General features: G+C 66.5%; 50 protein-coding genes and 1 pseudogene (1 of these 51 cut by a window edge). 26 read left to right on the top strand and 25 right to left on the bottom strand.

What is annotated here, in order from left to right:
- The 10 genes from DNK34_RS15855 to DNK34_RS15810 all read right to left on the bottom strand — a co-directional run.
- Nucleotides 1-1,219, bottom strand: partial view of an efflux RND transporter permease subunit gene (locus DNK34_RS15855; protein WP_131176321.1) — the 5' portion only. 1,160 nt of this gene lie to the left of the window's left edge; 1,219 of the gene's 2,379 nt are visible here — the first part of the coding sequence; it begins with the start codon at nucleotides 1,217-1,219; its stop codon lies off the left edge, out of view.
- A gap of 19 nt (nucleotides 1,220-1,238) precedes the next feature.
- Entirely contained in the window at nucleotides 1,239-2,318 is a 1,080-nt protein-coding gene (locus DNK34_RS15850) for a WD40/YVTN/BNR-like repeat-containing protein (protein ID WP_131176320.1), read from the bottom strand.
- Between the two features lie 181 nt (nucleotides 2,319-2,499).
- Nucleotides 2,500-3,870: a DUF1329 domain-containing protein gene (locus tag DNK34_RS15845; RefSeq protein ID WP_131176319.1), complete on the bottom strand. Its 1,371-nt coding sequence runs from the start codon at nucleotides 3,868-3,870 to the stop codon at nucleotides 2,500-2,502.
- A gap of 61 nt (nucleotides 3,871-3,931) precedes the next feature.
- Nucleotides 3,932-5,827: a DUF1302 domain-containing protein gene (locus tag DNK34_RS15840; protein ID WP_131176318.1), complete on the bottom strand. Its 1,896-nt coding sequence runs from the start codon at nucleotides 5,825-5,827 to the stop codon at nucleotides 3,932-3,934.
- A gap of 852 nt (nucleotides 5,828-6,679) precedes the next feature.
- On the bottom strand, nucleotides 6,680-9,337 hold the full coding sequence (pepN, locus tag DNK34_RS15835; RefSeq protein WP_131176317.1) for an aminopeptidase N: 2,658 nt from the start codon (nucleotides 9,335-9,337) through the stop codon (nucleotides 6,680-6,682).
- A 78-nt stretch (nucleotides 9,338-9,415) separates the two neighbouring features.
- The gene (locus DNK34_RS15830; RefSeq protein ID WP_131176316.1) at nucleotides 9,416-10,249 is read right to left on the bottom strand and encodes a DUF2797 domain-containing protein; all 834 of its coding nucleotides are present in this window, start codon (nucleotides 10,247-10,249) and stop codon (nucleotides 9,416-9,418) included.
- Nucleotides 10,249-10,512 (bottom strand): YeaC family protein, encoded by a 264-nt coding sequence (locus tag DNK34_RS15825; protein WP_131176315.1) that lies wholly within the window; start codon nucleotides 10,510-10,512, stop codon nucleotides 10,249-10,251. The genes DNK34_RS15830 and DNK34_RS15825 overlap by 1 nt, the downstream gene beginning before the upstream one ends.
- A gap of 77 nt (nucleotides 10,513-10,589) precedes the next feature.
- Nucleotides 10,590-11,459, bottom strand: a complete 870-nt coding sequence (locus DNK34_RS15820) for a rhomboid family intramembrane serine protease (protein ID WP_131176314.1) — start codon at nucleotides 11,457-11,459, stop codon at nucleotides 10,590-10,592.
- Entirely contained in the window at nucleotides 11,456-12,430 is a 975-nt protein-coding gene (locus DNK34_RS15815) for a metallophosphoesterase (RefSeq protein WP_131176313.1), read from the bottom strand. Before DNK34_RS15815 ends, DNK34_RS15820 begins: the two co-directional genes overlap by 4 nt.
- Entirely contained in the window at nucleotides 12,430-13,320 is an 891-nt protein-coding gene (locus DNK34_RS15810) for an NAD(+) kinase (RefSeq protein WP_131176312.1), read from the bottom strand. Before DNK34_RS15810 ends, DNK34_RS15815 begins: the two co-directional genes overlap by 1 nt.
- A 96-nt stretch (nucleotides 13,321-13,416) precedes the next feature.
- On the opposite strand from DNK34_RS15810, the gene DNK34_RS15805 reads away from it, so the two are divergent.
- Entirely contained in the window at nucleotides 13,417-14,361 is a 945-nt protein-coding gene (locus DNK34_RS15805; RefSeq protein ID WP_131176311.1) for a DUF1853 family protein, read from the top strand.
- 572 nt (nucleotides 14,362-14,933) lie between these two features.
- Here DNK34_RS15805 and DNK34_RS15800 read toward each other — a convergent pair.
- From DNK34_RS15800 to DNK34_RS15790, 3 genes are all read right to left on the bottom strand, one after another.
- The gene (locus DNK34_RS15800) at nucleotides 14,934-15,833 is read right to left on the bottom strand and encodes a 1-aminocyclopropane-1-carboxylate deaminase/D-cysteine desulfhydrase (RefSeq protein ID WP_131176364.1); all 900 of its coding nucleotides are present in this window, start codon (nucleotides 15,831-15,833) and stop codon (nucleotides 14,934-14,936) included.
- Between the two features lie 134 nt (nucleotides 15,834-15,967).
- Nucleotides 15,968-17,245, bottom strand: coding sequence for a chromosome partitioning protein ParA (locus DNK34_RS15795; RefSeq protein WP_131176310.1), 1,278 nt, complete (start codon nucleotides 17,243-17,245; stop codon nucleotides 15,968-15,970).
- Nucleotides 17,246-17,520: 275 nt separating this feature from the next.
- A complete protein-coding gene (locus DNK34_RS15790; protein WP_131176363.1) occupies nucleotides 17,521-19,554 on the bottom strand; it encodes an NADPH-dependent 2,4-dienoyl-CoA reductase in 2,034 nt (677 codons plus the stop codon).
- 252 nt (nucleotides 19,555-19,806) lie between these two features.
- Between DNK34_RS15790 and DNK34_RS15785 the strand changes: the two genes are divergently transcribed.
- From DNK34_RS15785 to tauC, 12 genes are all read left to right on the top strand, one after another.
- A complete protein-coding gene (locus tag DNK34_RS15785; RefSeq protein ID WP_131176309.1) occupies nucleotides 19,807-20,868 on the top strand; it encodes an AraC family transcriptional regulator in 1,062 nt (353 codons plus the stop codon).
- 203 nt (nucleotides 20,869-21,071) lie between these two features.
- Nucleotides 21,072-22,283, top strand: coding sequence for a PepSY-associated TM helix domain-containing protein (locus DNK34_RS15780; RefSeq protein ID WP_131176308.1), 1,212 nt, complete (start codon nucleotides 21,072-21,074; stop codon nucleotides 22,281-22,283).
- The gene (locus tag DNK34_RS15775; protein ID WP_131176307.1) at nucleotides 22,280-22,825 is read left to right on the top strand and encodes a thiamine pyrophosphate-binding protein; all 546 of its coding nucleotides are present in this window, start codon (nucleotides 22,280-22,282) and stop codon (nucleotides 22,823-22,825) included. The genes DNK34_RS15780 and DNK34_RS15775 overlap by 4 nt, the downstream gene beginning before the upstream one ends.
- Nucleotides 22,822-23,154: a hypothetical protein gene (locus DNK34_RS15770; RefSeq protein WP_131176306.1), complete on the top strand. Its 333-nt coding sequence runs from the start codon at nucleotides 22,822-22,824 to the stop codon at nucleotides 23,152-23,154. Before DNK34_RS15775 ends, DNK34_RS15770 begins: the two co-directional genes overlap by 4 nt.
- The gene (locus DNK34_RS15765) at nucleotides 23,151-23,732 is read left to right on the top strand and encodes a DUF6162 family protein (protein WP_131176305.1); all 582 of its coding nucleotides are present in this window, start codon (nucleotides 23,151-23,153) and stop codon (nucleotides 23,730-23,732) included. Before DNK34_RS15770 ends, DNK34_RS15765 begins: the two co-directional genes overlap by 4 nt.
- A 36-nt stretch (nucleotides 23,733-23,768) precedes the next feature.
- Nucleotides 23,769-24,713, top strand: coding sequence for a metal ABC transporter substrate-binding protein (locus DNK34_RS15760; RefSeq protein WP_131176304.1), 945 nt, complete (start codon nucleotides 23,769-23,771; stop codon nucleotides 24,711-24,713).
- Nucleotides 24,710-25,480: a metal ABC transporter ATP-binding protein gene (locus DNK34_RS15755; protein WP_131176303.1), complete on the top strand. Its 771-nt coding sequence runs from the start codon at nucleotides 24,710-24,712 to the stop codon at nucleotides 25,478-25,480. Before DNK34_RS15760 ends, DNK34_RS15755 begins: the two co-directional genes overlap by 4 nt.
- A complete protein-coding gene (locus tag DNK34_RS15750) occupies nucleotides 25,480-26,379 on the top strand; it encodes a metal ABC transporter permease (protein ID WP_131176362.1) in 900 nt (299 codons plus the stop codon). Before DNK34_RS15755 ends, DNK34_RS15750 begins: the two co-directional genes overlap by 1 nt.
- On the top strand, nucleotides 26,376-27,266 hold the full coding sequence (locus DNK34_RS15745; RefSeq protein WP_131176302.1) for a metal ABC transporter solute-binding protein, Zn/Mn family: 891 nt from the start codon (nucleotides 26,376-26,378) through the stop codon (nucleotides 27,264-27,266). Before DNK34_RS15750 ends, DNK34_RS15745 begins: the two co-directional genes overlap by 4 nt.
- Nucleotides 27,267-27,960: 694 nt before the next feature.
- The gene (tauA, locus tag DNK34_RS15740) at nucleotides 27,961-28,938 is read left to right on the top strand and encodes a taurine ABC transporter substrate-binding protein (protein WP_131176301.1); all 978 of its coding nucleotides are present in this window, start codon (nucleotides 27,961-27,963) and stop codon (nucleotides 28,936-28,938) included.
- Nucleotides 28,939-28,997: 59 nt separating this feature from the next.
- A complete protein-coding gene (gene tauB, locus DNK34_RS15735; protein WP_242675344.1) occupies nucleotides 28,998-29,780 on the top strand; it encodes a taurine ABC transporter ATP-binding subunit in 783 nt (260 codons plus the stop codon).
- Nucleotides 29,777-30,598: a taurine ABC transporter permease TauC gene (gene tauC, locus DNK34_RS15730; RefSeq protein ID WP_131176299.1), complete on the top strand. Its 822-nt coding sequence runs from the start codon at nucleotides 29,777-29,779 to the stop codon at nucleotides 30,596-30,598. The genes tauB and tauC overlap by 4 nt, the downstream gene beginning before the upstream one ends.
- A gap of 230 nt (nucleotides 30,599-30,828) precedes the next feature.
- On the opposite strand, the gene epsC is transcribed toward tauC, so the two are convergent.
- Complete coding sequence (epsC, locus tag DNK34_RS15725; RefSeq protein ID WP_131176298.1) at nucleotides 30,829-31,791, bottom strand: serine O-acetyltransferase EpsC; 963 nt, start codon at nucleotides 31,789-31,791, stop codon at nucleotides 30,829-30,831.
- Nucleotides 31,792-32,317: 526 nt separating this feature from the next.
- On the opposite strand from epsC, the gene msuE reads away from it, so the two are divergent.
- The 5 genes from msuE (at nucleotide 32,318) to DNK34_RS15700 (ending at nucleotide 37,335) form a co-directional block, all read left to right on the top strand.
- Nucleotides 32,318-32,881, top strand: coding sequence for an FMN reductase (gene msuE, locus DNK34_RS15720; RefSeq protein WP_131176297.1), 564 nt, complete (start codon nucleotides 32,318-32,320; stop codon nucleotides 32,879-32,881).
- Between the two features lie 82 nt (nucleotides 32,882-32,963).
- Nucleotides 32,964-34,151: an acyl-CoA dehydrogenase family protein gene (locus DNK34_RS15715; RefSeq protein ID WP_131176296.1), complete on the top strand. Its 1,188-nt coding sequence runs from the start codon at nucleotides 32,964-32,966 to the stop codon at nucleotides 34,149-34,151.
- Between the two features lie 9 nt (nucleotides 34,152-34,160).
- On the top strand, nucleotides 34,161-35,264 hold the full coding sequence (locus DNK34_RS15710; protein ID WP_131176295.1) for a sigma-54 interaction domain-containing protein: 1,104 nt from the start codon (nucleotides 34,161-34,163) through the stop codon (nucleotides 35,262-35,264).
- 86 nt (nucleotides 35,265-35,350) lie between these two features.
- Nucleotides 35,351-36,493 carry an FMNH2-dependent alkanesulfonate monooxygenase gene (gene ssuD, locus DNK34_RS15705; RefSeq protein ID WP_131176294.1) on the top strand — a complete coding sequence of 381 codons (1,143 nt, stop codon included), beginning with the start codon at nucleotides 35,351-35,353 and terminating at the stop codon, nucleotides 36,491-36,493.
- Nucleotides 36,490-37,335, top strand: coding sequence for an amidohydrolase family protein (locus DNK34_RS15700; RefSeq protein WP_131176293.1), 846 nt, complete (start codon nucleotides 36,490-36,492; stop codon nucleotides 37,333-37,335). The genes ssuD and DNK34_RS15700 overlap by 4 nt, the downstream gene beginning before the upstream one ends.
- Before the next feature lie 371 nt (nucleotides 37,336-37,706).
- Here the strand turns inward: DNK34_RS15700 and DNK34_RS15695 are convergent, their stop codons facing one another.
- Nucleotides 37,707-38,879 (bottom strand): patatin-like phospholipase family protein, encoded by a 1,173-nt coding sequence (locus tag DNK34_RS15695; RefSeq protein WP_131176292.1) that lies wholly within the window; start codon nucleotides 38,877-38,879, stop codon nucleotides 37,707-37,709.
- Nucleotides 38,880-38,991: 112 nt separating this feature from the next.
- The gene (locus tag DNK34_RS15690) at nucleotides 38,992-39,912 is read right to left on the bottom strand and encodes a lipid A biosynthesis lauroyl acyltransferase (protein WP_131176291.1); all 921 of its coding nucleotides are present in this window, start codon (nucleotides 39,910-39,912) and stop codon (nucleotides 38,992-38,994) included.
- A 464-nt stretch (nucleotides 39,913-40,376) separates the two neighbouring features.
- Here DNK34_RS15690 and DNK34_RS15685 point away from each other — a divergent pair, with 464 nt between their 5' ends.
- Nucleotides 40,377-41,558, top strand: a complete 1,182-nt coding sequence (locus DNK34_RS15685; protein ID WP_131176290.1) for an acetyl-CoA C-acetyltransferase — start codon at nucleotides 40,377-40,379, stop codon at nucleotides 41,556-41,558.
- Between the two features lie 353 nt (nucleotides 41,559-41,911).
- On the opposite strand, the gene DNK34_RS15680 is transcribed toward DNK34_RS15685, so the two are convergent.
- Entirely contained in the window at nucleotides 41,912-42,892 is a 981-nt protein-coding gene (locus DNK34_RS15680; protein WP_131176289.1) for an SDR family NAD(P)-dependent oxidoreductase, read from the bottom strand.
- 251 nt (nucleotides 42,893-43,143) lie between these two features.
- Here DNK34_RS15680 and DNK34_RS25875 point away from each other — a divergent pair.
- The 3 genes and pseudogenes from DNK34_RS25875 to DNK34_RS15670 all read left to right on the top strand — a co-directional run.
- Nucleotides 43,144-43,290, top strand: a pseudogene (locus tag DNK34_RS25875) (helix-turn-helix domain-containing protein); the annotation flags it as partial.
- Nucleotides 43,270-43,872 carry an MmyB family transcriptional regulator gene (locus DNK34_RS15675; RefSeq protein WP_278248883.1) on the top strand — a complete coding sequence of 201 codons (603 nt, stop codon included), beginning with the start codon at nucleotides 43,270-43,272 and terminating at the stop codon, nucleotides 43,870-43,872. The pseudogene DNK34_RS25875 and the gene DNK34_RS15675, both read left to right, overlap by 21 nt.
- Before the next feature lie 101 nt (nucleotides 43,873-43,973).
- Nucleotides 43,974-44,648 carry an RBBP9/YdeN family alpha/beta hydrolase gene (locus DNK34_RS15670; RefSeq protein WP_207401608.1) on the top strand — a complete coding sequence of 225 codons (675 nt, stop codon included), beginning with the start codon at nucleotides 43,974-43,976 and terminating at the stop codon, nucleotides 44,646-44,648.
- A gap of 63 nt (nucleotides 44,649-44,711) precedes the next feature.
- On the opposite strand, the gene DNK34_RS15665 is transcribed toward DNK34_RS15670, so the two are convergent.
- Nucleotides 44,712-45,323 carry a TetR/AcrR family transcriptional regulator gene (locus DNK34_RS15665; RefSeq protein WP_131176288.1) on the bottom strand — a complete coding sequence of 204 codons (612 nt, stop codon included), beginning with the start codon at nucleotides 45,321-45,323 and terminating at the stop codon, nucleotides 44,712-44,714.
- 109 nt (nucleotides 45,324-45,432) lie between these two features.
- On the opposite strand from DNK34_RS15665, the gene DNK34_RS15660 reads away from it, so the two are divergent.
- From DNK34_RS15660 to DNK34_RS15650, 3 genes are all read left to right on the top strand, one after another.
- Nucleotides 45,433-46,638: an MFS transporter gene (locus tag DNK34_RS15660; protein WP_131176287.1), complete on the top strand. Its 1,206-nt coding sequence runs from the start codon at nucleotides 45,433-45,435 to the stop codon at nucleotides 46,636-46,638.
- Nucleotides 46,639-46,682: 44 nt separating this feature from the next.
- Nucleotides 46,683-47,396: an SDR family oxidoreductase gene (bdcA, locus tag DNK34_RS15655; RefSeq protein ID WP_131176286.1), complete on the top strand. Its 714-nt coding sequence runs from the start codon at nucleotides 46,683-46,685 to the stop codon at nucleotides 47,394-47,396.
- Nucleotides 47,397-47,645: 249 nt separating this feature from the next.
- On the top strand, nucleotides 47,646-48,344 hold the full coding sequence (locus tag DNK34_RS15650) for a pentapeptide repeat-containing protein (protein WP_131176285.1): 699 nt from the start codon (nucleotides 47,646-47,648) through the stop codon (nucleotides 48,342-48,344).
- Between the two features lie 184 nt (nucleotides 48,345-48,528).
- Here DNK34_RS15650 and DNK34_RS15645 read toward each other — a convergent pair whose 3' ends face one another.
- The 7 genes from DNK34_RS15645 to DNK34_RS15615 form a co-directional block, all read right to left on the bottom strand.
- On the bottom strand, nucleotides 48,529-49,911 hold the full coding sequence (locus DNK34_RS15645) for a tripartite tricarboxylate transporter permease (protein WP_131176284.1): 1,383 nt from the start codon (nucleotides 49,909-49,911) through the stop codon (nucleotides 48,529-48,531).
- Nucleotides 49,911-50,444 carry a hypothetical protein gene (locus DNK34_RS15640; RefSeq protein WP_242675343.1) on the bottom strand — a complete coding sequence of 178 codons (534 nt, stop codon included), beginning with the start codon at nucleotides 50,442-50,444 and terminating at the stop codon, nucleotides 49,911-49,913. Before DNK34_RS15640 ends, DNK34_RS15645 begins: the two co-directional genes overlap by 1 nt.
- 110 nt (nucleotides 50,445-50,554) lie before the next feature.
- Complete coding sequence (locus DNK34_RS15635) at nucleotides 50,555-50,959, bottom strand: hotdog family protein (RefSeq protein ID WP_131176283.1); 405 nt, start codon at nucleotides 50,957-50,959, stop codon at nucleotides 50,555-50,557.
- Between the two features lie 2 nt (nucleotides 50,960-50,961).
- Nucleotides 50,962-51,417, bottom strand: coding sequence for an FAS1-like dehydratase domain-containing protein (locus DNK34_RS15630; protein WP_131176282.1), 456 nt, complete (start codon nucleotides 51,415-51,417; stop codon nucleotides 50,962-50,964).
- On the bottom strand, nucleotides 51,417-52,655 hold the full coding sequence (locus DNK34_RS15625; protein WP_131176281.1) for a CaiB/BaiF CoA transferase family protein: 1,239 nt from the start codon (nucleotides 52,653-52,655) through the stop codon (nucleotides 51,417-51,419). The genes DNK34_RS15630 and DNK34_RS15625 overlap by 1 nt, the downstream gene beginning before the upstream one ends.
- Before the next feature lie 16 nt (nucleotides 52,656-52,671).
- Nucleotides 52,672-53,583, bottom strand: coding sequence for a hydroxymethylglutaryl-CoA lyase (locus tag DNK34_RS15620; RefSeq protein ID WP_278248882.1), 912 nt, complete (start codon nucleotides 53,581-53,583; stop codon nucleotides 52,672-52,674).
- Nucleotides 53,580-54,866, bottom strand: coding sequence for a hydroxymethylglutaryl-CoA reductase, degradative (locus DNK34_RS15615; protein ID WP_131176279.1), 1,287 nt, complete (start codon nucleotides 54,864-54,866; stop codon nucleotides 53,580-53,582). Before DNK34_RS15615 ends, DNK34_RS15620 begins: the two co-directional genes overlap by 4 nt.
- 117 nt (nucleotides 54,867-54,983) lie before the next feature.
- Here DNK34_RS15615 and DNK34_RS15610 point away from each other — a divergent pair, with 117 nt between their 5' ends.
- Nucleotides 54,984-56,354, top strand: a complete 1,371-nt coding sequence (locus DNK34_RS15610) for an aminotransferase-like domain-containing protein (RefSeq protein ID WP_131176278.1) — start codon at nucleotides 54,984-54,986, stop codon at nucleotides 56,352-56,354.
- The last annotated feature ends 128 nt before the right edge of the window (nucleotides 56,355-56,482 follow it).

Raw genomic sequence — 56,482 nt, 5'->3', positions numbered from 1 at the left:
ACACCGCGTCGCGCTTGCTGCGCTCCACCGCCTTCTTGCTGATGCCGATGTAGGAGATGGCCACCGGCAGCAGGATCAGGTTGGTGAAGACGATCACCGCCACCCCGATGGAGGCGCCGATGGCCAGTTCGCGGATCACCCCGATATCGATCAGCAACAGGGTGATGAAGCCCACGGCGTCGGCGAGGATGGCGATCATCCCCGGCAGGAACAACTGGCGGAAGGTCAGCCGCGCCGCGGTCAGGGCGTTGTCGGCACCGCTGGACTGCAGGGCGATGCCGTTGATCTTCTGCACGCCGTGGGAAATGCCGATGGCGAAGATCAGGAACGGCACCAGCATGGAGTACGGGTCGAGCCCGAAGCCCACCGTGTGCATCAGCCCCAGTTGCCAGCCGACCGCCACCAGTGTGGTGATCAGCACGGCGATGGTGCTGCGGATGCACCAGGTGAACCAGTACAGCAGGACGAAGGTGATCAGCAGCGCCACGCCGAAGAACAGCGCCACCATGATCAGGCCGTCGATCAGGTCGCCGACCTTCTTGGCGAAGCCGATGATGTGCACCTGCACGTCGGGGTTCTGCGCCTGGTACTTGTCGCGGATCTTCTCTTCCAGCTGATGGGAAAAGGCCTGGTAGTCGAGGGTGACCAGGCGCCCCTGGTCCTCGGGATCGGGGTAGGACTCCAGCAGCGGTACGTCGATGATGCTCGACTGGAAGTTGTTCGCCACCAGGCGGCCGATCTGCCCGGACTTGAGCACGTTGCTGCGCAGCTCCTCGAGGCTTTGCGGGCTGCCATCGTAGGTCTGCGGAATCACCTCGCCACCGGCGAAGCCTTCTTCGGTGACTTCCGTCCAGCGCACGCTGGGGCTCCACAGCGACTTCAGCCCCGAGCGGTCGACGCCCGGGATGTAGAACACCTCGTCATTGATCTGACGCAGCGTCTCCATGTACGACTGGCTGAAGATGTCGCCGTTCCTGGCCTGCACCGAGATGCGCACGGTATTGCCGAGGTTGGCCAGGTCGTTGCGGTGCTCCATCATGTTCTGGATGAAGGGATGGCTCAGCGGGATCATCTTCTCGAAACTGGTCGAGGGCCGTACCTGGGTCGCCTGGTAGAACAGGAAGACGCTGACCAGCAGGCAGATCAGAATCACCGCCGGCCGGTTGTTGAAGATCAGGCGCTCGAGCAAGCTGGCCTTGTCCTGGTGATGGTTACTCATCAAACACTACCCCGGCTTATTATTGTTGGCCCGACGACGCGGCGACACGTACGCCGCCCTGCCCCACCAGAATCAGACGCCCCTGGGCATCGGCGGCCACACCGGCCAGCGAGATGCGGTCAGGGCGGTTGGACACGCTGAAACTGCGTCCGCCGTCGGTGCTGTCGAGCACGCTGCCGCCATGCCCCACCACCACGATGCGGCCATCGGCGAGCAGCGTGCCGTTGGCCAGGCCGAACTCCAGGGTGCCGCCATTGGCGGTCCGCAGCGGCACCTGTTGCCAGGTATCACCGAAATCGTCGGAGCGGAACAGGTGCCCACGCAGGCCGTAGACCAGCAAGGTGTGCGCCTCGGTAGTGGCCAGCACGCCGAACAGCGAGCCCTGGTAGGGGCTCTGCACCGGCTCCCAGCTCTGCCCGGCGTCGGTGGAACGGAACATGCTGCCCATCTCGCCGACGATGAACAGGCCGGAATCCTTGACCTCGGCGATGGCATTGAGGTGATAGGCGTCCTCGTTGTCGAGGCGATCGCTGAAGTCTTCCCAGGTCGCGCCGCCATCGCGGGTTTCCAGCAGCGCGCCATAGGCGCCGACAGCGTAGCCGTTGTGCAGGTCCTCGAACCACACGTCGAGCAGCGGCGCCTCGCGCTGCAGGTCCTCGAACTGCTTGCTCCAGGTCAGGCCACCATCGCTGCTGGCGAGGATCTGCGCATCGTGGCCCACGGCCCAGCCGTGCTGCTCGTCGAGGAAGAACAGGGCGGTGAGCATCTGCCGGGTCGGCACCTTGGCCTGCTGCCAACTGGCGCCGTCATCGTCGGAATAGAGGATATGGCCGCGGTCGCCCACCGCCACCAGGCGCTTGCCGGCGCTGGCGATGTCCAGCAACAGGCTGGAAGCGGCCTTGGCGGATGGCACGGAATAGACGCTGGCTTCATCGGCGGGGATCTGCGCCTGGGCCGGCGATACGCCAAGCGCCAGCAACGACAGCAAGCCGCACAGGGAGAGCGCCCTGGCCAGCGGCGAGTGGAGGCGAAGCGCCGGCTTGCGCACGGCGTGCGTCCCTTCTCCGGTTCGGGTGCGCCGCGTGACGGGCTCACTCATATACATTCCCCTTTATTGTTATAGGCAGTGCCTTTATAGCAGTAGCCCATGCTATCGGCCTTTGGAAAAGCCTGACAATCGCCGCGACGTTATGTTTTGTAAGGCAAAGCCGCGTGATTGACGCCTCATTTGCCCAATCGATGCACGATGCGCAGGCCATCTCGGGCTCATCGAACCTGGCTCAACGGGTACCGCGGCGGCGCAGGGCTGCCGGGGTGAAGTAGCTGTCGCCGGGCGTCGCCTGGCTGAAGTCGATGGTATTCGCTTCCTCGTTGTCCAGGTTCTGCACGTGGTAGCGGCGCGCCTGCAGGTCGTGGAACACGTCCAGTGCGGACCAGGTGGTCGGCAGCTCGTAGTAGTTCTTCAGGTAGGCCATGGACACCCGCCACAGCTCGCCACGGCCATCGTACTGATCGACGACAGCGGCCTGCCAGCTGTCCTCGTCGAGGTACAGGGTGCGTTTGGAATAGATATGCCGCGCCCCTGGCTTGAGCGTGCCTTCCACGACCCACACCCGGTGCAACTCGTTGCGGGTGAACGCCGGGTTGAGGTGGCCGACCTGCAGCAGATCCTTGTATTTGACCGCCGGGCTGGTGACCTTGTAGTTGTTGTAGGGGATGTAGATTTCCTTCTTGCCCACCAGCTTCCAGTCGTAACGATCCGGCGCGCCGTTGAACATGTCGGTGTCATCGGCGGTACGCAGGCCGTCCGCCGCGGCGATCGGCGTGTCGTAGGCCAGGTTCGGCGCGCGTCGTACCCGCCGCTGGCCGGCGTTGTAGCCCCAGGCCTGACGTGGTTCCTTGACCTGATCCAGGGTCTCGTGCACCAGCACCGCGCCACCGGCCAGACGCGCCGGGCTGCGGGTGAAGGACAGGTAATAGAACAGGATGTTGTTCAGGTTCGCGTAGCTGCCCTGGGGATCGTAGAACCTGAACAACGCCTCCTGCTGCGAGGTGACCAGGGAGTAGGCGCCATTGCGCTGCACCGCCACCTCGGAGGCACGCCGCACGATGTAGCTGCCGCGATAGCGGGCGATATGGTTCCACAGCGCCTCGACGCCGTTCTGCGGGATCGGGAACGGGATGCCGCCATAGGCATCGGCGAAACCATTGCCGCCGTCGAGCAGCCTGGCGCTGGTGGCGTTCTTCAGGGTGTTGTCATAGACCCACTGCGGCGCCGAAGCGGAGCGGCGGCTGGGGTAGACCGGCATCTGGTAGCTGTCCGGATAGGTCTCGAACAGGGCGATCTGCCCCGGGGTCAGGTTGGCCCTGTACTGCTCCAGATTGGCCTTGCTGATGGTGAACAGCGGCTTGTCGTCGGCGAAGGGATCGACATGGTGATGACCCGAACCCTGGTAGCCGGCAGGCGCCTGGGTGAGACCGCCCGTCCATTCGGGAATGCTGCCGGCGGCATTGCCGGCCTTCTCGGCACCGAAGGGCGTCAGGCTGCTGCCCAGCTGGGCCGCGTCCTGGGGCGACAGCGCCGCCCGGGTGTAGCCAGCCAGCAGAATCAGGGCAATCGCGGTGCCCACCAGCGCGTGCTTTTTCAGCATCGTATGTCTCCGTGATGACGCATGACCGGGTACTGCAGCACCCGGAACCTCGGGTGCACTGTTAGAAGGAGTACTTGACGTTGACACCGATATTGTCGCGATCCCGAACGGCGTTGTTATTGCCCGCGCCATAGAACTCGGTGTACTGCAGCTCGGCTTCCAGGCTGTTCAGGTAATGGGCGCGAACCCCCAGGGTGTAGGCCTTGCGGCCTTCGATGAAGCTGCCGGTCTGGTAGGAGTTGCCCGCGAAATCGTCCCGGTAGACGACGAAAGGCGACAGGTTGACCCCGGCCAGCACATCGTTCCAGGTGCCGGACAGCACCAGGGTATAGCCGTAGGCGTTCCTGTCGACCTGATCGCTGCGGTCGTAACCGTTGACGTAGGAGCTGTCGCCACGGCCCGCGTAGTAGCGGGTGGAGCCATCGAAGGCGGTGTATTTCAGGTCGCTGCCACGCAGGTGCTCGGATGCCAGCTCGGCCACCCCGGTCAGCGAGTCGAAGCCCAGGCCCGGGCCGAAGTTGTAGATGGCGCCCAGGGACGTGTTGAAGGCCTCGACGCGATCGTGGTTATGGATCTCGTCCCCGAGCTGGACCATGCTGCCGCCGATATTGACCTGCTGGCCTGCCGCCAACTGCGGCGCCTGGCGCAACAGATCGCCCAGCAGGTCGTTGGTGGTGGCGACCCCGATCGGCAGGTTGGGCCGGTAGGCCAGTTCGCCGAATACCGAGGCGTCGCCCAGGGTGGTGTTGAAGCTGAAACCGTACATGCGGATGTCTTCGGCATACTCGCGGCGGGCGTTGACCTGGTTGGCGACGTCGAGGGTCGCCAGGCCGCCGGCGCCTATGGCCCCCACCGCGCCGATGAGCGTGGCCATGTCGAGCCCCTGGTAGTCGCCCAAGTCGGCATAGAGGGTCGGTTCCTTGGCGTGATAGTTGACGAAGTAGACGCCGAACTCGGTGGCGTTGAGCTGCTCGGCGATGTAGCGGAAGGCGACGCCGAACTGGCCGTCGTCCCTGGCATTGATATCCGGCCCGACGCTGGCCACCTTGATGTTGCCGTTGGCATCCACGGTACGCCCGCCCTGCAAGCCGCCCACTCCCGACTGGCTGAGCGAGGTGTACAGCCCCGCCAGGGGAATCAGGTTCGGTTGCCGGGAGTAGGCGGTGTTGCCGCCATCGGCGAACAGATCGGTCTCGGAGAAATAGGTCCCCGCCGGGTCGATGGCGCTTTCCTTCCAGTTGAACTGGTAGAAGGTTTCCATGGACAGGTTGTCGCTCAGGCCGATGTTGAAGCTGAGCGCCTCGACCGGGATCAGCACTTCCTTGACCTCGGAACCGGGCAGGCGGAACCTGGCCGCGTCGACGGCATTGGTGGTGTTCACCCCGTTGCGGTAGAACAGGCCTTCGCCCCAGTTGAACACCTGGCGCCCCAGGCGCGCGCTGACTGGCCGCTCGGCCACATCCCAGCTGCCGTGCACATAGGCATCGAGGATCTCGGCATTGCGCCCGGCCTTGTGCCGGGTCTCGCGGGTGAAGCTGTCGTCGTTGGGGAAATTCTGGCTCGGCTGGCTCGGATCGTTGGCGCCGTAGTAATGGTTGCGCCTGTCCATGATCTGCGTGTCGTAGAACGCCGTGCCGCGCACGAAGGCACCGTAGTTGCGGTAGCTCACCTCCAGGTCGGACGTGATCTTGAAGACTTCGGAAACCAGGCCGGTATCGAAATTGCGATTGCCGTCGTTGACGTTGACATCGTCGTTGTTCCTGTCCTGGCCCTGGACGCGCCACAATTGCCCGTAGGACAGCGTGCTGTCGAGCGAGCCACTGACTTCGTTGTCGGCAAAGCTGAATTCCACCGCCTGCACGGGTACCGCGACCAGCAGCGGTAACACGCTGGCCAGGGCATAGCCCGCCTTCGCCGGCACCAGGCGCAAGGCCGGCTCAAAGGACTTGATACGCATTGAATCTCTACTCCGCTGACAGACAGTCGTTGTTCTATCCGGCCCGTTTTTTAGTGGGCCTGGCGGACACCTTGTCGGCATCCTGTCATTGCGCTGAACTGGCTGGCATCACTCCGTTGTTGCAGTGCAACCTTGGTGCCAATTCAAACGATCGTATTAGCCGAAAGCGCTTTTCCAGAGCAGCTCCGTACCGTCCATTTATGACTGATCATCCACTGACCAATAGTTGTCGATTACAGCCAATCAAACCGGCTCCCTCCCCAGGAAGCACTGCGAAGCGCACACAGCCACACGCGCTCGTCAATCGATAGCGCAGGATATTAGTGTGTCGACTTGATAAGAGGGTAACTTTTGATTCCGGCAGGTAACGAAAAAACGTTACTGCGGGAACGAACGGTAACATTCGGCCCGATGATGTGGGTTAAATCAAGTCAAACCGCTCTAGAACGGACTTTTCAGCCCTGCGGATAGTTTCCGCAGGCTGCAAGGGACATGGACGGGACCAGCAGTCGAATGAATCCCGCCGCCGCGGCGATTCGGGCAGGCACGGCAAGGCCACTATCGCTTCGCCCGCAAGCGGGCTCCTACGCGATTGATGGACACATCGATCGCCCCCGGGGCGAATCGCGCAGGCAACGCAGATGGCGCGGCAAGGCCGCTATCGTATCGCGCCGGGGCGACGCTCCTACACGGATGGCGACACTCGCCCATCCCGCGGCCACCTCGATCTCGTAGGAGCCCGCCCCCGGGGCGAATCGCGCAGGCAACACAGATGGCGCGGCAAGGCCGCTATCGTTTCGCGCCGAGGGCGACGCTCCTACTGGGATGGGGCCGGTCGCCCATCCCGATTGCTCAAGCCAGGCTTTTGCTCACCACTTCGTACACATCCGCCGACAGCTCGCCGGAAGCGAGAATCCGTTCCAGCTCGGCCTTCATCAGCGCCTGGCGCGCGGCGGCGTATTTGCGCCAGCGGGTCAGCGGCGCCAGCAGGCGCGAAGCGATCTGCGGATTGAGCGCGTTGAGGGTGATCACCTGATCGGCCAGGAAGCGATAGCCGCTGCCGTCGGCCAGGTGGAAGTTGACCAGGTTCTGCCCGGCGAAGGCGCCGATCAGGGCGCGCACCTTGTTCGGGTTCTTCAGGGTGAACGCCGGGTGCTGCATCAGCGCCTGCACACGCTGCAGACCACCCGGCAAGGTGCTGGCCGCCTGCACGCTGAACCACTGATCCATGACCAGGGCGTTGTCCTTGAAGTGCTCGGCGAAGGCTTCCAGGGCCTTGCCGCGCTCGGCCTCGAACGGCGAATTGACCAGTACCGCCAGCGCCGTCAGGCGTTCGGTCATGTTGTCGCACGCCTCGTACTGCTCCAGGGTCGCGGCCAGCACCTCGGGCTTGCCGGTCAGCATCAGGTAGGACAGCGCGATGTTCTGCAGACTGCGGCGCGCGAAGTGCTCGGCCTCGGCCACGTACGGCGTGCCTTTCGACACCTCGCGATTGGCCTGATAACGCTGCCACAGCGGCTCGAACAGCGCCTCGGCCAGTTGCTGGCGAGCGAACTCGCGGGCCCCGTGGATCGCTTCGACATCGGCCACCTCGCTGATCTCGGTGAGGTAGGCCTCGCCCGGCAGCGACAGCATCTCGGCGACCATCGCCTGATCCAGGCGGCCATCCTGCAGCAGGCTGCGCAGCGCCGTGACCAGGCGCTGATCCAGCACCAGGGCCTCGCCGCGCTGCTGCTGGCCGATCAGCTCCTGCAGCACCTGCACGCTCAGCTGCTGGCCGGCTTCCCAGCGGTTGAAGCCGTCGCTGTCGTGCTGCATGAGGAACATCAACTGGTCGCGGTCATAGGGAAAGCTCAGCTTGACCGGCGCGCTGAAGCCACGCAGCAGCGACGGCAGCGGTTGCTCGGCGATATCGACGAAGGTGAACGACTGCTGCGCCTCGGTCACCGACAGCACGCGGCTGGTACCACTGGCAGCGGCCTCGCCCTGCAGGCGCAACGGCAGGTCGTTGCCCCGGGCATCCAGCAGGCCGAGCTCCACGGGAATGACGAAGGGCAGCTTGTCGCTCTGTCCCGGCGTCGCCGGGCAGCTCTGGGTAAAGTTCAGGGTATAGGTCCTGGCGGTGGCATCGAAGGCCTCGCTGACCGCCAGGCGCGGCGTGCCGGCCTGGGTGTACCAGCGCTTGAACTGGGTCAGGTCGATGCCGCTGGCGTCTTCCATGGCCTTGACGAAATCGTCGCAGGTCACGGCCTGGCCGTCGTGGCGCTCGAAGTACAGATCCGAGCCCTTGCGGAAGGCTTGATTGCCGAGCAGGGTGTGGATCATGCGCAGCACTTCGGAACCCTTCTCGTAGATGGTCAGGGTATAGAAGTTGGAGATTTCCATGTACGCATCCGGGCGCACCGGGTGGGCCATGGGGCCGGCGTCCTCGGCGAACTGGTGGGTACGCAGGTAGGCCACGTCCTCGATGCGCTTGACCGTGCGCGAGTTCATGTCGGCGCTGAACTCGGCATCGCGGAACACGGTGAAGCCTTCCTTGAGCGACAGCTGGAACCAGTCGCGGCAGGTCACCCGGTTACCGGACCAGTTGTGGAAATACTCGTGGGCCACCACCGCCTCGACCCGCTGATGCGCCGCATCGGTAGCGGTTTCGGCACGGGCCAGCACGCAGCTGGAGTTGAAGATGTTGAGACCCTTGTTCTCCATGGCGCCCATGTTGAAGTCGTTGACCGCAACGATCATGAAGATGTCCAGGTCGTACTCGCGGCCGTAGACCTCCTCGTCCCACTTCATGGACTTCTTCAGGCTGTCCATGGCGTGCTGCACCTTGTCGATGTTCTCCGGCTCGACATAGATGCGCAGCGTCACTTCACGGCTGCTCAGGGTGGTGAACTTGTCTTCCACGCACCACAGATCACCAGCGACCAGGGCGAACAGGTAGGCCGGCTTCTTGAACGGATCTTCCCAGGTCGCCCAGTGCCGACCGCCCTCCTCGCTGCCGCTGGCGATCGGGTTGCCGTTGGACAGCAGGATCGGGTACTTCTGCTTGTCGCCGCTCACCGTGGTGGTGAATTTACTCATCACATCCGGGCGGTCGAGGTAGTAGGTGATCTTGCGGAAGCCCTCGGCCTCGCACTGGGTGCAGAACATGCCGCTGGACTTGTACAGCCCCTCCAGCGCGGTGTTGCTTTCCGGGTGGATACGCACCGTGCTGTCGATGACGAAGCTGGCCTGGGTGGGCTGCAGGGTCAGGTGGCTGTCGCTGAGCTGGTAGTCGGCCGCCGTCAGTTCACGGTCATCCAGGGTGATGCGCAGCAGCTCCAGTTGCTGGCCATCGAGGCTCAGCACGGGAAGCTCCGCCGACAGCTCGGGGTTGCGGCGCATCACCAGCTGCGCGTGGACCAGGGTGTGATCCTCGAACAGCTCGAAGGTCAGGTGGGTTTCGTCGATCAGATAATCCGGCGCCCGGTAGTCCTTCAGGTAAATGGTCTTCGATTGTTCGGTACGCATGAGCGGGGCCTCTTCGAGGCAGCTTCAAGCTTCAAGCCTCAAGCTGCAAGCAATGTGTGATGGCCGTTAGCTTGAAGCTTAGAGCTTGCAGCTTGCGGCTATTTGGTAAGCGGTGTATTTGCGGACGTTGATCACGCCGGTGTCGAACATCAGGTACTGGCCCTTGATGCCCAACAGCGTGCCCTCCGCCACGGGATTCTTGTCCAGGTTGAAGCTGGTGATCTTGGCCGGGTAGCCCTCGATCGGGTAACGGATCTCGACCACGGGCTGATCGTTGAGCGGCTGCACGGCCTGCAGGCCGAAACGTTGCTGCAGCGCGCCGAGGCCCTCGGCGCAGGCGTCGAAGATCCGCTCGCGTACGCTGGGCAGGTCGACCGGCGCCGCATCGCCCTTGAGCAGCGCGCGCCAGTTGGTCTTGTCCGCCACCTGGCTGCGCAGCAGATCCTCGACGAAACCGGATTGCTGCCGCGTGGCCACCCGCAGGATCGGCAGCGCCTGGGTGGCGCCCTGGTCGATCCAGCGCGTGGGGATCTGCGTGGCACGGGTGATGCCGACCTTGATCCCCGAGGAGTTGGCCAGGTAGACCACGTGATCGGTCATGCAGAACTGCTCGCCCCAGGCCGGATCGCGACAGGTGCCGGCGTCGTAGTGGCAGCGCTCGGGGCTCATGATGCACAGGTCGCACTGCGCCAGCTTCTGCATGCAGGGGTAGCAATAACCCTGGCTGAAACTGGTCCTGGTCTTGCGTCCGCAGTGCGAGCAGTGGATCGCCCCCAGGAACTCCAGGCGCACGGTCTTGCCGATCATCGGGTTGACCGCGACCTGCTCCTCGCCCAGGCGAAAGGCGTACTGCACCGGCGCGCCGAGCTGGGTGCTCATCTTGCTCATGGAACCACGGGCGACTTCGAGCATCAGTGCAGGGTTTCCGAGGACTTGAACAGCAGGTTGGGAATCGGCTCGGCTTTCGACGCGCACTCGGAAGTGCCCATGTACCCCGTGCGCTGGTCTTCCGGCAGGTTGCGGGTTTCCCAGGCGATCATCGCCTGCAGGCTCAGTTCCTTCTGCTCCTGGGTCAGCCTGCGCCCGTCCGGCCATTTGCCGATCTCCACGGCCAGCTTGAGGCTTTCGTACACATCCGGCGTGATATTGCGGATCAATTCGATGAAGGAGGACATGGCCGGCTCCTGGCTGGGAAAGGGGCGATTCTACCTCAACTCGCCCGGCAACCCGAACAGCCGCTGCCCGGGTGCGCTCAGCGCTGCGCGAAACGCCGCGCCAGCAGACCGCCGAGCAATCCGGTCAGGCAGCCGGCGAGCAGACCGCCGACATGGGCCGCGTTGGCGATGGCGCCGAACTGCAACAGCTCGAAGATGCCGGTCATGCACACCAGCAACCACACCAGCATGCTGACCAGCACGCCGCGCGGCAGACGATAGGCGGCATTGGGCGCCAGCCACTGGAACAGCCAGCAGTGCCCGAGCAGGCCGTAGAGCACCCCGGACAGACCGCCGAACAAGGCCGGCCCGGCATACAGGTACTGGGCGACATTGGCCGCCAGGCCGAAGCAGAGGGTCAGCCCGAGCAGCATCAAGGCGCCCTGCCGGGCCTCGATGCGCCGTCCCAGCTCCCAGTACCACAGGCTGTTCATGGCCAGGTGGAGCACGCCGAAGTGAAGCAGCATCGGCGTCAGCAGACGCCACCACTGCCCGCTGTCGACCATGGCGGCGAACGGGCTGAAATAGATGTACTGACCCTCGATATGGAAATCGACGAAGCTCAGCCAGCGCATCAGCTCATAGTCCGTGCCGCCCCAGGTCAGCACGGCGACCAGCAGGGTCAGGGCCAGCACCGCCAGGGTCAGCGGGCTGCGCCGGGCCTGCTGCGACAACCGCGGACGTCCGTTCGGGACGCCCGGGGCCACTCGCTGCAGGTTCGGGTCGCCCTGCGGGTGGCGGCCATAGAGTTCGCGCACCCGCTCCGCCACCTGTTCGTCGGGCACCCACAACGCCTGCTCGCCAAGGCTTTCGGCTACCCGGTGAGCGATCCGCAGCTCGCGCAGCAGGTCGAGGAAGGCCGACAGGTCCTGATCCAGTGGCACGCGCAGCGCCACCACCGCACTCATCGCGGCACTTCCGGCTTGTCCACGTCGACCCAGACGAACTTGCGCGGGTCCAGGCAGGTTTCCCGATCCAGGCGATAGGCCACCAGCTTGCCGTACATCACCGCGCTGTAATCGAGACAGGCCAGGTTGGGGCGGATCGGCGCCGGCGTGCCACTGCGCCAGTAATGGCCGACGAACAGCGGCGGCTGTTCGGCGCCGTACTTGAGCAACTCGGTTTTCTGCAGTTCGCTGAGCGGCGTCTGGGCGGCCAGTTCGGGCAAGGCATCGGGCTGGAACACCACGTCGCCGTAAGTCTGCGGGCTCTCCTCCCAGAACTTGGTGCGAAAGTAGGAACGGGTGAAACCGTCGCCGCTGGTCATGCTCAGGCCATGGGGCAGGCGCATGTCGGTGCCGCGCAGCAGGCGATCCAGCACCGTGCAGGCGAAGCTGCCGACCACCGCCGAGGCCTGCAGGAAGTGCTCGTCGATGCAGCCATCGGGGAACTGCCTGCGCAGCGGCTCGATCAGTTCGTTGTCCCAGCAGGCGTGCACCACGCGAAAATGCCCGGCGTCGAGGAACAGCGGCAACTCGTAGAACCAGGCCAGGCATTCACGCCATTCCCCGGGATAGGCCGCGAACTGCTCCAGGGTTTCACCGATCAGACGGGCGTGGCGTGGCGTGTGCTCGCGCACATGCTGGCGCCCGCTACCCGGCGGCGCCGGTGTACTCCAGCCCAGGGCGTTGAACTCGTGATTGCCCATGATGCACAGCGCTTCGCCGGCACGCACCATGTCGTGCACCAGGTGCACCGCCTCGCGAATGCGCGGGCCACGATCGATCAGGTCACCGACGAAGATCGCCATGCGTCGCGGATGGCGCCAGACGCCGCCCTGCTGGCGGTAACCCAGGCGCTCGAGCAGGTGCACCAGAGTATTGGCACAGCCATGGATGTCACCGATCAGGTCGTAACCGCGAGCCGGGTCGAGCTGCATCAGTCGCCCCCGCCGCCGAGGCGGCTGCCCCAACCCAGCTTGGTCCGGCAGATCTCGTAATAGTTGTGATCCAGCGGATGGATCAGGCACAGCTTCTGCGACTTCTTGCGCACCGTGATGGTATCGCCGGGCGCGCAGGTGAAGTGGTTCTGCCCATCGCAGGAGACCTGCGGGTAGAGCGGCAGATCCTTGGACACGACGATCTTCAGCTCACTGTTGCCATCGACCACGATGGGCCGGCTGGACAATGTATGCGGGTACATCGGCACGATGACGATGGCATCCAGCTTGGGGTGCATGATCGGCCCGCCCGCCGACAGCGCATAGGCGGTGGAGCCGGTCGGCGTGGCGACGATCAGGCCGTCGGCCTTCTGGCTGCAGACGAACTGGCCGTCGATGTACAGCTCGAACTCGATCATCCGGTTCGACTTGCCCGGGTGCAGCACCACGTCGTTGAGCGCATCGCCCTGACCGATGGCCTCGGCGTGACGGCGCACCTCGGCCTCGAGCAGGAAGCGGTTCTCGGTCAGGTAATTGCCTTCCAGCACCTCGGCGACCTTGGATTCCAGCTCGTCGGGGCGGATGTCGGTGAGAAAGCCCAGGTTGCCGCGGTTGATGCCGAGCACCGGCACCTTGTGCCGGGCCAGGGCACGGCCGGCGCCGAGCATGCTGCCGTCGCCGCCGACCACGATCACCAGGTCGCAGAACTCGCCGAGGTGCTTGCGTGCCGAGGTCTGCAGGCCATGCCCGGGCAACACCTCGGCGATGGTGTCCTCGAGGATCACGTGCAACTGGCGCTCGAGCAAAAACCTTTTCAGTCGGCGCACGGTGTCGAGCACCTGCGTACTGCCCAGGCGACCGATAATGCCGATATTACGAAACTGCTCCATGGTGCTCCCGCAACGCTCAGGGTCTGGTGCCCCGATTATGGGCGAAAGGCCGCGACAGCGGCAAACATGCTGCCGTATAGGCGCTATGCTCGCAGCATGATGCCCTTCGACGCCCTCGACGACCTGCCCCGACGCCTGAGCCAACCCGCGGTCAGGGATCTGGCCTGGGTGCTGCTGTCACCACCGCTGCTCGCACACACGCCCTGGCCACAGCGCCACCCCCTGGCAGCCAGCGCCTGGGCGCATACGCCCGGCCTGCTGGCGGACTGGCTGCTGCACCTGGAGCGCGACAGCGGCCCGCTGCTGCAGTGGCTGGCGCAGCGTTCGGTACGCCGCCTCGGCCTCTACTACGAGCGCTTGTGGCAGTTCGCCCTATATGCCGCTCCCGGCGTCGAGGTACTGGCCGCCAACCTGCCCATCCGCCAGGCCGGACACACCCTGGGCGAACTGGACCTGCTGCTGCGCGACGCCGCCGGCGTGCACCACCTGGAACTGGCGATCAAGCTCTACCTGGGCAGCGCGGACCAGGGCGGCGAGTCGCCGGCGCACTGGATAGGCCCGGGCAGCCATGACCGCCTGGACCTGAAACTCGCTCATCTGAGCGAACACCAGTTGCCGCTCTCCGCTCGCGCCGAGGCGCTGCCGCTCCTGAGGGAGCTGGCCGCGGACGCCATCCAGGCCGAACTGTGGATGGCCGGCTACCTGTTCTACCCCTGGCCGCGCGCCTGCGCCGCGCCTCGCGATGCCAACCCCGAACACCTGCGCGGCCTGTGGCTGCGCCGGCGTGACTGGCCGGCCTTCCATGCCCGAGATGGGCATGCGCACTGGCAACCGCTGCCGCGCCAGGCCTGGCTGGCCCCCGCACGCCTGGCCCTGGCCGAGTGCTGGTCGCGGCAGCGACTGCAGCAGTGGCTCGATACCCTGCCGAACGACGCCGGCGCGCAGTTATTGGTCAGGCTGGAGCCCGAGAGCGCGGAATACGTTCAGGAAAGCCAGCGCCTGTTCCTGGTCGCCGACGCTTGGCCATCGGAGCAATCATGAGCGCCGGTCGCCCCGCAACGATGAAAGAGAGGGCGTCTAACGCCATGCCGCAGCGCGCCGAGATCGACGCGCCTGCAGGATCGATGGTTTGCCGCAATCTCGTAGGAGCCGCGACCTCGCAGCGAATGGTGGCCATACCGCGATTTTTGCAGGATGGCCACAATCGTATCGCGCCGAGGTCGGCGCTCCTACACGGGCGGTGGCTTGCCACGGCCTCGTAGGAGCCGCGACCCCGCGGCGAATGGTGGCCACGCCACGGATTCTGCGGAATGGCCACCATCGTATCGCGCCGAGGTCGGCGCTCCTACACGATCGATGGTTCGCCGCAATCTCGTAGGAGCTGCGACCTCGCAGCGAATGGCGGCCATACCGCAACTTTTGCAGGATGGCCACGGTCGTATCGCGCCGAGGTCGACGCGCCTACACGAGCGGTGGTTGGCCGGGAACCGGTGGGAGCCGCGACCTCGCGGCGAATGGCGGCCATACCGCGATTTTTGCAGGATGGCCACGATCGTATCGCGCCGAGGTCGGCGCGCCTACACGGGCGGTGGTTGGCCGCGAACCGGTGGGAGCTACGCTCCCGCGGTGAATAGCGCCTGACCGGCCAACGCCGCGCGCCGCCCCTGCAGGCCTCCGGTATGCACGAACACCAGCCGGGTGCCCGTGGCGATGGCGCCGCTGGCGACGGCGTCGCGCAGCGCCAGCAGGGCCTTGGCCGTGTACAGCGGCTCCAGCGGCACGCCGCTCTGGGCTTCGCAGTCCCGCATGAAGGCCAGCAGTTCGGCATCCTGACGGGCGAATCCACCGCGACAGGCATCGAACAGGCGATAGCCCCTGTCCGGCGCGCCGGCCTGCTCGAGCAAGGCACGTACCTGTGGCGCCACGCCATGATCGGCCGGAACCGCCAGGGCGCCATACACCGGCTGGCGGCCGGCCTCGCCCAGCACCAGGCCGGCCAGGGTGGTGCCGGTGCCGGCGGCCAGCCACCAGCCGTGGTAATCCGTCCAGCCCAGGGCCGGCAGTTGCTGGCGAAGCTGATCCGGCAAGACCATGCAGCCACGGGCGCCCGCCAGCCCGCCGCCGCCCTCGGGCACGGGATGAAAGCCTGGATACAGGGCCCGCCAACTGTCCCAGAAAGCCGGGCTATGGCGATCCCGGTAGCCACCATAGCCCAGCCAGTGCAACTGCATGCCCAGCCGTTGCAGATCGGTGACGGTCGGTGTGTCCCGGGGATGGCCGCGCAGCAGGCCCACGGTAGGGAACGCGCCGTAGCGACCGGCGGCCGCCAAGGCGTGCAGGTGATTGGAATGGGCACCGCCCAGGCTGATGATGCCCCGCGCGCCCTCGGCCATGGCGGCCTGCAGGTGCGGCGCGAGCTTGAACCACTTGTTGCCGCTGAGCAGCGGATCGATCAGATCCAGGCGCAGCACCGCCAGCTCGACACCGGCCGTGGCCAGCCAGTCCAGCCGCATCGTCTGCAACGGTGCCAGGGGGACTTCGTGGAGTGCTCGCCAGGAGCTGGCGACGATGGGCGGAGGGCGAGTATCCACGGCTACCGACTGACGATGGGCTGGGCGCTGATCATACCGGCACGGCCTGCCCGCGTTCACCCCACCGTGCGTAAGCGACCGACCGCCTTGTGGCGCATGCAGCAGTTGGAGTCGCCCGCGACGAAACGCCCCGGCGTCTCGACCCGCTCCAGGCTGGCGCCGCAACGCTCGCCATTGCTTTGCAGGCCATCGCAGGTAGGCTGCTGATAGTGCTCGAGCCACTGCCGGTACTGCGCTTCGGGCACGCAGCACTTGCTCGCGGCGTAGGCCATGGGACTGGCCAGATAGCGGCCGATATCCTGCAGCGGCACGGTCAGATGACCGGCACCGGGATGGAACACCACGAACACCACCCCCTGCCCGGCCAGGCGCTCGAGCATGAGGTGCTCGGCCCGGGCCTCCCGCAGCAGCGCCTGCTCCTCGGCGGCGGAGAGGGTCGCGGCAATCCGTGTGCGCAGTTCTTCGTCGAACTGGGTGCGCAGGACTTCCCGCTCGGTGCGGCCGTAACGCTCCATGGCGCGCAGGCGGGTGAGCATGTCGTCACGCTCCTGCCGTTGCGCGTTCTGCTGCTCGGCCAGTTGCCCCTTGAGCGACTGGACCAGGGCTTCCTGCTGGCGCAGGGCCTGCCGCAGCGCCTGGATCTGCGCCTGCAGTCCCTGCTCGTGCTCGTCGCCAGCGGCCTTGAGGCCGGCGATCTCGGCTGCATGCTCGCGGGCCAGGACGGCGATACGCTCGCGCTGCTGCTTGACCAGTTGCGCAGCCTTCAGGCGGTATTCCTGGGCCAGGCGCTCGGCGAGCTTCTCGGCCACTTCGCGGGAGGCATCGCTGGCGTACCACTGGTCTTCGGGGGCCACCTGCAGGCGCTCGGCGACGACGCCCTGGGGCCCCTCCTCTTCGACCAGGATGCCCAGGCTGTTGCGCTTGACGGTATCGCGCAGCAAGGCCAGATCGTTGTTGCCCGCGGCCAGGCTCGGGTCCCACAGGTGCATCTGCTGCCAGGACACCGGGCACTGGCTGCGGCAGGCCAGGCGAATCGGCCCACCGCCCAGATCCGGCCCGCGCCCGGCCCGCTCGGCCATCTGCTGCAGCGGAATGTTCCAGCCGCTGTCGGGCGCCCCCTGTTCATCGAAATCCAGATAGAAGAACACCGCGGAGCGGACCTGCAGCCGCGCATTGATCATCAGGTAGACCACCCGCACCTGCTGATCGGCGAAGGCCGGCATGTTCACCAGGCCATCGAGCAGGGCCTCGAACTCGGCGAAGAACATCTGCTTGCAGATGCCGCCATCATCGCTGAAGAACATCACGGCCTCTACCAGTTGCGGCTTGCTCATCGATGTCCTCCGGGATGATTGCGATCTTGGCTGCACTGCGCCCTGAACCGTCCCGGACCAGCGCAGCAGCGCTGCTGAAAACCGGACATGAACGGGCTCACCGTCGGGGCAGGCCCGGCGATGAGCGAACAGGCGTCGCCCCGTTCGAGCGACGATCCTTGCAGTGACGCCAGTCTAGGGGAGAACCGGACAACGCGGTGTGACTCGGTTGGCAGTCACTCGACCGATGGACAAACGGTATCGTCGAACTGTGACGAACTCGGTGGCGCCCGCTCTCAGAGCTGCGCGGCCAGGCGCGCCCCCTGATCGATCGCGCGCTTGGCATCCAGCTCCGCGGCCACGTCGGCACCGCCGATCAGGTGGACGCTCTGTCCGGCCGCCAGCAGTTCCTCCTGCAACTCGCGCAGCGGGTCCTGACCGGCACAGACGATCACCGTATCCACCGGCAACAGCTGCGGCTCGCCCTCGGCAACGCGGATATGCAGGCCGGCCTCGTCGATCCCGAGGTACTCGACCGCATTGAGCATCCGCACCTGCCTGTTCTTCAGGCCGGCGCGGTGAATCCAGCCGGTGGTCTTGCCCAGGCCGGCGCCGACCTTGGACGTCTTGCGCTGCAGCAGGAACACCTGGCGCGCGGGCGCCTGCACCTCGGCCTGAACGCCGGCCACCCCGCCCCGCGCCTGCAGCGCCTGGTCGATGCCCCACTCGCGCCAGAACGCCTGGCGATCGAGGCTGCTGGCAGCGCCCTGGTGGGTGATGAACTCCGACACATCGAAACCGATGCCGCCGGCACCGATCACCGCCACCACCTGGCCCACCGGCTTGCGCTGCAGGATCGCATCCAGGTAGCTGATCACCTTGGGGTGATCGATGCCGGGAATGTCCGGGGTGCGCGGGGCGATGCCGGTGGCCAGGATGATTTCGTCGAAGCCTCCGGCGACCAGTTCGGCAGCGCCGACCCGGGTATCGAGGCGCAGGTCGACGCCAGTGGTTTGCAGCTTGCGCCCGAAATAACGCAGGGTTTCGTGGAACTCCTCCTTGCCCGGCACGCGCTTGGCCAGGTTGAACTGGCCGCCGATTTCGCTGGCGGAATCGAACAGGCTGACCCGGTGGCCGCGCTGCGCCGCCACGCTGGCGGCGGCCAGCCCCGCCGGGCCGGCGCCGACCACGGCGATATTCTTCACCGTGGTGGTGGGGATATAGTTCAGCTCGGTCTCGTGGCAGGCCCGCGGATTGACCAGGCAACTGGTCAGCTTGCCGCCGAAGGTGTGATCCAGGCAGGCCTGGTTGCAGCCGATGCAGGTATTGATCTCGTCGCTGCGCCCGGCCGCGGCCTTGTTGACGAACTCCGGGTCGGCGAGAAACGGCCGCGCCATGGACACCATGTCGGCATCCCCTTCGGCCAGCACCCGCTCGGCCACTTCCGGCGTGTTGATGCGGTTGGTGGTGATCAGCGGGATCGACACCTCGCCCTTGAGCTTGGCGGTGACCTTGGTGAAGGCCGCCCGCGGCACCTTGGTGGCGATGGTCGGAATGCGCGCCTCGTGCCAGCCGATACCGGTGTTGATGAGGGTGGCACCAGCCTGCTCGATGGCCTTGGCCAGCAGGACGATCTCGTCCCAGTCGCTGCCGCCGGCGACCAGGTCGAGCATCGACAGCCGGTAAATGATGATGAAATCGCTGCCGACCGCCTCGCGCACGCGGCGCACGATCGCCACCGGCAGGCGCATGCGATTCTCGTAGCTGCCGCCCCAGCGGTCGGTGCGCTGGTTGGTGTGGGCGGCGAGGAACTGGTTGATGAAGTAGCCTTCCGACCCCATGATCTCGACGCCGTCATAACCGGCCTGCTGGGCCAGCGCGGCGCAATTGACGAAGTCGGCGATCTGCTTCTCGATACCCTCTTCGTCCAGCTCGCGCGGCTTGAACGGGTTGATCGGCGCCTGGATGGCGCTCGGCGCCACCTGCTTGGGGCTGTAGGCATAGCGGCCGGCATGCAGGATCTGCAGGCAGATCTTGCCATCCGCCGCGTGCACCGCCCGGGTGACGATCCGATGCTGGTCGGCCTCTTCGGGAGTGCTCAGCTTGGCCGCTCCCGCGTAGACGCCACCCTCCTCGTTCGGCGCGATGCCGCCGGTGACCATCAGGCCGACGCCGCCACGCGCCCGTTCGGCGAAGTAGGCCGCCATGCGCTCGAACCCGCCGGGTTTCTCTTCCAGGCCAGTGTGCATCGAGCCCATCAGGGTACGGTTCTTCAGGGTGGTGAAACCCAGATTCAGCGGGGCGAGCAGGTGCGGATAGGAGGCGGTCATGGCGGGATTCTCATCGGCGGTGTTCACGGAACGCCGCGGCCTTCGTGGGCCGCGGTCGATATGGAGCAGACGATATAATGTCCGCGGACAGGGGCTCAATGACCCTGATTGACAACTTGCTAACCCAATACGACACGAAGCCTTGGCAAGCGCCTGCGCCCGTACTAGGCTGCGCACAGTTCCCTCACCGCCCAGCCGACCGTGTCCAGCCTCGCCCCGTCCATTCCCTCCGCGCACCGCCAAGGCGCTGCCATGACAACCCCGCGCATCCGCCTGGGCGATCTTTCCGTGGGCTTCCTCCAGAGCCTGGGCGATGCCATGCGCGACCTGGGCCATGACCCACGAACCCTGCTCGAGCAGTACGGCTTCGATGCCGCGCGCCTGGCCCAGCCCCGCGCCCGCCTGTCGATCCCGCGCTACATGCGCCTGGGCCACAGTGCCATCCAGGCCACCGGCGAAGCGGGCCTGGGTCTGGCCATGGGCCGTCTCAGCCGCCTCAGCCAGATCGGCCTGGCCGGCATCGCCGCGGCCCAGGCCCCGACCGTACGCGAGGCGGCGCGCACGCTGATCCGCTTCGAGCCGCTGTACGCCGCCAATTACCGCGGCCACTCCAGCCTCCATGAAGACAGCCGCGGCGCCTGGCTGCGCTTCTACTCGATCAGCCCGTACAACGCCTACAACCGCTTCGTGGTCGACTCGGTGATCGCCGGCTGGCTGCAGCAACTGAGCACGGTGGCGGGCAGCGCCCTGCTGCCCCAGGCGGTGCAGATCGAATTCCCCGCGCCGGCCTATGCCACGCAGTACGCCACGCAGCTCGGCTGCGCGGTCGAGTTCGACGCGCCGCACAATCAACTGCGCCTGAGGCAACAGGCGCTGAACCTGCGCAATCCCGAGCACAGCCCCGGCACCTGGCAGCACCTGCTCGAACTCTGCGAGCAGGAACTGCAGCAACTGACCCGTACCCGCAGCCTGCGCGAGCGGGTCAGCCAGTTGCTCGGTCCCTTGCTGCACGGTCGCGAGCCGGACATGCGCGACATCGCCCGGCGTCTGCAACTGCCCTCCTGGACCCTGCGCCGCAGGCTGGCGGAAGAAGGCACGCAGTTCCGCAGCATCCTCAACGAAACCCGTCGCGACCTGGCGATCGCCTATGTCCGCGATACCGAACTGGCCTTCGGCGAGATCGCCTACCTGCTCGGTTTCGCCTCGGCCGAAGCCTTCCAGCGCGCCTTCAAACGCTGGCTGCAGCAGACACCGGGCGAAGCGCGCCGCGGCTATCGTCGCCCCGACGGCCTTGCATCCGAATCTTTGAAATAATTATTTTCATTTACATCGGCAGGTTTTACGCTTCTCGTTCGTCCTATAGGTAAGCGATCACATCGAGGGCGGGCGCCAAGGCTCGATCCGATACTGATTATTTCCCCGGCATGCCTCGCGGCAGGCGGGGTTTTGTCCGTTCATAAAGAGCGCATTTTCGCCGCCCGGCGGCGACCACGCCCTGCAAACAAGACCGATATTCAATGTCCAAGAAGTCCCGCTCGAAAATCTGGTTCCTCGTCCATAGCTGGCTGGCCCTGCCCATCTGGTTCTTCGTGCTGATCGTCTGCGTCACCGGCACCCTGGCCGTGGTCAGCCAGGAGATCGTCTGGCTGGCCAACCCGGACGTGCGCGCCTCGAAGCCGTCCAGCGATGCCGAGCTGCTGACCTTCGGCGAGGTGCTGGCGGCGATCAACGAGGCCGAGCCGCAGATCATCGTGCAGTCCATCAGCCGCCCGGACGAGTCGCACTTCGCCCTGACCGCCCGGGTCAGCTACCCGGACGGCAGCACGCCGACGCTGTACGTCAACCCCTATACCGGGGTCATCCAGGGCGTCAGCCCGCAATTCGACTTCCGTCAGTTCACCCGGGCCCTGCATGGCTGGTGGCTGGTGCCCTTCACCAACGGCTTCAGCTGGGGCTGGTACCTGGTGTCGCTGATGGGCCTGCCGATGCTGGCCTCGCTGGTCACCGGCCTGGTGGTCTACAAGAAATTCTGGAAGGGCTTCTTCAAGCCGAAATTGCGCTTCAACCAGGGCGCCCGGATCTTCTGGGGCGACTTCCATCGCCTGAGCGGCATCTGGTCGATCTGGTTCATCGCGGTGATTTCCATCACCGGCATCTGGTTCCTGATCCAGGCGATCCTCTTCGACAACCAGATTTCCATCTCCACCGCCGGGGTGCCGGCCGTGGTCGCCCGCGAGGACGTGCCCATCACCCGGCCCGGCGAGCCGATCCCGATGATCGGCCTGGACGAGGCCGCCAGCATCGCCATCGACAAGGTGCCCAGCCTCGACGTGAGCTTCGCCAGCCTGCCGAGCAACGCCTACGATCACATCTCGGTCGGCGGCCGGGGCTGGTACCCGCTGATGTTCCAGAGCGCCTCGATCAACCCCTACACCGGCGCAGTCGAGCACCAGCGCCTGCTCGAGGACCGCTCCAGGCTGGAGTTCGTCACCGAGTCGATGCGGCCCTTGCACACCGGCGACTTCGGCGGCATCTGGATCAAGCTGATCTGGTTCTTCTTCGGCCTGATTCTCAGCATGATGGTGCTCAGCGGCCTGCTGATCTGGAGCAAGCGCACCGCCCAGGCCACCGCCAAGGCACTCAAGAAACCGGCCCGCAGTCGCCGTGACGAGGATACCCGGGCCCTGCCGGCCACCCGGGTCAAGAACAACGCGGAGGCCAACGCATGAGCAAGGCAGTCGCAGCGCAGCCGTCATCCAGCCTGAGCCGCCTGTGGTACAAGTGGCGCTTCCACATCAACATCCTGCTGGTGATCATCCCGCTGGCGTTCATGCCCAAGTACTTCAAGGACGTCGCCCTGTTCCGCGGCACCAGCGGCCTGGGCGAGCGCGAAGCCGGCGAGGTCGTGGTCGGCCCCTGGTCGCTGCGGCTGGCGGAATTCCGCGCCGAGCCGCCGACCCTCGATGGCCCGGCCGGCTATATGAAGAGCTTCAACGCCGCCCTGTGCCAGGCCTGCGCCGGCCAGGTCAAGGCCACCTACCTGCGTATCGGCAAGCCGCGCAGCCTGCGCGCCGCCGGCGCGATCTTCTTCGGCAGCGCCTACCGCATGGGCGCGACCGTGCCGTTACCGCCCCGTACCAAACCCGATGCCGAACTGTGGATCACCATGGAGGGCTGGGACGGCTCCATGCACCAGGCCGCCATCCCGCTGCAACAGGCATCCCCCTCGACCGTCGCCTGGCTGAAGAGACAACAAGGAGGCAAACCATGATCGACCCCACCCGCAAGTCCCTACGCCTGGCTACGGCCAGCGTGCTGTTGTCGCTCAGCGGCGCGGCCCTGGCGCACAACCCGATGTGCCAGTGCGAAGACGTCGACGACCAGCATATCCGCTGCACCGGCGGTTTCTCCGACGGCAGCGGCGCCCCCGGTGTGACCCTGGACGTGATCGGCTACGACGAGAGCATCCTGGTGCCGGGCAAGCTGGCCGAGGATTCGACCATGACCTTCAAACGCCCCGATGGCGAGTTCTACGTGCTGTTCGATGCCGGCCCCGGTCATATCGTCGAAATCGACCACACGGAAATCGAGGCCCCATGACGGTTCAGGTCGTACGCCCCGCCGGTGCCGGCCACGAAACCCTCTACGTCCTGCTGCTGTGCCTGGGCATCCTGCTGGCGGCCGGCTCGGTGGTGGCCTGGCACGGCGAAAGCGAGACGGTGGCCAGCGTCGAAAGCCACCAGATCGATGCCCGCCGGGATCTCAGCGCCGCCGAACAGGGCATCTATGCCGACCTGCGCGTCGCCTTCGACGAGATCCAGGCGCGCCGCGACGAAGAGCAGACCCTGCTGGCGCCCGAAGAGCTGGCCGCGGAGGGCTTCCCGCCCTTCGCCGACGACGCCAGCGCGATCAACCGTGGCCAGCATCGCTGGCACCTGCTGCAGCCCAGCGGCACGCCGGCCTATTTCGGCGCCAGCCAGGCGCCTGCGGTGGCCGGCTCCTTCGTCATGCTGCTCGACGCCGCCGACGCCGCGGCCCCCCAGGCCGATATCTGGCTCAACCGCGATAGCGATCCAGGCCCACCCGCCGGGCTCGATGCACAGAGCCTGATCGACGCAGGATGGCAGCAGATCGCCTCCCAGTACGACGCAGGCGTTACCCGGCAACACCGGCATTGATCGCCTCCGATTCACCCGACAGAAGACTGCCCGCCAATGCCCATCTCCCGCCTTGCCCGCCTGTTCAGCGCCCGTTCGCGCCTGGCACGCCTGTCCATCGCCCTGCTGACGCTGCTCGTCGTCGGTGCCGCCAGCGCCGCCGACGCCAAGCGCCTGCGCATCGGCATCACCCTGCACCCTTACTACAGCTATGTGAGCAACATCGTCGGTGACAGGGCCGAGGTGGTGCCGCTGATTCCGGCCGGCTTCAACCCGCATGCCTACGAGCCGCGCTCGGAAGACATCAAGCGCATCGGCTCGCTGGATGTGGTGGTGCTCAACGGCGTCGGCCACGACGATTTCGCCGACCGCATGATCGCCGCCAGCGAGAAGCCGGACATCGCGGTCATCGAAGCCAACGCCAACGTGCCGCTGCTGGCCGCCACCGGCATCGCCGCCCGCGGCGCGGGCAAGGTGGTCAACCCGCACACCTTCCTGTCGATCAGCGCCTCCATCGCCCAGGTCAACAACATCGCCCGCGAGCTGGGCAAGCTCGACCCGGCCAACGCCAAGCTCTACACGCAGAACGCCCGGGCCTACGGCAAGCGTCTGCGGCAGATGCGCGCCGACGCCCTGGCGCAACTGACCGAGGCACCCAACGCCGACCTGCGGGTGGCCACGGTGCATGCCGCCTATGACTACCTGCTGCGCGAATTCGGCCTGGAAGTCACCGCCGTGGTGGAGCCGGCCCACGGTATCGAGCCGAGCCCCAGCCAGTTGAAGAAGACCATCGACCAGTTGCGGGCGCTGGACGTCAAGGTGATCTTCTCCGAGCTGGACTTCCCCTCCACCTACGTGGACACCATCCAGCGCGAGTCCGGGGTCAAGCTGTACCCGCTGTCGCATATTTCCTACGGCGAGTACAGCGCCGAGAAGTATGAGAAGGAAATGACCAACAACATGAACACCGTGGTACGCGCCATCCAGGAAGGCGGCCAATGACCGCCGCCGAACACCTCGGCGCCGGGCACCAGGCGCCAGCGGCCATCGGCCCGACCATCGACTTCGAGCAGGTCGGCCTGGTGCTGGGCCGCACGCAGATCCTCGAGAACGTCAGCTTCCAGGTGCGCCCGGGCAGCGTCCACGCCCTGGTCGGCCCCAATGGCGGCGGCAAGAGCTCGCTGATCAAGACCCTGCTCGGGCAGATGCCGCACCAGGGCAAGCTCAGCCTGAACTGGCCCGGCGCGGTCGGCACCATCGGCTACGTGCCCCAGGCGCTGGAGTTCGACCGTGGCCTGCCGATGACCGTGGACGACTTCATGGCCGCCATGTGCCAGCGGCGCCCGGCCTTTCTCGGCCTGTCGCGGCACTACGCCAGGGCCATCGACGACGCCCTCGGGCGGGTCGGCATGCAGGCCAAGCGCAAGCGCCGCATGGGCGCCCTGTCCGGCGGCGAACGCCAGCGCGTGCTGCTGGCCCAGGGCCTGATTCCCGAACCACAGCTGCTGGTGCTGGACGAGCCCATGTCGGCCCTCGACGAGGCCGGCATCCAGGTCTTCGAGCGCCTGCTCGGCGACTGGCGCCGGGCCGGTGTCAGCGTGCTGTGGATCGAACACGACCTGGCGGCGGTCAAGCGCCTGGCCGACCGGGTCACCGGGCTCAGCCGCCGCGTGCTGTTCGACGCCCCGCCCGCCGAGGCGCTGACCCCGGAACGCCTGCTCGGCCTGTTCTCCACCCATCCCCGCAGCGCGGAGACGCTCCAGCCATGATCGACTACGAACAGTTCCGCCTGATGATCCAGGGCTGGGCCTCGGCCGGCTACCTGCCGGAGGCCCTGGCCTACGGCTTCGTCATCAACGCGCTGCTGGCCGGCGTGCTGATCGGCCCGGTGCTCGGCGGCCTCGGCACCCTGGTGGTGGTCAAACGCTTCGCCTTCTTCTCCGAAGCGGTGGGCCATGCCGCGCTCACCGGCGTGGCCATCGGCATCCTCCTCGGCGAACCCTACACCGGTCCTTACGGCGCGCTGTTCGGCTATGCCCTGCTGTTCGGCATCCTGCTCAACTACCTGCGCAACCGCACCGGCCTGGCCCCGGATACGCTGATCGGTGTGTTCCTCTCGGTGTCGCTGGCCATGGGCGCCAGCCTGCTGTTGATTCTCGCTGGGCGGATCAACGTGCACATTCTGGAAAACGTGCTGTTCGGCTCGGTGCTGACGGTCAACGGCACTGACCTGCTGGTGTTGCTGGTGGTCGGGGCGCTGGTCATGGGCCTGGCCCTGCCGCTGTACAACCGCATCATGCTGGCCAGCTTCAACCCGCAACTGGCCGCCGTGCGCGGTGTGGCGGTGAAGACCCTGGATTACCTGTTCGTGATCCTGGTGACGCTGATCACCGTGGCCGCGGTCAAGGTCATCGGCGCCATTCTGGTCGGCGCCCTGCTGGTGATCCCGGCCGCCGCCGCGCGCCTGCTCAGCCAGTCGCTCAAGGGCTTCTTCTGGCTGTCGGCGCTGATCGCCACCGTCAGCACCCTGGTCGGCATCCTCATGCCCATCGTGCTGGATCTGCCGATCCCCTCCGGCGCCGCGATCATTCTGGTCGCCGGCTTCGCCTTCGCCCTCGCCGCCATCGCCCGCGGTACCGTACCAAGCTTGAAAGGGAACCTGGGATGACCCACACACTGCGCCATATCGGCCTCGCCCTGCTGCTCGGCCTGCCCGGCCTGGCCCTGGCCACGGGCGACACCAGCGTACTGGTGTCGCAGCCCATCACCTTCGGCCTGGGCAGCGCTCTGCTCGAGGGTACCGAGGTGCGTATCGAACGCGCGGCGCCAGCCAACCTGCCCGCCAGCCGGCAGATCTCCTATTTCGCCGGCCGTGGCGCCGCGTCGCTGCAGAAGGCCGCGGCCAAGGCCGACGCGGTGATCGCCCTGCGTTCGCTGTGGGCGGACGATCCGCTCTATCCGATGGCGCGGCGCAGCAACATCCGCATCGTCGAGATCGACGCCGCGCGCCCGGTGGATGGTGCCCTGCCCGGTATCGCCACCCAGGCGGAAAGCGCCGACGACAACGTCCTGGCCAGCCACCCCTGGCTGGCCATCAACAACATGGGACGCATGGCCGATGTGATGGCCGCCGACCTGGTGCGCCTGGCACCGGAGGCCAAGCCCCGGGTCGAACAGAACCTGGCCCGGCTGAAACAGCGCCTGCTCAAGCTCAATGCCCACAGCGAAGCGCAACTGGCCAAGGCCGATAACCTGTCGGTGTTCAGCCTGTCCAACCGCCTCGATTACCTGGTCAGCGGCCTCAACCTCGACCTGATCGGCAGCGACGACCGTGACGACCGCGAGTGGGACGCCGAGTCCCTGCACGCCCTGACCAGCGCGCTGCAGGACGACGACGTCGCCCTGGTGCTGCACCACCGCCAGCCCGCACAACCGGTACAGGACGCGGTCAAGGCCGCCGGCATCCCCCTGCTGGTGCTGGAAACCGACAGCGACGACCCGCTGACGGAACTGGAAGGCAATGTCGGCCAGTTGCTCGAGGCCCTGGTGCAGTAAACAAGAAGGCCCGACGCGCAAGCGCCGGGCCTTCTGCTTTTGCTCATGTTGCCGATGCAGCCTTCACGCTCAGCCGGGCTGAAGCCCAGTCGATGCACACTTGGCTGCCAGCATCGCTGCCGCAGCCACCCCCACCGAGCAATCCACTGATCTATTGGAAAACAGATTTCAGATAGCGCCCGATTGTCGGCGTGCAAAGCCGATTTCCATTGTAGGAGCCCCGCCCCGGGGCGATGCGGTTGCGCTCATTCAACAGGTTCCGTGGTATGGCCACCAATCGCCACGAAGGCGCAGCGCCTAAACGGGCTCGCAATCCGAGCACGGGATGCACGGTGAAGGCTGTTTGCTGCCAACCCTCAGAGCTCGGTCGCGTCTTCGGCCTGTTCGGCGATGTCCTGCTCGAAGGCACGGGACTCGAGCAACTCTTCCTGATAATCGTCCATCTCTCTTCTCCTTTCTCCGATCTTGAACCGAGTCTAGAAAACTCCGGTGACCGTGCTGTGACACAGATCAAGCCAGGGTGGTTCAGTCCTCGCCCGGTGCGTTGCAGCGGCCGTCGCCCGTGCCGAGCGCCGATGAAGACTCACATATGCTAATTCCTAAATATTATTTATTAGAGATTTTTTAGATCGATTAGCTTGTACCAACCGTTCCATCCCAGATCGATCCAGATCCCCCTTTTCCAGGAGCCGCCATGCCCAATACCTTCTCACCGCGCCGCCTGCTGGCCACGCTGACGCTGGCCAGCGCCACGCTGAGCGCCAACGCCGCCGACCTCACCGTCGCCTACCAGACCACGGTCGACCCGGCCAAGGTCGCCCAGGCCGACGGCGCCTACGAGAAGGCCAGCGGCGCGACCATCGACTGGCGCAAATTCGACGGCGGCGCCGAGGTCATCACCGCGGTGGCGTCGGGCGACGTGCAGATCGGCTACCTCGGTTCCAGCCCCCTGACCGCGGCCGCTTCTCGCCAGTTGCCAATCCAGACCTTCCTCATCGCCACGCAGATCGGCGCGGCCGAGGCCCTGGTCGCGCGTAACGGCAGCGGTATCGAGCAGCCCGCCGACCTGGTCGGCAAGAAGGTCGCGGTTCCCTTCGTTTCGACCGGCCACTACAGCCTGCTGGCGGCGCTCAAGCACTGGCAGATCGACCCGTCCAAGGTGCAGATTCTCAACCTCGCGCCGCCCGCCATCGCCGCGGCCTGGCAGCGTGGCGACATCGACGCCACCTACGTCTGGGACCCGGCGCTGGGCGTGGCCAAGGCCAACGGCAAGGTGCTGATCACCTCGGGGCAACTGGGCGAACTCGGCGCCCCCACCTTCGATGCCTGGATCGTGCGCAAGGACTTCGCCGAACGTCACCCGGAAGTCGTCCGCGCCTTCGCCAAGGTCACCCTGGCGGCCTACGCCGACTACCGCAAGGATCCCCAGGCCTGGCTGGCCGACAGCGGCAACATCGACAAGCTGGTGCAGCTTTCCGGGGCCAAGGCCAGCGATATCCCGCTACTGCTGCAGGGCAACGTATTCCCCCTGGCAGACGAGCAGAAAACCGCGCTGGGTGCGCCGACCACCGAGGCCATCGCCGCCACCGCCAGCTTCCTCGAGGAACAGGGCAAGATCGACGCGGCACTGCCCGACTACGCCCCCTACGTGAGCAACCAGTACATCGACTGAGCGCCGTCGCCCCGCCCGTGATGCACGGGCGGGCGAACGCCATCCGCGAGAGAGGTAGCATGGCATTCCTGCAACTGCAGCACATCGGCGCGCGTTACCCGGGCGCCGCCGAGCCGGTGCTGGCCGATATATCCCTGAGCCTGGGGCCCGACCAACTGGTGGTCGCCCTGGGCCCTTCCGGCAGCGGCAAGACCACGCTGCTCAACCTGATCGCCGGCTTCGTCGCGCCCAGCAGTGGACGCCTCACCCTCGACCAGCAGCCGGTGCATGGCCCTGGCGCCGAGCGTGGCGTGGTGTTCCAGGACGACGCCCTGCTGCCCTGGAAGAATGTCCTGGACAACGTCGCCTTCGGCCTGCAGCTGGCCGGTGTGCCCCGCGCGCGGCGCGAAGCGCGGGCGCGCGAACTGCTGAGCCTGGTGGATCTGGACGGCTTCGACCAGCGGCGCACCTGGGAACTCTCAGGCGGCCAGAAGCAGCGTGTCGGCCTGGCCCGCGCCCTGGCCGCCGATCCGCAGGTGCTGCTGATGGACGAGCCCTTCGGCGCCCTCGACGCCTTCACCCGCGAACAGATGCAGGAGCTGCTGCTGCAAGTCTGGCAGCGCACCGGCAAGCCGATCTTCCTGATCACCCACGACATCGAAGAAGCGGTGTTCCTGGCCACCGACCTGATCCTGCTATCGCCCAACCCCGGGCGCATCAGCGAACGCCTGAGCCTGGACTTCGGCAGACGCTATGCCAGCGGCGGCAGCGCCCGCGGCCTGAAATCCGACCCGGCCTTCATCGCCACCCGTGAACAGGTGCTGGCCCAGGTCTTCGCCGAACGCCAACGGAGGCCCGCATGAGCAGCCTGGAACTGGCTCGATCCGAGCAGCCGGTGGCGGCGCCCAGGCGCCCCCTCAGCCTGGTGCTGATCAGCACCTTGAGCGTCGGCAGCCTGTTGCTGGCCTGGTGGGCGGTGACCGCCGCCGGCCTGATCGAGCCGCTGTTCCTGCCCAGCCCACAGGCGGTTCTGGCCCGCGGCTGGCAACTGATGACCCAGGGTTACATGGGCGCCAGCCTGTGGCAGCACCTGGCCGCCAGCCTCGAGCGCATCGGCCTGGGCCTGCTCGCCGCCGTGCTGAGCGCCATTCCCCTGGGTATCGCCATCGGCTACAACCGTATCGTACGCGGCATCTTCGATCCGCTGATCGAGTTCTACCGGCCGATCCCGCCCCTGGCGTACCTGCCGCTGATCGTCATCTGGTGCGGCATCGGCGAGTTCTCCAAGGTGCTGCTGATCTTCCTCGCCATCTTCGCCCCGATCGTCATCGCCACCGCGACCGGCGTGCGCAATGTCGATCCGAGCAAACTGCGCGCGGCGCAATCGCTCGGCGCCACGCCCCTGCAACTGATCCGCCACGTGATCCTGCCCAGCGCCCTGCCGGAGATTCTCACCGGCATCCGCATCGGCCTGGGCGTGGGCTGGTCGACCCTGGTGGCGGCGGAGCTGATCGCCGCCACCAGCGGCCTGGGCTTCATGGTGCAATCGGCCGCCCAGTTCCTGGTCACCGACGTGGTGATCCTCGGCATCCTGGTCATCGCGGTGATCGCCTTCGTGCTGGAGATGGGCCTGCGCGCCCTGCAACGCAAACTGGTGCCCTGGCACGGCCAGGCCCATTGAAGCGATGGCGGCCATGCTGCAGAAATCGCGGTATGGCCGCCATTCGCTGCGGGGTCGCAGCTCCTACAGTAACTCGCGGCAAACCACCGGCCCTGTAGGAGCGCCGCCCTCGGCGCGATACGATCGTGGCCATCCTGCAAAGTCCGTGGCATGGCTGCCAATCGCCGCGGGGTCGCGGTTCCTACGGAATCGCGGCAAATCACCGGCCGTACAGGAACGTCGCCCCCAGCCTAGCCCTCGCGCTGCTGCGCGTTGGCCTGGGACACATTGCTGCCCGGCGGAACACTGCGCGTCAGCCAGACGTTGCCGCCGATCACCGAGCCCTTGCCGATGGTGATGCGCCCCAGGATGGTGGCGCCGGCGTAGATCACCACATTGTCCTCGACGATGGGGTGACGCGGCTGGCCCTTGTGCAGCAGCCCGCTCTCGTCGCTGGTGAAGCGCTTGGCGCCGAGGGTCACGGCCTGGTAGATGCGTACGTTGTCGCCGATGATCGCGGTCTCGCCGATCACCACGCCGGTACCGTGGTCGATGAAGAAGCTGTGGCCGATCTGCGCGCCGGGGTGGATGTCGATGCCGGTGGCGCCGTGGGCGGTTTCCGCGCCGATACGCGCCAGCAGCGGCAAGCCGGCGCGGTACAGATGATGGGCCAGGCGGTGGTAGATCACCGCCAGCACGCCGGGGTAGCAGAGCAGCACCTCGTCGACGCTGCGCGCCGCCGGGTCGCCGTTGTAGGCGGCCACCACATCGAGATCCAGCAGCCGGCGCAACGCCGGCAACGCGGCCGCGAACTCGCGCACGAGGGCCACCGCCTGCGCCTCGACGGCAGCGCCATCCTCGCCGCGCTGGCGGGCGGCGTAGCGCAGTTCCAGGCGCGCCTGGGCCAGCAGGCTGTTCAAGGCCCGGTCGAGGGTATGCCCGACATAATAATCCTCGCTCTCCTCGCGCAGTTCCGCAGGGCCCAGACGCATGGGAAACAGCACCCCGCACAAGCCGCCGAGCAGCGCCGCGACGGCCTGGCGCGAAGGCAGCTCGCGGCCGCCCTGCTCAGGATCGCGCCCTGTGCGGTTGCGCCATTCGGCGCGGGCCGAACGCAAACCACCGACGATCTGCTCCAACTCCCAGTTGATCGACTGGATGGGGGTCTCGGCATCGGCCCCAGCGCTGTCGGTGCTGGCGAACTTGCTGTTCATGACAATCCTCTGTGGGTGAAAAAGGCCGCGCCGCGCGCCGTACCGCCTGTGCGGACGGCCGCCCTGGCGGCAAAGGCACAGTGTAACCGGGCTCGGTCGACGATGAGGCGCCCCTGTGGCGCCTCCCAATATCCATTGATTATTTGAATATGCAAAAAACGCCTATCGCGTGGACCGCCAGGCCACAGCGGCGGCGACCGGATTGTTGCCCGAGCAACAGTTGGCCAGGCCACGGCACGACGCCAGGGCGATTGCCCTAGATATATAAAAAGCAAACATATCTATATCCGCATTAGTTCTTTTAATTATTAAAAGCAACGCCGTATAACCCTAACCATGCCCCGGGCCAGCGGCTGCCCTCTGCGCGAACTGTCCGGAAAACGACTGTTGCCCAGGCAACAGACCGGCAACAGATACGCCGGAAAACAACAACCGCCCAGCCTGTCCACCCCGCAAACAGGGGCTTGCGCCCCTGGTATGGCTCTTGCTCTCAGGGATGCACCGAGCAACCGCACAGGAACTCAACATGTCCACCCCGCTGAATGTCGTCACTGTCGCCGCCAGCCCCCAGCAGCCCTCGCGGACGCAGGCCCTGGCCGAAGCCATCCTCGGCGAATTCGCCGCCCACCTGCCGCTGGCCCCGCACCGGGTCAGCCTCGGCGACATCGCCCGGGGACTGGGAGCCGCGCAGCGCCGCGACGAACTACCGGAGTCGGTGGAACGTCACCTGCGCGCCATCGAGAACGCCGACCTGCTGATCGTCGCCGTACCGGTGTACCGCGGCAGCTACCCCGGCCTGTTCAAGCACCTGTTCGACCTGATCGACCAGGACGCCCTGATCCAGACCCCGGTGCTGCTCGCCGCCACCGGCGGCAGCAGCCGCCACGCGCTGGTCATCGAACACCAGTTGCGCCCGCTGTTCGGCTTCTTCCAGGCGCTGACCCTGCCCCTGGGCGTATACGGCAGCGAAAGCGATTTCCAGGATTACCAGGTCAGCGACGACGCCCTGCGCATCCGCATTCGCCTGGCGGTCGAGCGGGCGTTGCCGCTGTTCGCCAACGGCCCGCAGGCAGCACGCCGGATCGCCTGAGGCGCATCCGCTTCCAGCGTCGGACAGCCGCCGCCGTGAACGGCCGAAGCGCGACGAACACGAACGATTCGAGGACAACCGCGTGAGCGCACAACAACAGAGCAGCGTGATCAGCCCCCTGCAGACCGCTCGAAAACTGGCGGCGCAGTTCGCCGAGACCGCTGTCGAGCGAGACGAGAAAGGCGGCACGCCCAAGGCCGAACGGGACGCCATACGCGCCAGCGGCCTGCTCGCCCTGAGCATTCCCAGGCAGTTCGGCGGCCTCGGCGCCAACTGGAGCGAGACCCTGGATATCGTCCGCGAATTGGCCAAGGTCGACAGCTCCGTCGCCCATGTATTCGGCTTCCAGCACCTGATGCTGGCCACCGTGCGGCTGTTCTCGCGTCCGGACCAGTGGCAGCCCTGGTTCGAACAGACCGCGCGCAAGAACTGGTTCTGGGGCAACGCCCTCAACCCGCTGGACACCCGTACCGTGGTCAGGAAATTCGACGGCTGGCGCGAGTTCTCCGGCAAGAAGAGCTTCTGCTCCGGCGCCAGCGATTCGGAAATGCTGATCGCCTCGGCGATCGACGAAAGCGCCGGCGGCAAGCTGCTGATCGCCGCCATTCCCAGCGGTCGCACCGGCATCACCCTGCACGGCGACTGGGACAACATGGGCCAGCGCCAGACCGACAGCGGCAGCGCCACCTTCGAGCGCGTGCGCGTCGAAGAGAACGAACTGTTGCTCGATCCGGGCCCGCTCAGCACGCCCTTCGCCAGCCTGCGCCCGCTGATCGCGCAACTGCACTTCAGCCACGTGTTCCTCGGCATCGCCGAAGGCGCCCTGGACGAAGCCCGCCGCTACACCCTCAAGGAGAGCCGTCCCTGGTTCAAGTCCAAGGCCCAGCACGTCAGCGAGGACCCCTACATCCTGCGTCACTACGGCGAGTTCTGGGTCGGCCTGGAAGGCACCCGGCTGCTGGTCGAACGCGCCGCCCACCTGCTCGATGAGGCCTGGCGCAAGGAAAACGCCCTGGGCAGCGAAGAGCGCGCGCAACTGGCGCTGGCCATCGCCGCCGCCAAGGTCACCGCCAGCCGTACCGGCCTGGACATCTGCAGCCGCCTGTTCGAAGTCACCGGCGCGCGGGCGACCCATGCCTCGCTGCGTTTCGATCGCCACTGGCGCAACCTCAGAACCCAGAGCCTGCACGACCCCGTGGACTACAAGATCCACGAGCTGGGCGACTGGGCGCTGAACCAGACGCGCCCCACGCCGTCTTTCTACTCATAAGGGATCACCATGCAACTGCTGACCTTGCCCCCGTCCCCGACACTGGCCACCTCGATCAGGGCTACCGCTCAAGTCTTCGAAGACCCGAAATCGCAGGCGCTGCTCGCCCACTTGCAACAGGTCGCCCCGAGCGAGGCCAGCGTCCTGATCATTGGCGAGACCGGCACGGGCAAGGAGCTGGTCGCACGCCACATCCACAACCTCAGTGGCCGCCGCAACGGCCCCTTCGTCGCGGTCAACTGCGGCGCCTTCTCCGAGTCGCTGGTCGAGGCCGAACTGTTCGGCCATGAGAAAGGCGCCTTCACCGGCGCCCTGGCGGCCAAGGCCGGCTGGTTCGAGGAAGCCAACGGCGGCACCCTGTTCCTCGACGAGATCGGCGATCTGCCCATGCCTATCCAGGTCAAGCTGCTGCGCGTGCTGCAGGAGCGCGAAGTGGTGCGCCTGGGCTCGCGCAAGAGCATCCCGATCAACGTGCGGGTGCTGGCCGCGACCAACGTGCAACTGGAAAAGGCCATCAATGCCGGGCACTTTCGCGAGGACCTGTACTACCGCCTCAACGTGGTCAGCCTGCAGTTGCATCCGCTGCGCGAGCGCCCTGGCGACATCCTGCCGCTGACCCGCCATTTCATCGCCGAATACAGCCGGCGCCTGGGTTACGAACAGGTCACCCTGGACGATGCGGCCAAGCAGAAACTGGTGGGCTACAGCTGGCCGGGCAATATCCGCGAGCTGGAGAACGTCATCCACCACACCCTGCTGATCTGCCGCGACCAGGTGGTCGGCGCCAATGATCTGCACCTGTCCAACCTGCGCCTGGAACGCCAGGACGACAGCCACCGGCTGCACGACGAGTCGGCCGACGCCCTGCTGCAGCGCGCCTTCCAGAAACTCTTCGAGGAACATACCGGCGCCGTGCACGAAAAGGTCGAGGATGCCCTGATGCGTTCGGCCTACCGCTTCTGCCACTACAACCAGGTGCACACCGCCAACCTGCTCGGCCTGACGCGCAACGTCACCCGCGCGCAACTGATCAGGATCGGCGAACTGGTGGTGAACAAGCGCCGCCCCGCCCACAGCATTCAGGACCGGCGGGTGATCAACCTGTCGATATGAACCCATAACAAGATAGCGCCATGCGTTGCATGAACAGGAGCTCGCGAGGGCTCCATCCCGCTTACGCGCAACGAGGATGATTGATCATGAGTCTCGATATTTTCTGGTTCCTGCCCACCTCCGGCGATACCCGCTACCTGGGCATTTCCGACAGCGGCCGGGCGGCCACCAACGCCTATATGCGGCAGATCGCCGTGGCCGCGGAAAGCCTCGGCTACGACGGCCTGCTGATCCCCACCGGCAGCAGTTGCCTGGACCCCTGGGTGACCGCCGCCAGCCTGGTTCCGGTCACCCAGCGCATCAAGCTGCTGGTGGCGCTGCGCACCTCCCTGGGCAACCCCACCGCCTCGGCGCGGCAGGCCGCGACCCTGGACCAGGCCAGCGGCGGACGCCTGCTGCTCAACGTGGTGCCCGGCGGCGACGCCACCGAACTGGCCGCCGACGGCGTGTTCCTCGAGCATGACCAACGTTACGAGGCGGCCGACGAGTTCCTCGACGTCTGGCGCCGCGTGCTGCAAGGCGAAACCGTCGACCTCGACGGCAAGCACCTGAAGGTCAAGGGCGCGCAGAATTTCTTCGCCCCGTTGCAGACGCCTTATCCGCCCCTGTACTTCGGCGGCTCGTCGCCAGCGGCCCACGAACTGGCGGCCAAGCACGTGGACGCCTACCTGACCTGGGGCGAGCCCCCGGCGGCGGTGGCCGAGAAGATCGCCGACGTGCGCGAGCGCGCCGCCCGTCACGGCCGCAGCGTGCGTTTCGGCGTGCGCCTGCACGTCATCGTCCGGGAAACCAGCGAAAAGGCCTGGGCCGCCGCCGAGGAACTGATCAGCCACCTGGACGACGCCAGCATCGCCGCCGCCCAGGCCAACTACGCGCAGATGGATTCGGTGGGCCAGCGGCGCATGGCCGAGCTGCACGGCGGCCGTCGCGACCGCCTCGAGGTGTCGCCCAACCTGTGGGCCGGGGTCGGCCTGGTACGCGGTGGCGCCGGCACCGCCCTGGTCGGCGATCCGCAGACGGTGGCCGCGCGCCTGCAGGAATACGCCGACCTGGGCGTGGACAGCTTCGTGCTCTCCGGCTACCCGCACCTGGAGGAAGCCTACCGCTTCGCCGAACTGGTGTTCCCGCTGCTGCCCGGCAAGGGCAAGGTGACCGTGGCCGGGGCATTCACCGGTGGCGCCTTCGACGTCCGCGCCGGCAAGGTCGACAAGGAGGACAGCGCGGCATGAAGATCATCGACATGCGCTGCCGCCCGGCCTACCTGCACGACTTCTTCGGCGCCACGCCGGGCAGCCCCGAGCACGCGAGCGCCCGCTGGCTCAACCGGCGGGTCGGCACCCGTGGCCCGGACGATCACTTCGAACGCTCGCTGACGGCGGACGGATTCCTCGCCGAAGTGCGCGATGCCGGGCTGAGCAAGGCGGTGGTGGTCGGCCGCCATACGCCGAGCCAGCACCTGCCCAACGACACCATCCATGGCATCGTCCATGGCCACGACGAACTGCTCGGCATCGCCGGCATCGATCCGGCGCTGCTGGGCGTCGAGGGCGCGCTGGCGGAGATCGACCGCGCCATCGACAGCCTCGGCCTGGCAGGCATCGACCTGGAGCCAGGCTTCGGCGAACCGGCTCGGCATGCCGACGATACCCTGTACTGGCCGATCTACGCCCACCTGCAGAAACGCCGCATCCCGTTGTTCCTGATGAGCGGGCCGACCACCCCCGACCCGGCGTACAACGACCCGGGCCGGCTGGCGGCCGTGGCCCGGGCCTTTCCCGAGCTGGCCATCGTCGTCTACCACGGCTTCTGGCCCAACGTGCAACAGGCCCTCGGCGTGGCCTTCCGCTACGAGAACATCCACCTGGTGCCGGACATGTACCTGTTCCTGCCCGGCAGCGAAGCCTACGTGCAGGCGGCCAATGGCTTCCTCGCCGAGCAGTTGCTGTTCGGCTCCTCCTACAGCTTCCGGCCGATCCGCCAGAGCATCGAGGATGCCCAGGCGCTGGGCTTCAGGGACGAGGTGCTGGAGAAGTTCTTCCACGGCAACGCGACACGGCTGTTCGGCCTGTAGGCGAGCAGCCTGCAACACGCAGCCCGGGTGGGGTGGATGACGCCTCACCCGGGCCTCTGTGGGAGGGGCTTTGGCCGCGAGCGCTTCGCGCTCTATCGATGTGCTCGCGAGCAAAGCGGACACCTACCCGCCCTCTCATCAAATATCAGGTAACCCATTGATTTATGGGCGTTTAAAAATTTCAGGATGGGTCGGGCCGCGTAGCTGCAATTGATGGGTTGCACCCATCCTACGTATGGACTCGCCAGCGAGCCCATCGCGTTACTCTGTCTGCATCGACCTGTTTGCTGCGCGACAGCGCTGCGGCGAAGACGTGGAGACAGCTGCATCCCGGCAGCCGCTCGCACCTTGAGGCCGTCTCCGCTGCAGCGCTATGGCGCGAACCCGAGAAAAGCGCCGAGCTCGCCCTTCTTGGCCATGGCGTCCTGATAGCCGAGCTCGATCAGTTCGTTGCAGTAGCCGGGCTCGAACAGCAGGTAACTCAGTACCCCCGCGCCACTGGCTTTGGTCGCGCCCGGCCCGCGCAGGAACAGGCGCAGCGCCGCGGGCAGCTCGCGGCGATGGCGGGCGGCGATGACGTCCAGCGGCTGGCTCGGGGAAATCACCAGCACCTCCACCGGCTTCAGGCCCAGGCCGCGGGTCCGCTGCTCGGCGGGAATCAGGCGGCCCAGGTAATTGAGCCGCTCGAGCAGTTCGATATCGCTTTCCACGTTGTCGATGAAGGTGCTGTTGAGCAGGTGCCCGCCGATCTGCGCCAGGCTCGGCGGCCTCGCCGCCGGCAGCGGACGTAGGCTTTCGGCGGCGGCCTGCTCGCCCAGCGGATTGCCGCTGACGCCCACCACCAGCACCCGCGTGGCGCCCAGGTGCAGGGCCGGGCTGATCGGCGCGGTCTGGCGTACCGCGCCGTCACCGAAGTATTCACGGTTGATCTTCACCGGTGGGAAGATCAGCGGGATCGAGGCACTGGCCAGCAGGTGCGGCAAGGCCAGGCGTGTCGGCACGCCGACCCGGCGATGGCGGAACCAGGGGTCGATGGCCGCGCGGCCCTGATAGAAGGTCACCGCCTGGGCCGACTCGTAACCGAAGGCCGTGACCGCCACCGCGCGCAGCTGACGCTGGCGCACCGCGGCGGCGATGCCGGTAAAGTCCAGCTCCCGCGCCAGCAGCTCGGCCAGTGGCGAGCTGTCGAGCAAGGCCACCGGCACCTGCCCGCCCAGCCCGAGCAGGCTGTGGCCGACGAAACGGCTGGCCTGGCGCAATACCCCTGGCCAGTCGCTGCGATACACCTGATGGGTATGGAAGCTGCGCCACACCGTACCCAGCCGGCGCACCGCCTCGCTGAAGTGCAAGGCACCGCAGGCCAGACCGACCGCATTGATCGCCCCCGCCGAGGTGCCCACTATCACCGGGAACGGGTTACGCGTGGCATCGGGCAACAGATCGGCGATCGCCGCCAGCACGCCGACCTGATAGGCCGCACGCGCACCGCCGCCGGAAAGGATGAGCCCGGTGGTAGCCGGGCCGGGGGAAGCATCCTGCGTCATCGATCGATTCCCAACAAAAGCTGCAAGCTATAAGCCACAAGCTGCAAGCAAGAAATTCGCTTAACCATGGATCCGCTTTCAGCTTGAAGCTTGAAGCTAGCGGCTTGAAGCTTCAATACAGCCTGGGCTCGCCCGGTGGCCGGGTCTTGAAACGTCGGTGAGCCCACAGGTACTGCGTCGGGCAGGTGGCGATCGCCTGTTCGACCCACTGATTGACACGCAGGCAGTCGGCCTCCTCGCTCTCGCCGGGGAAATCGGCCAGGGCGGGGTGAATGGTCAGCCGATAGCCCTGTGCACCGGGCAGGCGCACCTGGGTGAACGGCAGCACGATGGCGCGGCCCAGGCGGGCGAACTTGGTGGTGGCGGTCACCGTGGCCGCCTGCACGCCGAACAGCGGCGCGAACAGGCTCTGCTTGGGACCGTAGTCCTGATCCGGCGCATACCAGATGGCCCGGCCGCCACGCAGCACCTTGATCATGGCGCGCACGTCTTCGCGCTCGATGGCCGTGGCATCCCGGTTGTGGCGTTCACGGCCACGGCGCTGGACGAAATCGAACAGCGGATTGCCGTGCTCGCGGTACATGCCGTCGATGGTGTGCACCTGGCCGAGCAACGCGGCGCCGATCTCCAGGGTGGTGAAGTGCACCGCCATGAGGATCACGCCCTGGCCTCGCGCCTGGGCCTGCTGCAGGTGCTCGATGCCCTCGATATGGGCCAGGCGGGCGAGCTTTTCCCGTGGCCACCACCAGCTCATGGCCATCTCGAAGAAAGCGATGCCGGTGGAAGCGAAATTCTCTTTCAGCAGCGCCTGGCGCTCGGCGGCGGACATCTGCGGGAAGCACAGCTCCAGGTTGCGCGTGGCGATCCGCCGCCGGGAACCGGCCACCCGGTACATCAGCCAGCCCAGACCACGGCCCAGCCCCAGCAGTGCGCCATAAGGCAGCTGCACGGTCAGCCAGAGAAGCCCCAGGCCCAGCCACAGCGGCCAGAAGCGCGGGTGAAGGAAGTAGCCACGAAACACTGGACGATCCATTGACGATCCCGGACAAACGATCAAAGCCGCGCATTCTAGCAGCTACGCCCACCCGGTTTGGCGACTCGGGAGATTCTGTCCGGCGGCCGATGCCCAGGGTCTCACGGCCCATGCCGGTTGGCGCGGAGACGAAACGCTTGCCGGTGGCAGGGAAAAGCGCCTTCCACCCTGCGTGGTCGTGCCTTCGGCGAGGCTCGAGCGTTGCAACGCTTGCGCCTGCATCCGCCAGGTGCTCGCCGACCTGGGCGGCCTGACCCGCGAAACGGCAGCTTTGTCTTGCATGAGTACGCGCCCGGCGTCAGCATCGAGGCAATCGCCGCCAGGATCGCCAGTTGGTCATCTCGCCCGACGCACGGGAAATGACCGTCCGAGTTCCTGTACAGCGCAGACCGGGCCACCGCCTGCGCGGCGCGAACCATGACAAGAACAACAGGGCCGACACTGTCACGGCCAGGAGAACCCCCATGCAAGATGTCGTTATCGTCGCCGCCACCCGCACCGCCATCGGCAGCTTCCAGGGTGCGCTGGCCGGCGTTCCCGCCACCGAACTGGGCGCCGCGGTGATCCGCCGCCTGCTCGAGCAGACCGGCCTGGATGGCAATCAGGTCGACGAAGTGATCCTCGGCCACGTACTTACCGCCGGTGCCGGGCAGAACACCGCCCGCCAGGCGGCGATCGGCGCCGGCCTGCCCCACGCCGTGCCGGCGCTGACCCTGAACAAGGTCTGCGGTTCCGGACTCAAGGCGGTACATCTGGCCGCCCAGGCGATCCGCTGCGGCGACGCCGAACTGGTCATCGCCGGCGGTATGGAGAACATGAGCCTGGCGCCCTATGTACTGCCCAAGGCGCGTACCGGCTTGCGCATGGGCCACGGCCAACTGCTCGACAGCATGATCAGCGACGGCCTGTGGGACGCCTTCAACGACTACCACATGGGCATCACCGCCGAGAACCTGGCGGACCGATACGCCATCAGCCGCGAAGCCCAGGACGCCTTCGCCGCCACCTCGCAGCAGAAGGCCGTGGCCGCCATCGAAGCGGGTCGTTTCCAGGACGAGATCACCCCCATCCTGATTCCCCAGCGCAAGGGCGACGCGCTCGCCTTCGCCACCGACGAGCAGCCCCGCGCCGGAACCAGCGCCGAATCCCTGGGCAAGCTGAATGCGGCCTTCAAGAAGGACGGCAGCGTCACCGCCGGCAACGCCTCGAGCCTGAACGATGGCGCCGCCGCGGTGCTGCTGATGAGCGCCGCCAAGGCCGCCGCCCTCGGTCTGCCGGTGCTGGCGCGGATCAAGGCCTACGCCAACGCCGGCGTGGACCCGGCGGTCATGGGCATCGGCCCGGTGTCGGCGACCCGCCGCTGCCTGGACAAGGCCGGCTGGTCGCTGGACCAGCTCGACCTGATCGAGGCCAACGAAGCCTTCGCCGCCCAGGCCCTGGCGGTCGGCCAGGAACTGGGCTGGGACGCCGCCCGGGTCAACGTCAACGGCGGCGCCATCGCCCTCGGCCACCCCATCGGCGCATCAGGCTGCCGGGTGCTGGTGACCCTGCTGCACGAAATGCTCAAGCGCGACGCCAGCAAGGGCCTGGCCACCCTGTGCATCGGTGGCGGCCAGGGCGTGGCGCTGCTGCTCGAGCGCGACTGAGTCCACCAGCACCGCCACGGCGCATGCCTCGGCCTGCTCGACGAAGACGCTCGACAGCTGCCGTATCTGGCAGGCCCCGATTGTGCCGTAATGCTGATCAGATAAGGTTTTTGTAGGAGCAAGAGTGGCAAATCGCCGCCCGTGTAGGAGCGTCGACCTCGGCGCGATGCGAGGGTGGCCATGCTGCAGAAATCGCGATATGGCCACGATTCGCCGCGAGGTCGCGGCTCCTACAGGGCCAGGGCAAACCGCCGTTTTGCGGGCCAAATGCTTAACTGACCGGCATTACCGATTGTGCCGGGCTTTACGATCGACGGCATCCCCCCCGGGCGCAGCACCCGGGCATGGGCCGATCATGGATGCGTGAGCTGGATGCTGAGCGCACGCAGTCGGGCCCGGGCCTGCTCGTCATAGGCTTGCGCATTGGCCCGGGCTTCGCGCCGGCCACTGAAATAGAGACCCGTGCGATCCGCCAGCTCGGGCGCGTTGATGAGCTGAAGCAGCGCATCCGCCCCTTCATCGACGCTACTCCAGGGCCTGATCCCCGACTCACGCACCATGGCCGTATCCATATAGTTCGCCGGATGAAGCGAATTCGCCGTAACGCCTGAACCCCGTAATTCCTGCGCCAGATCGATCGTGAACATGATCAGCGCGAGCTTGCTCTGCCCGTAGGCACGCTGGGCGTTGTAGTCGCGGGCCAGCATGACATCGTTGAAGTCGATCGCGTTCTGGCCGGCCGAAGCGACATTGACGATCCGGGCGGGGCTGCTCGACCTCAGCAAGGGCTGCAGACGGCGAGTCAGGGCGAAAGGCGCGAGATAATTGACGGCAAAGCACAATTCGTGGCCGTCCTGGCTGAGCCGGCGGCCTTCGCCTGGCTTGCCGGTATAGATCCCGGCATTGTTCACCAGCACGTCGAGACGTTGGTGATCCTGCGAGACCGCCTCGGCGAGTTCGGCTACTGCGGCGAGTGAAGAAAAATCGGCCCGGTAGAACTGTCCTGTCCCGCCTGCATCGCGGATGCTGGTCAGCACCTCCTGCGCCCGTGCCTGATCCCGGCCATGCACGAGGATCGTCACTCCCGGTGCCGCCAGGCGCTCGGCGAGGCGGCGGCCGAGACCATCCGTGGCCCCGGTGATCAGGATGTTTCGCTTGCCGCCGGCGTTGCCCCCGCCCGCCCGAGCGCCGGTTGACGCGAACGCCGGGGACAACAAGGCAGTGCCGGCCGCGAGCGAGAGGAGCTTGAGGAACTGCCGGCGTTCCTCTGCGCCGGAGTCCAGGAACGGGATCGCCCGGAGGGGGCCTGGTGCCAGTGTGGGTTTCTCGGGCATCTTCGAGCGCTCCTTAACGGGAAGGTTGACGATAGCGGGGTTTTCCACGGTGCTGGCGGAACTTTGGCATTGACCTGCAACCGTAAACAGGACTGGCTTTATTCCGGTATCGATACTGCTACGATGAATCCATGGATGCCAAAGTGACGAGCGAAGAGATGCGGCGCCGCGAGTTGGCCGACTTTCTCCGTAGCCGACGGGAACGCCTGTCGCCGGAGAACGTCGGGCTTCCCTAGGGGCGGCGGCGTCGCACACCCGGCCTGCGCCGCGAAGAAGTCGCCTTGCTCGCAGGCGTTGGCACGACTTGGTACACCTGGCTGGAACAAGCACGCGAGGTGCGTCCTTCCGCCGAAGTGCTGTCGGCGATCGCCCGTGCCTTGAGGCTCGATGCCGACGAGCAACGGCATCTTTTCCAGCTCAGTGATCGTCCCCCGCCGGGCCTGCGCCCTTGCGGCCCGGAGGCCGTTCCCGAGGCGCTGCGGCGCATGCTGGAGAGCATGGCCGGACAGCCGGCCTACGTGCTGGGGCGTCGCTGGGACATCCTCGCCTGGAACCACGCGGCTGCGGCGGTGTTCGGCGATTACGGCCAGCTGTCGGGCGACGAGCGCAACATCATGCACATGGTGTTCGCCAATCCCGATCACCGCCGCAAGGTGGTGGACTGGGAGATCCTGGCGCCGATCGCACTCGCCAATTTCCGCGCAGATAGCGTGCGTTTCGCCGGCGATCCCGATTTCGAGCGCCTGATCACGCTGCTGAATGCGCTGAGCCCTCAATTTCGGGACTGGTGGCCCAGGCACGACGTGTCGAGTGCCGTGGCCGGATGCAAACGCATCGACCAGCCCATGGTGGGGCGCATGGTGTTCGAGTACACGAGGCTTGCCGTGCTCGATCACTCCGAGTTGAAGCTCGTCATCTACACGCCGCTCCAGGAAGGGAACACAGCGCAGAAGCTCGGTCGGCTTCTTCGCTCCACCTAGCCATTTATCCATAGGAGCAAGCTCGTCTCCTCGTACACACCGATACGAGCTTGCGATGCCGATTACTGCTCGGCGATGAGCACGAGGGAACTCTGCATACCATGATCCGCCGTCTGCTTGCCGCTACCCTGCTCTGCCTGTACATCCAGTCGCTGTGGCCACTGCCCTCCGCCATGGCCGCCGAACGCGCGCCTGCCCCCATCGTCTATATCGTTCACGGCTATGGCGCCGCGCCGAGCGACCACTGGTTCGCCTGGCTGAGCGAACAACTGGAACAGCGCGGCATCGAGGCGCGGGTGCTGGCGCTACCCGATTCCCAACGCCCCTCGGTACAGGGCTGGGCCGATTACCTGGACACGGCCATCGACCGTCACGATGGCGACAGCTACTTCGTCACCCACAGCCTGGGCTGCATCGCCCTGCTCGATCACCTGCAGCGTCAGCCGGGCGGCAGCCGGGTCGGCGGCGCGGTGCTGGTGTCAGGCTTCGCCGAAGCCCTGCCGGCGCTGCCGCAGCTCGACGCCTTCACCAGCCGCCCGCTGGACTTCGCCGCCCTGCGTGGCCGGATCGGCAAGCGCAGCGTGATCGCCGCCCAAGACGACCCCATCGTGCCCTATCCGCTGAGCGCACGCCTGGCGGACAAGCTGGACGCCAAGCTGGTGACCCTGGAACAGGGCGGCCATTTCCTCGCCTCGGATGGTTTCGTGCAACTGCCCCAGGCGCTCGACGCGCTCCTGGCGATGATGACGTCGTCACCCTCGCGACCGCACCGATGAACCCGCCCAGCCCGCGCAGGTCACGGCGGTCGTCCTGTTCGCAGATATCGTCAACGCCGCGGCCTATTGGCGGCAGCTGTCCCACACCCCCATGACCTGCCCCACCGCCGCATCCAGTGCCGCATGCTCGACACCATCCCGGGCCAGGGTGGAAAGGCCGAGCAGAAAGCTGTCGAACACCGAGGTGAGGGCTCGCACATCGGTCGTGCCCGCCAGTTCGCCGGCGGCGAGTCCGCGCTCGATGCAGGCCTGGATAGCGGCTCGGGTACGGCTTCTGACCTCGCTCAGCGGCGTCGGGCCCTGCGCCCGCTCCGGCGAGCACACGCCGATCACCCCGAGCGCGACCATGCAGCCCCGCGGGTGCCCTGCCTCGCACTGCATCCTGGCGGATCGCCGCAAGGCCAGCTCGATGGCGTCACGTGGTGGCAGCGCGGTGTCGAACAGGCTTTCGGTGACCCGCCCATAGGTGTTCAGGTAGTGCTGCAGCGCTTCCTTGAAGAGTGCCTCCTTGGAACCGAAAGCCGCATAGAAACTGGGCGCGGAAATACCGCCACCGATACCGGCCTTGAGCTGACTCAGCGATGTGGATTCATAGCCATGCTCCCAGAACAGGTGCATGGCCTGGACGACGGCCGCATCGCGGTCGAATGTGCGTGGGCGCCCCATCTGTGCCATATCCATCCTCCTGGTGATCATATAAATACTAGTCGATACAAAAGTCATTGACCATGGACTCCCATCCGCCTACATTTATACCAATCGATATATATCCACAGAACCCGCCATGCCTTCCACTCCCCCGAAACCCGACCGGCTACCGGTCGCCGCGCTGCTTGCACTGGCAATGACCGGCTTCATCTGCATCGTCACCGAGACCCTGCCCGCCGGCCTGCTGCCGGAGATCAGCCGTAGCCTGGGCGTGTCCTCCGCACTGGCAGGTCAACTGGTCACCCTCTATGCGCTGGGCTCGCTGTTGACCGCCATCCCTCTGACCATCGCCACCCAGGGTTGGCGGCGGCGCAACGTACTGCTGCTATCTATCGTCGGTTTCCTGCTCTTCAACACGATCACGGCCTGTTCGTCGAGTTACGTGCTGACCCTGATCGCCCGCTTCTTCGCCGGCGTAGCCGCCGGGCTCGCCTGGAGCCTGCTCGCCGGCTATGCCCGGCGCATGGTCGCCCCGCACCAGCAGGGCCGCGCCCTGGCGCTGGCCATGGTCGGCACACCCATCGCCCTCTCGCTGGGTGTGCCACTGGGCACCTGGCTCGGCAGCCTGGTGGGCTGGCGCACGGCATTCGGCCTGATGTCCGTGCTCAGCATGGCATTGATCGTCTGGGTGCTGGCGAAAGTACCGGACTACCCCGGCCAGAGCGGTGCGCAACGCCTGCCACTGCGTGCGGTGTTCCTGACCCCGGGGGTACGCCCCGTTCTGGGCGTGGTGATGACCTGGATGCTTGCCCACAACATCCTTTACACCTACATCGCGCCCTTTCTGGCACCCGCCGGGCTCGCCGCACAGGTCGATGTGGTTCTGCTGGCCTTCGGCCTCGCCGCTCTGGCAGGCATAGGGATAACCGGCCGGCTGGTCGACCGTCACCTGCGCCGCGCGGTGCTCGCCAGCCTCGCCACCTTCGCCCTGGTCGCGCTGCTTTTCGGCCTGCATGCCGAGTCCGCGCTACTGGTGTACAGCGGCGTATTCATCTGGGGACTGACCTTCGGTGGCGCCGCCACGCTGCTGCAAACGGCACTGGCCGACGCCGCCGGTCGTGGCGCCGATGTAGCGCTGTCGATGAACGTCGTCATCTGGAACGGCGCCATTGCCGGCGCAGGCCTACTGGGCGGCGTGCTGCTTGGCCAGCTCGGCGTCGGCTCGTTCCCCTGGGTAATGCTGGCCCTGCTGCTGAGCGGTCTATGGATCGCCGCCACGGCAAGCAGCCATGGCTTTCCGTCCGGGCAGCGGCGCAGCGATGCAGTGCTGGCCGGCCACTGACCGCCTCCTTTTCCCACTCATGCTCCACTGCAGGAGATACGCCCATGTCTGATTCAAGCAATAAATCGGTTCTGGTACTCGGCGGCAGCCGTGGGATCGGCGCGGCCATCGTGCGCCGCTTCGCCAGCGACGGCGCCCGTGTGACCTTCACCTATGCCAGTTCGGGCGCAAGCGCGAAGGCGTTGGCCACGGCCACCGCCAGCAACGCCGTGCACCTGGACAGCGCCGATCGCGGCGCACTGGATACAGAGATCGCCAACCTCGGCCCCCTCGACATTCTGGTGGTCAATGCCGGCGTATTCATCGCCGGCGATCCGCTCGAGCTGGACGCCGACGCCATCGACCTGCTGTTTCGCATCAACATCCATGCGCCCTACCACGCCGCCATCGCCGCGGCGCGACAGATGCCCGAAGGCGGCCGCATCATCTTCATCGGTTCGACCAACGCCGAGCGCACGCCGATGCCGGGCATGGCCGCCTACGGGGCCAGCAAGGCCGCACTGACCGGCATGGTCAAAGGCCTGGCGCGTGACTTCGGCCCACGCGGGATCACCGTCAATGTCGTGCAGCCAGGCCCCACGGATACCGATATGAACCCTGCAGACGGCCCGCTGAACGAGCTGATGCACAGCTTCATGGCGATCCAGCGCCACGCCCGCAGCGACGAAATCGCCGGCCTGGTCGCCTGGCTGGCCGGTGCCGAAGCCGGCTTGGTGACCGGCGCAGCGCTGACCATCGACGGGGGCTTTGCCGCCTGATCAGCATGACCTCGATAGCCGGCGCAACGTTTTCACCGAGCGATCCACGCTGATCCGGTTCGGCGGCGAACGGCGAATCACCCCGGCCGCTCAGTACGACGAGACAGCCGGGCCATTTGCTGGCAGTCTCGTCGCTGCTTTGCCTGCCAGCGCCTGCCGCAAGGCGGTTCTGCGCAAGTCTGGCGGCCTGGCCCGCGCCTTCAGCCGATGGCAGCGGCGCGGCCTTCAATCAATCACTCGGGAGGGTTCATGCCCAGCGCAGGTGAGTATTTTCATATCGGTCAGGACGACCTCGAGGGCCATGATCTGGCCGAACTGATCGCGGCACGGCCTGGGCCGCTGGCGTTCAGCGGCGTCGATTTCAGCGCTCGGGACCTGTCGCGCCTGGACTTGCGTGGCGCCCGCTTCGAACGCTGCCTGTTCGCCGGCAGCGACCTCACCGCCGCCAAGCTGGATGCCAGCCAGTGGCTCAACTGCCGCGCGGCGCAGGCGCTGTTCGTCTCGGCCACGCTGGTGGACGCGACCTTCCTGCGCTGCGACCTCAACAACAGCAAATGGCAGCGCAGCAAGCTGGCCCAGGCCTCGTTCGAGGGCTGCAAGCTCACCGGCGCCAATTTCGTCGACTGCGCTTCCCTGGGCCTCACCTTCAACGACTGCGTACTGCGCAGCGCCTGCCTGTCGGGCCTGTCGTTCTACAAGAGCGAACTGCACAACCTGGACTTCGCCGAGGCCGATCTGAGCCATTGCGACTTCCGCAAGGCGGTCTTCGTCGAAGGCGGCAGCCTGTCCCTGGCCCGGGTCAACGATGCCCGCTTCGACCAGGCCGACCTGCGCGAGGCCAGCCTGGACGGCCTGCGCCTGGTCGACGCCAAGCTGTTCAAGGGCGCGATCATCTCCCGAGCCCAGGCGTCGATGCTGCTGGCGGGCCTGGGCCTGACCGTCCTTTAGGGTCTGTTGCCGTTTCACGCACGGCCGCGCCGGAGCCCTTCGGGTTGCGCGGGAAATCTCGCCATGCTTCGTTGGAGGACTTGAAAAGGGAACGCCATTCCCTGCGTCCTCCGCCTCGCTTGGCGAGATTTCTCGCTGCAACGCGGCTCGCGTTGAAACGGCAACAGACCCTAGGATACGGCCCTCAACCCAGCAGGGCGATCAGCGCCGGTACGCTGAGCACGGCGGTGTAATAGCCCATGAACTGCACCCCGATATTGAAGCCGAGGAAACGCCCGAGGAAGCCGCCGAGCAGGCCGATGGTGACGATCACCAGCAGCCCGAGCAGGCCACCCTCCCAGATGCCGACCACCAGCACCAGGCCGATGAAGGTGGCGATCACCGCCTCGTGGCTGATCTTGCGCGCCACGAACGAGGCCGCCTGGTGGGCGAAGTTCATGGTGAAGGGATAGGCGATGAGGATGGCGACGATCACCGCCAGCATGCCGTAGCCGAGGAACTCCCAGTTGTTCAGCAGGTTGTGCAGGTTGTTGATCTCGCCGCTGGCGCTGTCCACGCTGAAACGTGGCGGCGCGTTGAACAAAGGCGCGGCCGGCCCCGCCGCCACCGGGCTCAGCGGCAGGCCGAAGGCGATCAGCGGAATCAGCGCCTCGGCGATGTAGGTCGATTCGGTCACCCCGTTGCGGGCGGTGATCACCGTTGTCAGCCGCTCGTAGGCCTGCTTGATGCGGGCGCCGATCAGCTCGCCCATGATCACCGTCATGGCCACCGGGCTGAACACGAAGGTGGCGCTGGTCACACTCGCCGCCATGGCGGTCATGCGCGCCTGGCGCTTGTTGATCACCCGGAAGGGATTGGGAAAATAGCCACGCCAGCCTTTCATGTCCGGCGCCAGGGAGAAGGTGCGGAACTCGTCGCGGCGCATCCGCTCGCGCTCGGCCGGGGCCAGCAGCGAGAACAGCGAGGTGATCAGCGGCGCCACGGCGATGCCGAGGAAGTAGCTGACCGCCAGTTTGACGTCGTACTGCGCGGTCAGGGTCTGCAGCGCGACGATGACCAGCACGAAGGGCAGCAGCGCCAGCACCGCCGCCCAGCGTCCGGCCGAGAAGTAGGCGATGGTGAAGGCGGCGCAGAGGAACACCCAGGGCGCGAACTGCTTGATGACATCGCCGAACGGCGCCAGCAGCACGGCGAACAGCACCGCCAGCGGTACCGCGATGACCGCCGCCACGGCGCCGCCGGAGATCATCTTGCGCAGCGCCACATGCGGTACGCCGAGGCGGCGCAGGTGGTTGGCATCGCCGATCAGAGCGGTTGCCGAGGTGTCGCCGGGAATGCCGAGCAAGGCGGTGGGCACCGCGTGGGTCATGTGCTTGGCCACCGCCCCGGCCAGGAAGAAGGTGAGGATGCCGGCCGGCGGCGCGCCAAGCAGCACCACCAGCATGGTCAGTGGCGCCAGGGTGGTGGTCTCGTCGGTTCCCGAGACCAGGCCGATGGCAGAGAACAGCACCGCGCCGAACAGGCCGAGGCTCAAGGCCATGAGAATCTCATAGAGCAGGCCGTCCATCAGGAGCGTCCTCCGCTCAGCGCCAGGGAGGCGCGCACATCCGCCTCGGCCTCGGGCGCCGCGCCCCCTTCCCGCGCTTCCCTGGCCTGCGCCTCGCGGAACAGCTCGTAGAGCCCCAGCTCATGCAACTCGGCCACCACCTCGGGCGAGGTGTCCTCGAGACGGCCGAGGCTGCCGTACTCCTTGAGCAGGTCACCCACCACCTGCTCGCGAAAGGCCGGGTCCGCCACATGCTCGACCACATCGCGCTTGGGCTTGAACAGCATGGCGCTGATCGCCCCGCCGCCCAGGCAACCGAGAATGCCGAAGAGCATGGCGTAGGCCTTGGCCATCTGCGCCGACTCGACGATGCCGCCGAGCAGCCACAGGGCCAGCGCATAGGCGCCGAGGCTGACGATGGCGCCGACGATGATGGACAACACCAGATGCCTGGCATCGACGGTGTCGCCCCACACTTCGTAGAGGTTGTCGGTGTTGCGGCTGGCGTCCGTGCTGGGCGGTGTCGCGGCCGGTTTGGCAAGCGCTTGGCTCATGGTGTCCTCCGCCCGTTCGGGCTCTTGTTGTTATCGAGGAAACAGCGTGGTGATCCAGGGCCTTGCCGGCCCCTGCCCGGCCAATGCCGGGATTGGTGTTCGATAAAGAGCTAGTGGAGCGCCACGACCGCTCGTCCCTGGGTGGTGACCTGGCCATGCTGGTTGACCAGGCGCAGTTCCAGCGTCACCTGCTGCGCATCCACGCCGGTGATTTCGCCCTCGGCGGTCAGCGCGTCGCCGACGTAGGCCGCACGCCGGTTGCTGTAGCTGAAGCGCAGGATTCGTCCGCCTTCACCCATCCAGGCCTCCACCAGTTGCGTCAGCCAGTCGCCCTGCAGTGGCCCGTCCACCAGCAACCCCGGATGCCCCTCGACCTGCTGCGCATAGGGCAGGTCGTAGTGGATACGGTGCGCATTCCAGATCGCCGCGTTGTACAGGAACAGTTGCACCGTGCCCGGCGCATGGTGTCGCTGCGGCAGGCGCTGGCCCACCTCGACAGTGCTTGCTCGAGTCATGTTCACCTCGCGATTCGCGTCAGGCGCTCGGTCACGACCGGCTCGCCCTGTTCGCTTTCAAAACGGTTTTCGAAGAGCAGAAAGATCAGCGGCCCTTCGCTGCCCTGTTTTTCCTGGATGTCCACCAGGGTCTGCCGACAGAGCAGCACATCGCCGGGGCGGATGGCGCGATGAACCTCGAACTCGCTGCCACCGGCCAGGATGCGTTTCAGCGGCAACTCGGGAATCAGTGCGTCGCCCGGCTTGTGCCCGTCCGCCAGCAACTGGTCGAGGGGCAGCACCGGCATCAGGGCGCTGAACAGGAACAGCAGCGGCGCTTCGTCACCGCTCAGGTAACGCGCTTGCTGCTGGCCGGTGGCAACCGCGTACTTGCGGATGTCGTTGCGCTGTACCTCGAAACGCACCGCCGGCAGCGACACGCCGATATGGCTGCGGATGGCTTCGTTGAGCAAGCCCATCAGATCACCCCCAGGCGAACCAGCTCGTCATACTCGGCTTCGTCCAGGCCCAGCCACTCGCGGTAGATCGATGGGTTGTGCTGACCGACACCGGGGGCCGATGCGCCGCGTTCCAGGGTGCCGCCGGAGAGTTTGATCGGATTGCCGAACACCTCGAAACGCGCGCCCTGATAGTCCACCGGCACCACCATGTCGCGTTCGCGCAGGTGCGGATCGGCCACCACTTCGTCGATGCCCTTGATCGGCGACAGCGGAAAACGGTCGCCGGTCATGGCCTCCAGCTCGGCCTTGGTATATGCGCCCAGCCAGCGCTCCACGGCCGGCTTGACCTTGCGCAGGTAGACCTCGCTGTCGAAACGCTTGGCCATGCTGTCGACCTCGGGGTCGCTGGCCATCGCCTCGTCGCCGAAGGTCAGGCAGGCCTCGCGCCAGAACTTGTCGGTGTAGGCGCCGAAGAACACATAGCCATCCTTGCAGGCGTAGCGCCCGTAGGGACGCACGAACGGATGGCCATTGCCCTCGGGCACCGTGACCTTGCCGGTTTCGGTGTAGGTCACCAGGGCGTTTTCGGTCAGCGAGACGATGGCGTCCTGCTGCGACACATCGACCAGCTGGCCCTGCCCGCTGCGCTCTGCTTCACGCAGCGCACCGAGGGTGCCAATGGCGGCATACAGCGCGGCGGACAGGTCGCCCAGCACGGTGCCCACGCGCATCGGTTCCTGCACCGTGCCGTTCATCGACCAGAGACCGCCACTGGCCTGGGCGCTGCTGTCGAACGCAGGCCGCAAGGAGTTCGGGCCATGCTGGCCGAAGCCGCTGATGGCGGTGAACACGATGGCCGGGTTGACCGCCTTGAGCACGTCATAGCCCAGGCCCAGCTTGGCCATGGTGCCGGGGCGGAAATTCTCGATGACGATATCGGCCTTGCGCACCATCTCCAGGAAGGTGGCCTTGCCCTCGGCCTTCTTCAGGTCGAGGCCGACCGCCATCTTGTTACGGTTGAACTGGGCGAAGAAACCACTCAGCGGCTCGCTGGACGAGCGGCTGAGTGGCGGGAAGTCGCGGGTCAGGTCGGGATCGTTGGGGTTCTCGATCTTGATCACCGTGGCGCCCATGTCGGCCAGCAACATGGCGCAGTAGGGCCCGGCGACCACCCGGGTCAGGTCGAGAACGGTCACGCCCTTGAGTGGGCCCAGGGGCTTGGCGAACGTCGCCAGGGTATCGCTGAGAGGGTTCATGCGCCTGCTCCATTCATTATTGTTGTTCGGCACCCGGCCGGCTCATGGCACGGGCGACCCGCGACGCCGTGCTGCGCTGCAGGGCCTGATCGATGTAGCGCCCGGCCTCGATCAGCGCGTCCAGGTCGACGCCGCTGGCCAGACCGAGACCGTTGCACAGGTACACCAGTTCCTCGCTCGCCACATTACCGGTGGCGCCGGGTGCATAAGGGCAGCCGCCGAGCCCGGAAACCGAGCTGTCGAACACCCGCACGCCACTCTCCAGGGCGGCGTGCACATTGGCCACCGCCATGCCGTAGGTGTCGTGGAAATGCCCGGCGAGCGCGCTGAGCGGCACTTCGCCGGCGCAGGCCTGGATCAGCTCGCGGGTCTTGCCCGGCGTGCCGACACCGATGGTATCGCCGAGGCTGACTTCGTAGCAGCCCATGGCGTAGAGATCGCGGCTGACCCGTACCACGTCGGCCAGCGGCACCGCGCCACTGAGCGGGCAGCCGAGCACGCAGGATACGTAGCCGCGTACCGCCACGCCCTGCTCGCGCGCCTTGGCCAGCACCGGCTGGAAGCGCTGCAGGCTCTCGTCGATGGAGCAGTTGATGTTCTTCCGCGAGAAGGCCTCGGAGGCCGCGGCGAATACCGCGACCTCCCGGCAGCCCGCCCGCAGTGCGGCATCCAGGCCCTCGAGGTTGGGCACCAGGGCGCTGTAGACGACACCCGGACGTGCCGGCAGTCGGCGCAGCACCTCGTCCGAATCGGCCATCTGCGGCACCCAGCGGGGCGAGACGAAGGCCCCCGCCTCGATGCGGCGCAGGCCACTGGCGGCCAGCCGTTCGATCAGGCCGATGCGCGTCTCGACCGGCAGGCTGCGCGCTTCGTTCTGCAGGCCATCGCGTGGCCCGACCTCCACCAGGCGGACGCTATCCATGCTCACTGCCCGCGCTTTTCGCGCAGCAACGCCTGGGCACGGTCGGCGCGTACGTCCCGGGTTTCGACCATGCGCTTGACCAGCCAGTCCAGCTCATCGCCACGGGCACCGGCCGACAGCGCGATATTGCGCGCATGCAGGGCCATGTGACCACGCTGGATGCCTTCGGTGGCCAGCGCACGCAAGGCCCCGAGGTTCTGCGCCAGGCCGACGGCGACGGCGATCTCGCCCAGTTCCTGGGCGCTCTTGACGCCGAGGATGCGCAACGACAGCTGCGCCAGGGGATGGGTCTTGGTGGCGCCACCGACCAGGCCGAGCGGCATGGGCATTTCCAGGGTGCCCACCAGATGGCCCTGGCTGTCTTTCTCCCAAGTGGTCAGGGAGCCGTAATGACCATTGCGACAGGCATAGGCATGGGCGCCCGCCTCCACCGCCCGCCAGTCGTTGCCGGTGGCCACCACCAACGGGTCGATGCCGTTCATGATGCCCTTGTTGTGGGTCGCGGCGCGGTAGGGATCGATGGCGGCGAAGGTATAGGCGTCGATCACCCCTTCGATGACCTCCGCGCCCTGGTACTCGGCGGTATCCAGATGCTCCGGGGCGATGCGCAACTGGGCGCGGGCCAGGCGCAGGTCGGCGAGGTTGGAGAGGATGCGCAGGCGCACCTTGCCGCCGGTGAGCTGCTCCATCAGCGGCGCCACCGCTTCGGCCATGGTGTTCACCGTGTTCGCGCCCATGGCGTCGCGCACGTCGACGATCAGGTGGGCGACCAGCATCGGCCCGCGTGGACTGTCGATGAAGGTGTGCACCTCGATATCGCGACAACCACCGCCGAGCGTGTTCAGCAACTGATCCTTGCTGTTGGCCAGAGCGATGATCTCGTCCTTGTTGCGCAGCAGGCTGAGGCGCGCGTTGCAGGGGTCGCTGACAGCGATGATCTGTACCTGGGCACGCATCAGCGGCGCACTGCTGGAGGTCTGGAAGCCACCTGCCGGACGGGTCAGCTTGGCCATGAACGAGGCCGCGGCGACCACCGAAGGCTCCTCCACCACCAGCGGGATCAGCATCTCGCGGCCGTTGATGCGGAAGTTGCTGGCCAGGGCGTAAGGCAGCTCGAAGGTGCCGATCACGTTTTCGATCATGCCGTCGGCGATCTCCAGCGGCAGTGCGCCGGCGTCACGCAGCAGCGCGGTGTCCTCGGCGGACAGACCGAGCAGGCGTTGCACCTGATCAAGGCGTTGGGAGGGGGACAGATTGCGGAAGTCGGGCAAGCGGGAATCGATCGACATGGGCGCTCCTCGGGGAGTCGTTTGTTCTTGGTTGGGACGAACGTTATCCTCACTGTATCCCTGAAAGAAGGTACAGTTTGCCCGGACACTTCATTCCTGTACCCAGGGATTTGCGCCATGCCCCGACCGACCCTCGCGCAGAAAGTCGCCGACGCCATTGCCCGGCAGATCGCCGATGGCGCCCTGCAGACCGGCAGCAGGCTGCCCTCCCTGCGCGAATACATGCGCCTGCACGGGTACTCGAAAAACACGGTGATCACCGCCTACGAACACCTGGCCTCCCAGGGCCTGGTGGAAGCCCGGCACGGCAAGGGTTTCTTCGTCTGCAAGAACGTCAGCGCCAGTGTCGAGGAGGACGAATCGCAGCCCTACACCCGGGCGCTGGACACCATCTGGATGATGCGCCAGCAGTTCGTCCGCGACCCGGGCCACTCGCACCTGGGCGAGGGTTTCCCGCCGGTGGAGTGGCTGATGGACATGCGCCTGGACAAGTTCCACCGCCAGGTGGTGCGCGGCGGCGTCACCACCCTGTTCCGCTACGGCACGCGGCTGGGCAATCCCGGCTTGCGCCAGCGCCTGGCGCAGAAGCTGGCGGACTACCGCATCGCCGTCTCGCCACGGCAACTGGTCACCACCCTGGGCGCCAACCACGGCATGGATCTGATCATCCGCCGCTACGTCATACCCGGCGACGCGGTACTGGTCGAGGATCCGGGCTATTACCCGCTGTTCGGCAAGCTGCAGTTGCAGGGCGCGCGCATGCTCGGCGTGCCACGGCAGGCCGACGGCCCGGACCTGGACGCGCTGGAACGGGTGCTGAAACGGGAGAAGCCGAAGCTGTTCTTCCTCCAGTCGGTGGGCCACAACCCCACCGGCTCGGACATTTCCCCGGCCAAGGCCCACCGCCTGCTGCAGATCGCCGCAGCCCACGACCTGCTGCTGGTGGAAAACGACGCCATGGCCGACTTCAAACCCAGCTCGGCGACGAAACTCACGGCGCTGGATCAGTGCGAACGCACGCTGTACCTGGGCAGTTTCTCCAAATCGATTTCCGCCGCCTTGCGCGTCGGCTTCATCGCCGGCAGCAAACAGCGCATCGAGGAGTTGGCCGACCTGAAAATGCTGCTGCACAACAGTGGCGCCGAATACAGCGAGCGCACCATCGACGTGATCCTCGGCGAAGGGCATTTCCTGCGCCACCTGTCACGCCTGCAGGATCGCCTGCGCGCCGCCACGCAACGCGGGCTCGAGGTACTCGACGAACTGGGCGCCGAGGTGTTCTGCCGGCCGCAGCAGAGCCTCTACCTGTGGGCGCGCTTCCCCGGCATCGACGACGCCAACACCCTGACCCGGCAGTGCCTGGCGCAAGGCGTGATGCTCGCCCCGGGCGCGATCTTCGCCGTCGACCGCCGCACCCCGGTGCCCTGGACGCGGCTCAACGTCGCCTACCTGGACGACCCGGCGTTTCGCCGCAGCCTGATGCGTTGAACGCAGCAAGGTAGCCCGGCGTCGAGCGTAGCGATACCCGGGGTCTGTTCCCTGGGTATCGCTGCGCTCAACCACAGGCTACGGGCTGCGGCCGTCTGGGGATCGGCTGCCAGAGGTTGAGCGGTTTT

It is taken from the genome of Phytopseudomonas dryadis (genome assembly GCF_004327355.1).
GTDB lineage: Bacteria > Pseudomonadota > Gammaproteobacteria > Pseudomonadales > Pseudomonadaceae > Aquipseudomonas > Aquipseudomonas dryadis.
The sequence above is the reverse complement of the archived record's forward strand: the minus strand, read 5'-3'. Positions and strand labels throughout refer to the sequence as shown.

Excerpts from the sequence above, each read along its gene's own strand:
- tauC (WP_131176299.1), top strand. The coding sequence starts at position 29,777 with ATGAGCAGCCTGGAACTGGCTCGATCCGAGCAGCCGGTGGCGGCGCCC.
- DNK34_RS15690 (WP_131176291.1), bottom strand. The coding sequence starts at position 39,912 with ATGGATCGTCCAGTGTTTCGTGGCTACTTCCTTCACCCGCGCTTCTGG.
- DNK34_RS15775 (WP_131176307.1), top strand. The coding sequence starts at position 22,280 with ATGAGCAAGGCAGTCGCAGCGCAGCCGTCATCCAGCCTGAGCCGCCTG.
- DNK34_RS15665 (WP_131176288.1), bottom strand. The coding sequence starts at position 45,323 with ATGGCACAGATGGGGCGCCCACGCACATTCGACCGCGATGCGGCCGTC.
- DNK34_RS15770 (WP_131176306.1), top strand. The coding sequence starts at position 22,822 with ATGATCGACCCCACCCGCAAGTCCCTACGCCTGGCTACGGCCAGCGTG.
- DNK34_RS15615 (WP_131176279.1), bottom strand. The coding sequence starts at position 54,866 with ATGTCGATCGATTCCCGCTTGCCCGACTTCCGCAATCTGTCCCCCTCC.
- DNK34_RS15790 (WP_131176363.1), bottom strand. The coding sequence starts at position 19,554 with ATGACCGCCTCCTATCCGCACCTGCTCGCCCCGCTGAATCTGGGTTTC.
- DNK34_RS15785 (WP_131176309.1), top strand. The coding sequence starts at position 19,807 with ATGACAACCCCGCGCATCCGCCTGGGCGATCTTTCCGTGGGCTTCCTC.
- DNK34_RS15670 (WP_207401608.1), top strand. The coding sequence starts at position 43,974 with ATGATCCGCCGTCTGCTTGCCGCTACCCTGCTCTGCCTGTACATCCAG.
- DNK34_RS15710 (WP_131176295.1), top strand. The coding sequence starts at position 34,161 with ATGCAACTGCTGACCTTGCCCCCGTCCCCGACACTGGCCACCTCGATC.
- DNK34_RS15760 (WP_131176304.1), top strand. The coding sequence starts at position 23,769 with ATGCCCATCTCCCGCCTTGCCCGCCTGTTCAGCGCCCGTTCGCGCCTG.
- DNK34_RS15640 (WP_242675343.1), bottom strand. The coding sequence starts at position 50,444 with ATGAGCCAAGCGCTTGCCAAACCGGCCGCGACACCGCCCAGCACGGAC.
- DNK34_RS15825 (WP_131176315.1), bottom strand. The coding sequence starts at position 10,512 with ATGTCCTCCTTCATCGAATTGATCCGCAATATCACGCCGGATGTGTAC.
- DNK34_RS15840 (WP_131176318.1), bottom strand. The coding sequence starts at position 5,827 with ATGCGTATCAAGTCCTTTGAGCCGGCCTTGCGCCTGGTGCCGGCGAAG.
- DNK34_RS15805 (WP_131176311.1), top strand. The coding sequence starts at position 13,417 with ATGATGCCCTTCGACGCCCTCGACGACCTGCCCCGACGCCTGAGCCAA.
- DNK34_RS15635 (WP_131176283.1), bottom strand. The coding sequence starts at position 50,959 with ATGACTCGAGCAAGCACTGTCGAGGTGGGCCAGCGCCTGCCGCAGCGA.
- DNK34_RS15780 (WP_131176308.1), top strand. The coding sequence starts at position 21,072 with ATGTCCAAGAAGTCCCGCTCGAAAATCTGGTTCCTCGTCCATAGCTGG.
- DNK34_RS15610 (WP_131176278.1), top strand. The coding sequence starts at position 54,984 with ATGCCCCGACCGACCCTCGCGCAGAAAGTCGCCGACGCCATTGCCCGG.
- DNK34_RS15800 (WP_131176364.1), bottom strand. The coding sequence starts at position 15,833 with ATGCGGCTGGACTGGCTGGCCACGGCCGGTGTCGAGCTGGCGGTGCTG.
- tauA (WP_131176301.1), top strand. The coding sequence starts at position 27,961 with ATGCCCAATACCTTCTCACCGCGCCGCCTGCTGGCCACGCTGACGCTG.
- DNK34_RS15820 (WP_131176314.1), bottom strand. The coding sequence starts at position 11,459 with ATGAGTGCGGTGGTGGCGCTGCGCGTGCCACTGGATCAGGACCTGTCG.
- DNK34_RS15755 (WP_131176303.1), top strand. The coding sequence starts at position 24,710 with ATGACCGCCGCCGAACACCTCGGCGCCGGGCACCAGGCGCCAGCGGCC.
- pepN (WP_131176317.1), bottom strand. The coding sequence starts at position 9,337 with ATGCGTACCGAACAATCGAAGACCATTTACCTGAAGGACTACCGGGCG.
- DNK34_RS15845 (WP_131176319.1), bottom strand. The coding sequence starts at position 3,870 with ATGCTGAAAAAGCACGCGCTGGTGGGCACCGCGATTGCCCTGATTCTG.
- DNK34_RS15765 (WP_131176305.1), top strand. The coding sequence starts at position 23,151 with ATGACGGTTCAGGTCGTACGCCCCGCCGGTGCCGGCCACGAAACCCTC.
- DNK34_RS15625 (WP_131176281.1), bottom strand. The coding sequence starts at position 52,655 with ATGAACCCTCTCAGCGATACCCTGGCGACGTTCGCCAAGCCCCTGGGC.
- DNK34_RS15630 (WP_131176282.1), bottom strand. The coding sequence starts at position 51,417 with ATGGGCTTGCTCAACGAAGCCATCCGCAGCCATATCGGCGTGTCGCTG.
- DNK34_RS15795 (WP_131176310.1), bottom strand. The coding sequence starts at position 17,245 with ATGAGCAAGCCGCAACTGGTAGAGGCCGTGATGTTCTTCAGCGATGAT.
- DNK34_RS15685 (WP_131176290.1), top strand. The coding sequence starts at position 40,377 with ATGCAAGATGTCGTTATCGTCGCCGCCACCCGCACCGCCATCGGCAGC.
- DNK34_RS15830 (WP_131176316.1), bottom strand. The coding sequence starts at position 10,249 with ATGCTCGAAGTCGCCCGTGGTTCCATGAGCAAGATGAGCACCCAGCTC.
- tauB (WP_242675344.1), top strand. The coding sequence starts at position 28,998 with ATGGCATTCCTGCAACTGCAGCACATCGGCGCGCGTTACCCGGGCGCC.
- DNK34_RS15650 (WP_131176285.1), top strand. The coding sequence starts at position 47,646 with ATGCCCAGCGCAGGTGAGTATTTTCATATCGGTCAGGACGACCTCGAG.
- DNK34_RS15645 (WP_131176284.1), bottom strand. The coding sequence starts at position 49,911 with ATGGACGGCCTGCTCTATGAGATTCTCATGGCCTTGAGCCTCGGCCTG.
- msuE (WP_131176297.1), top strand. The coding sequence starts at position 32,318 with ATGTCCACCCCGCTGAATGTCGTCACTGTCGCCGCCAGCCCCCAGCAG.
- DNK34_RS15700 (WP_131176293.1), top strand. The coding sequence starts at position 36,490 with ATGAAGATCATCGACATGCGCTGCCGCCCGGCCTACCTGCACGACTTC.
- DNK34_RS15810 (WP_131176312.1), bottom strand. The coding sequence starts at position 13,320 with ATGGAGCAGTTTCGTAATATCGGCATTATCGGTCGCCTGGGCAGTACG.
- DNK34_RS15745 (WP_131176302.1), top strand. The coding sequence starts at position 26,376 with ATGACCCACACACTGCGCCATATCGGCCTCGCCCTGCTGCTCGGCCTG.
- ssuD (WP_131176294.1), top strand. The coding sequence starts at position 35,351 with ATGAGTCTCGATATTTTCTGGTTCCTGCCCACCTCCGGCGATACCCGC.
- DNK34_RS15660 (WP_131176287.1), top strand. The coding sequence starts at position 45,433 with ATGCCTTCCACTCCCCCGAAACCCGACCGGCTACCGGTCGCCGCGCTG.
- DNK34_RS15850 (WP_131176320.1), bottom strand. The coding sequence starts at position 2,318 with ATGAGTGAGCCCGTCACGCGGCGCACCCGAACCGGAGAAGGGACGCAC.
- DNK34_RS15815 (WP_131176313.1), bottom strand. The coding sequence starts at position 12,430 with ATGCAGCTCGACCCGGCTCGCGGTTACGACCTGATCGGTGACATCCAT.
- DNK34_RS15680 (WP_131176289.1), bottom strand. The coding sequence starts at position 42,892 with ATGCCCGAGAAACCCACACTGGCACCAGGCCCCCTCCGGGCGATCCCG.
- DNK34_RS15695 (WP_131176292.1), bottom strand. The coding sequence starts at position 38,879 with ATGACGCAGGATGCTTCCCCCGGCCCGGCTACCACCGGGCTCATCCTT.
- epsC (WP_131176298.1), bottom strand. The coding sequence starts at position 31,791 with ATGAACAGCAAGTTCGCCAGCACCGACAGCGCTGGGGCCGATGCCGAG.
- bdcA (WP_131176286.1), top strand. The coding sequence starts at position 46,683 with ATGTCTGATTCAAGCAATAAATCGGTTCTGGTACTCGGCGGCAGCCGT.